At 47.6% G+C, this 44,797-nt stretch carries 45 protein-coding genes, 1 rRNA gene and 1 pseudogene (1 of these 47 cut by a window edge); 33 read left to right on the forward strand and 14 right to left on the reverse strand.

Annotated elements, in window-relative coordinates:
* From OQ477_RS19475 to cyoE, 6 genes are all read left to right on the forward strand, one after another.
* Window positions 1-1,754 carry the 3' portion of a peptidase G2 autoproteolytic cleavage domain-containing protein gene (locus OQ477_RS19475; RefSeq protein WP_265973530.1) on the forward strand. 574 nt of this gene lie to the left of the window's left edge, so only the last 1,754 of its 2,328 coding nucleotides appear in the window; its start codon lies off the left edge, out of view; it ends in the stop codon at window positions 1,752-1,754.
* A 296-nt stretch (window positions 1,755-2,050) separates the two neighbouring features.
* Complete coding sequence (locus tag OQ477_RS19480; RefSeq protein WP_265973531.1) at window positions 2,051-3,784, forward strand: ABC transporter ATP-binding protein; 1,734 nt, start codon at window positions 2,051-2,053, stop codon at window positions 3,782-3,784.
* Entirely contained in the window at window positions 3,765-5,582 is a 1,818-nt protein-coding gene (locus OQ477_RS19485) for an ABC transporter ATP-binding protein (protein WP_007610119.1), read from the forward strand. Before OQ477_RS19480 ends, OQ477_RS19485 begins: the two co-directional genes overlap by 20 nt.
* Before the next feature lie 166 nt (window positions 5,583-5,748).
* Window positions 5,749-6,153, forward strand: a complete 405-nt coding sequence (locus OQ477_RS19490; protein ID WP_012117101.1) for a DoxX family protein — start codon at window positions 5,749-5,751, stop codon at window positions 6,151-6,153.
* Between the two features lie 16 nt (window positions 6,154-6,169).
* On the forward strand, window positions 6,170-7,027 hold the full coding sequence (locus OQ477_RS19495) for a VOC family protein (RefSeq protein ID WP_265973532.1): 858 nt from the start codon (window positions 6,170-6,172) through the stop codon (window positions 7,025-7,027).
* A 363-nt stretch (window positions 7,028-7,390) separates the two neighbouring features.
* Window positions 7,391-8,338, forward strand: coding sequence for a heme o synthase (gene cyoE / locus OQ477_RS19500; protein WP_265973533.1), 948 nt, complete (start codon window positions 7,391-7,393; stop codon window positions 8,336-8,338).
* Between the two features lie 37 nt (window positions 8,339-8,375).
* Here cyoE and OQ477_RS19505 read toward each other — a convergent pair whose 3' ends face one another.
* Window positions 8,376-8,927 (reverse strand): PadR family transcriptional regulator, encoded by a 552-nt coding sequence (locus tag OQ477_RS19505; RefSeq protein WP_265973534.1) that lies wholly within the window; start codon window positions 8,925-8,927, stop codon window positions 8,376-8,378.
* A gap of 233 nt (window positions 8,928-9,160) precedes the next feature.
* Between OQ477_RS19505 and OQ477_RS19510 the strand changes: the two genes are divergently transcribed.
* The 5 genes from OQ477_RS19510 to bstA all read left to right on the forward strand — a co-directional run bounded on the left by OQ477_RS19510 (window position 9,161) and on the right by bstA (window position 14,438).
* Window positions 9,161-9,763, forward strand: coding sequence for an NAD(P)H-dependent oxidoreductase (locus tag OQ477_RS19510; protein WP_032872373.1), 603 nt, complete (start codon window positions 9,161-9,163; stop codon window positions 9,761-9,763).
* Window positions 9,754-10,842 carry an acyltransferase family protein gene (locus OQ477_RS19515; RefSeq protein ID WP_265973535.1) on the forward strand — a complete coding sequence of 363 codons (1,089 nt, stop codon included), beginning with the start codon at window positions 9,754-9,756 and terminating at the stop codon, window positions 10,840-10,842. The genes OQ477_RS19510 and OQ477_RS19515 overlap by 10 nt, the downstream gene beginning before the upstream one ends.
* 323 nt (window positions 10,843-11,165) lie before the next feature.
* Window positions 11,166-13,577: a PEP/pyruvate-binding domain-containing protein gene (locus OQ477_RS19520; RefSeq protein ID WP_265973536.1), complete on the forward strand. Its 2,412-nt coding sequence runs from the start codon at window positions 11,166-11,168 to the stop codon at window positions 13,575-13,577.
* 22 nt (window positions 13,578-13,599) lie between these two features.
* Window positions 13,600-13,872 (forward strand): ribonuclease inhibitor Barstar, encoded by a 273-nt coding sequence (locus OQ477_RS19525; protein ID WP_265973537.1) that lies wholly within the window; start codon window positions 13,600-13,602, stop codon window positions 13,870-13,872.
* A gap of 23 nt (window positions 13,873-13,895) precedes the next feature.
* The gene (gene bstA / locus OQ477_RS19530) at window positions 13,896-14,438 is read left to right on the forward strand and encodes a bacillithiol transferase BstA (RefSeq protein ID WP_007610139.1); all 543 of its coding nucleotides are present in this window, start codon (window positions 13,896-13,898) and stop codon (window positions 14,436-14,438) included.
* Here the strand turns inward: bstA and OQ477_RS19535 are convergent.
* Both OQ477_RS19535 and OQ477_RS19540 read right to left on the reverse strand, forming a co-directional pair.
* Window positions 14,398-15,990, reverse strand: coding sequence for an MFS transporter (locus tag OQ477_RS19535; RefSeq protein ID WP_265973538.1), 1,593 nt, complete (start codon window positions 15,988-15,990; stop codon window positions 14,398-14,400). The two genes, bstA and OQ477_RS19535, sit on opposite strands and share 41 nt — an antisense overlap.
* 108 nt (window positions 15,991-16,098) lie before the next feature.
* Window positions 16,099-16,581 carry a MarR family transcriptional regulator gene (locus tag OQ477_RS19540; RefSeq protein WP_003155512.1) on the reverse strand — a complete coding sequence of 161 codons (483 nt, stop codon included), beginning with the start codon at window positions 16,579-16,581 and terminating at the stop codon, window positions 16,099-16,101.
* Window positions 16,582-16,749: 168 nt separating this feature from the next.
* Between OQ477_RS19540 and mprF the strand changes: the two genes are divergently transcribed.
* From mprF to OQ477_RS19555, 3 genes are all read left to right on the forward strand, one after another.
* Window positions 16,750-19,320 carry a bifunctional lysylphosphatidylglycerol flippase/synthetase MprF gene (gene mprF / locus OQ477_RS19545; protein ID WP_265973539.1) on the forward strand — a complete coding sequence of 857 codons (2,571 nt, stop codon included), beginning with the start codon at window positions 16,750-16,752 and terminating at the stop codon, window positions 19,318-19,320.
* A gap of 93 nt (window positions 19,321-19,413) precedes the next feature.
* Complete coding sequence (locus tag OQ477_RS19550; protein WP_265973540.1) at window positions 19,414-20,298, forward strand: PhzF family phenazine biosynthesis isomerase; 885 nt, start codon at window positions 19,414-19,416, stop codon at window positions 20,296-20,298.
* A gap of 76 nt (window positions 20,299-20,374) precedes the next feature.
* Window positions 20,375-20,959, forward strand: coding sequence for a nitroreductase (locus tag OQ477_RS19555; RefSeq protein WP_265973541.1), 585 nt, complete (start codon window positions 20,375-20,377; stop codon window positions 20,957-20,959).
* A gap of 39 nt (window positions 20,960-20,998) precedes the next feature.
* Here the strand turns inward: OQ477_RS19555 and OQ477_RS19560 are convergent, their stop codons facing one another.
* From OQ477_RS19560 to OQ477_RS19570, 3 genes are all read right to left on the reverse strand, one after another.
* Complete coding sequence (locus tag OQ477_RS19560) at window positions 20,999-21,190, reverse strand: YfhD family protein (RefSeq protein ID WP_003155508.1); 192 nt, start codon at window positions 21,188-21,190, stop codon at window positions 20,999-21,001.
* 70 nt (window positions 21,191-21,260) lie between these two features.
* Entirely contained in the window at window positions 21,261-21,371 is a 111-nt protein-coding gene (locus OQ477_RS19565) for a YfhE family protein (protein ID WP_003155504.1), read from the reverse strand.
* A gap of 57 nt (window positions 21,372-21,428) precedes the next feature.
* A complete protein-coding gene (locus OQ477_RS19570) occupies window positions 21,429-22,328 on the reverse strand; it encodes a TIGR01777 family oxidoreductase (RefSeq protein ID WP_101670554.1) in 900 nt (299 codons plus the stop codon).
* A gap of 91 nt (window positions 22,329-22,419) precedes the next feature.
* Here OQ477_RS19570 and recX point away from each other — a divergent pair, with 91 nt between their 5' ends.
* From recX to OQ477_RS19585, 3 genes are all read left to right on the forward strand, one after another.
* Window positions 22,420-23,211, forward strand: coding sequence for a recombination regulator RecX (recX, locus tag OQ477_RS19575; RefSeq protein WP_012117114.1), 792 nt, complete (start codon window positions 22,420-22,422; stop codon window positions 23,209-23,211).
* 6 nt (window positions 23,212-23,217) lie between these two features.
* A complete protein-coding gene (locus OQ477_RS19580; RefSeq protein ID WP_007408553.1) occupies window positions 23,218-23,532 on the forward strand; it encodes a YfhH family protein in 315 nt (104 codons plus the stop codon).
* 144 nt (window positions 23,533-23,676) lie between these two features.
* Window positions 23,677-24,870 carry an MFS transporter gene (locus tag OQ477_RS19585; RefSeq protein ID WP_265973551.1) on the forward strand — a complete coding sequence of 398 codons (1,194 nt, stop codon included), beginning with the start codon at window positions 23,677-23,679 and terminating at the stop codon, window positions 24,868-24,870.
* 39 nt (window positions 24,871-24,909) lie between these two features.
* On the opposite strand, the gene OQ477_RS19590 is transcribed toward OQ477_RS19585, so the two are convergent.
* The 3 genes from OQ477_RS19590 to OQ477_RS19600 all read right to left on the reverse strand — a co-directional run bounded on the left by OQ477_RS19590 (window position 24,910) and on the right by OQ477_RS19600 (window position 26,470).
* Window positions 24,910-25,299: a DUF2606 family protein gene (locus OQ477_RS19590; protein WP_265973542.1), complete on the reverse strand. Its 390-nt coding sequence runs from the start codon at window positions 25,297-25,299 to the stop codon at window positions 24,910-24,912.
* Window positions 25,262-26,173 carry a trypsin-like serine peptidase gene (locus OQ477_RS19595; RefSeq protein WP_265973544.1) on the reverse strand — a complete coding sequence of 304 codons (912 nt, stop codon included), beginning with the start codon at window positions 26,171-26,173 and terminating at the stop codon, window positions 25,262-25,264. The genes OQ477_RS19590 and OQ477_RS19595 overlap by 38 nt, the downstream gene beginning before the upstream one ends.
* A gap of 144 nt (window positions 26,174-26,317) precedes the next feature.
* Window positions 26,318-26,470 (reverse strand): small, acid-soluble spore protein K, encoded by a 153-nt coding sequence (locus OQ477_RS19600; RefSeq protein WP_003155495.1) that lies wholly within the window; start codon window positions 26,468-26,470, stop codon window positions 26,318-26,320.
* 123 nt (window positions 26,471-26,593) lie between these two features.
* Between OQ477_RS19600 and OQ477_RS19605 the strand changes: the two genes are divergently transcribed.
* From OQ477_RS19605 to OQ477_RS19630, 6 genes are all read left to right on the forward strand, one after another.
* Complete coding sequence (locus tag OQ477_RS19605) at window positions 26,594-26,863, forward strand: YfhJ family protein (protein ID WP_003155492.1); 270 nt, start codon at window positions 26,594-26,596, stop codon at window positions 26,861-26,863.
* A gap of 131 nt (window positions 26,864-26,994) precedes the next feature.
* Complete coding sequence (locus OQ477_RS19610) at window positions 26,995-27,522, forward strand: SH3 domain-containing protein (protein ID WP_015417063.1); 528 nt, start codon at window positions 26,995-26,997, stop codon at window positions 27,520-27,522.
* An 85-nt stretch (window positions 27,523-27,607) separates the two neighbouring features.
* Complete coding sequence (locus tag OQ477_RS19615) at window positions 27,608-27,943, forward strand: SdpI family protein (protein ID WP_007408558.1); 336 nt, start codon at window positions 27,608-27,610, stop codon at window positions 27,941-27,943.
* Window positions 27,936-28,796: an alpha/beta fold hydrolase gene (locus OQ477_RS19620; protein WP_265973545.1), complete on the forward strand. Its 861-nt coding sequence runs from the start codon at window positions 27,936-27,938 to the stop codon at window positions 28,794-28,796. The genes OQ477_RS19615 and OQ477_RS19620 overlap by 8 nt, the downstream gene beginning before the upstream one ends.
* A 211-nt stretch (window positions 28,797-29,007) precedes the next feature.
* Window positions 29,008-29,988: a glycosyltransferase family 2 protein gene (locus OQ477_RS19625; RefSeq protein WP_032872409.1), complete on the forward strand. Its 981-nt coding sequence runs from the start codon at window positions 29,008-29,010 to the stop codon at window positions 29,986-29,988.
* Window positions 29,989-30,024: 36 nt separating this feature from the next.
* Window positions 30,025-32,610: a YfhO family protein gene (locus OQ477_RS19630; protein WP_265973546.1), complete on the forward strand. Its 2,586-nt coding sequence runs from the start codon at window positions 30,025-30,027 to the stop codon at window positions 32,608-32,610.
* Here OQ477_RS19630 and OQ477_RS19635 read toward each other — a convergent pair.
* Entirely contained in the window at window positions 32,607-33,590 is a 984-nt protein-coding gene (locus OQ477_RS19635) for a metal-dependent hydrolase (protein ID WP_003155481.1), read from the reverse strand. The two genes, OQ477_RS19630 and OQ477_RS19635, sit on opposite strands and share 4 nt — an antisense overlap.
* Window positions 33,591-33,815: 225 nt before the next feature.
* On the opposite strand from OQ477_RS19635, the gene mutY reads away from it, so the two are divergent.
* Complete coding sequence (mutY, locus tag OQ477_RS19640) at window positions 33,816-34,913, forward strand: A/G-specific adenine glycosylase (protein ID WP_007408562.1); 1,098 nt, start codon at window positions 33,816-33,818, stop codon at window positions 34,911-34,913.
* 6 nt (window positions 34,914-34,919) lie between these two features.
* Here mutY and OQ477_RS19645 read toward each other — a convergent pair whose 3' ends face one another.
* Window positions 34,920-35,144, reverse strand: coding sequence for a hypothetical protein (locus OQ477_RS19645; RefSeq protein WP_007408563.1), 225 nt, complete (start codon window positions 35,142-35,144; stop codon window positions 34,920-34,922).
* A gap of 81 nt (window positions 35,145-35,225) precedes the next feature.
* Here OQ477_RS19645 and fabL point away from each other — a divergent pair, with 81 nt between their 5' ends.
* From fabL to OQ477_RS19670, 5 genes and pseudogenes are all read left to right on the forward strand, one after another.
* On the forward strand, window positions 35,226-35,978 hold the full coding sequence (gene fabL / locus OQ477_RS19650; RefSeq protein ID WP_003155478.1) for an enoyl-[acyl-carrier-protein] reductase FabL: 753 nt from the start codon (window positions 35,226-35,228) through the stop codon (window positions 35,976-35,978).
* Window positions 35,979-36,062: 84 nt separating this feature from the next.
* Window positions 36,063-36,215, forward strand: a pseudogene (locus OQ477_RS19655) (gamma-type small acid-soluble spore protein); the annotation flags it as partial.
* 160 nt (window positions 36,216-36,375) lie between these two features.
* Window positions 36,376-36,642 (forward strand): YgaB family protein, encoded by a 267-nt coding sequence (locus OQ477_RS19660; protein WP_003155476.1) that lies wholly within the window; start codon window positions 36,376-36,378, stop codon window positions 36,640-36,642.
* 135 nt (window positions 36,643-36,777) lie between these two features.
* Entirely contained in the window at window positions 36,778-37,308 is a 531-nt protein-coding gene (locus OQ477_RS19665; RefSeq protein ID WP_003155475.1) for a DUF402 domain-containing protein, read from the forward strand.
* Between the two features lie 81 nt (window positions 37,309-37,389).
* The gene (locus tag OQ477_RS19670; RefSeq protein WP_130571779.1) at window positions 37,390-39,132 is read left to right on the forward strand and encodes an ABC transporter ATP-binding protein; all 1,743 of its coding nucleotides are present in this window, start codon (window positions 37,390-37,392) and stop codon (window positions 39,130-39,132) included.
* Window positions 39,133-39,211: 79 nt separating this feature from the next.
* Here the strand turns inward: OQ477_RS19670 and OQ477_RS19675 are convergent, their stop codons facing one another.
* Both OQ477_RS19675 and OQ477_RS19680 read right to left on the reverse strand, forming a co-directional pair.
* Window positions 39,212-40,276 carry an aromatic acid exporter family protein gene (locus tag OQ477_RS19675; protein WP_007610190.1) on the reverse strand — a complete coding sequence of 355 codons (1,065 nt, stop codon included), beginning with the start codon at window positions 40,274-40,276 and terminating at the stop codon, window positions 39,212-39,214.
* A gap of 210 nt (window positions 40,277-40,486) precedes the next feature.
* A complete protein-coding gene (locus OQ477_RS19680) occupies window positions 40,487-41,776 on the reverse strand; it encodes a glutamate-1-semialdehyde 2,1-aminomutase (protein ID WP_007408567.1) in 1,290 nt (429 codons plus the stop codon).
* Window positions 41,777-41,934: 158 nt separating this feature from the next.
* Here OQ477_RS19680 and bcp point away from each other — a divergent pair, with 158 nt between their 5' ends.
* On the forward strand, window positions 41,935-42,408 hold the full coding sequence (bcp, locus tag OQ477_RS19685; protein WP_003155466.1) for a thioredoxin-dependent thiol peroxidase: 474 nt from the start codon (window positions 41,935-41,937) through the stop codon (window positions 42,406-42,408).
* Window positions 42,409-42,532: 124 nt separating this feature from the next.
* Window positions 42,533-42,970 carry a peroxide-responsive transcriptional repressor PerR gene (perR, locus tag OQ477_RS19690; protein ID WP_003155465.1) on the forward strand — a complete coding sequence of 146 codons (438 nt, stop codon included), beginning with the start codon at window positions 42,533-42,535 and terminating at the stop codon, window positions 42,968-42,970.
* 34 nt (window positions 42,971-43,004) lie between these two features.
* Here perR and OQ477_RS19695 read toward each other — a convergent pair whose 3' ends face one another.
* Window positions 43,005-43,358: a YgzB family protein gene (locus tag OQ477_RS19695; protein WP_007408568.1), complete on the reverse strand. Its 354-nt coding sequence runs from the start codon at window positions 43,356-43,358 to the stop codon at window positions 43,005-43,007.
* 202 nt (window positions 43,359-43,560) lie between these two features.
* Here OQ477_RS19695 and OQ477_RS19700 point away from each other — a divergent pair, with 202 nt between their 5' ends.
* A complete protein-coding gene (locus OQ477_RS19700) occupies window positions 43,561-44,445 on the forward strand; it encodes a nucleotidyltransferase-like protein (RefSeq protein ID WP_038457378.1) in 885 nt (294 codons plus the stop codon).
* 228 nt (window positions 44,446-44,673) lie between these two features.
* Window positions 44,674-44,797, forward strand: a 16S ribosomal RNA gene (locus OQ477_RS19705); the annotation flags it as partial.

Genomic DNA, 44,797 nt, shown 5'->3' on the forward strand with positions numbered 1-44,797 from the left:
ATGTGTTTGCGAAGAACGCCGGCCTGCACGGCTTTGATTCTACAAGCCCGAACTATAACAGACATGGAGAAAAAGATGATCCAACTTATTATCAGCCCAACGGCTGTAACTTTGTAACGTTTTCACATTGTGAAGCAACAGGGTCCGGGGATGATAACTTTACTTGTCACTTTGGGAAACACACGACGTTCAGTCATTGCCTCTCTTATCATCCTATGGGGCTAAACGATGGAACTTCTAACACGAACTGTTTTGAAATTGATGACGGCTCTCAAGACGTAATGATTGATAGTTGTATCTCAATTGGAGGAGTCCGAGGCTTTGAGATTAAGGCACACGGTTATGCACCGGCTGCGAAGAGAGTGCAGCTTGTTAACTGTCGCGCATACGAAAATGCCATTGGATATAGCATTCGCCATATCGGTCACCACACAGCAAGCGATCCTCAGTCAGCGACAGCCCATGATGTGCAGCTTGCGAATTGTATCGCATATAACCCTAAACCGAATGATCTTTACAAAGGGGCGGGTCCAAACGCGTTGCAAATCTCCGGATATGATGGCGTGAGTGTTGTGAATTTCCATGCTGTTTGTGATGATAGTTCAATTGATTATAAGGGTAATTCGGTAGTCAGCGTATTTTATAAAGGACGCTTAATTAGCTTAAAGAATATAACCATTCGCGGATTTAAGACTGCAGACAATGACTTATATATTGTCGGCGGGGATAACTCAGTAGGGAAAGTAATGGTGGATGGTGTCACCTTGATTGACTCCGGAAAAAAAGGAGTTGCATTTGGCAGCGGAATGTACGAGTCTGTTGTTAGTAATGTTTGGGGACAGAGATCTCCAAAAAATAATAGCGGGACAGTTGGAATTTATTCCTCAGATCCAGATCTTAATGTATCCAATTGTGATTTTTCAGGTTATGAAACTGACTTTAACATTGGAGGAGCAGTCACTCCTTATTTCTTATTCAAACATAAAGGAAGCGGAGTCATTGGCTCCCGTGAATCTCACGCTACAGGCAATAATAATTTTGTGGCTGGTTCTGTTCGGGGAAGAGCAACCGGAGCGGCTCAATCTTCAGTGCTTTCTTCGTACAATACAATTAATCCGAATTCAGATTCTGTAGTACTTGGCTGGGGTTCCGGCAGCACTCCGTCATCAGCCAACAGAAAGATTGAGCTTCACGCAAAAGAAGGAACAATTAAGGCTGCGGGAGGCGTAACAGGTTCCTCGACATTCTCTGACTACGCCGAGTATTTTGAAAGCCTGAGAGGGGAAAAGATTCCGACGGGAACACTTGTCACACTTGAAGGTGATAAGATCAGACCGGCTGAAAAAGGTGACCTCATGCTTGGGGTCATTTCCGAGACCGCCGGAGTGATTCTTGGCGAGTCGAGTTTTCACTGGTCGGGACGATACGTAAAGAATGAATTTGGCGGCTATGTTTATGAAGAACAGAAAGATGCGAACGGCCATACGGTCATGGCGCCAAAGGAAAGTCCGGACTTTCGGCCTGAAGAAGACTACGCTTCAAGAGAAGAGAGAGACGAGTGGAACATTGTCGGACTCATCGGCCAGGTATATGTCAGATGCGATGAGACTGTGAAAGCGGGAGATTTTATTCACGCTCATAACGGGATTGCAACAAAATCTGATGCTTCAAACCAGCGCTGGCAGGTCATGAAAGTGATCAATGAGTTTGATGCTGATAAAGGATTCGGGGTCGCTCTCGTTTTCATTCGTTAAATGAAATGACAAAGCATAAATGACCATCCTGACTAGCGGACGCCTTTTTAAAGGCTCCGCTAATTCATTTTAAAATCAAGGCTCCAATTCAGAAGCTGGTAATAAGAAAAGATAAGACAGCCTCCATATATCTGCACGCCTCATTCCTTCAATTTTTATCCTCAATGATTTCCGTTTTTTTTTACACAAAGTACATAATAAAAGTGCGGGTTCAAGGGTTAATCCTTTATTCATTTAAGACAAACAAATAAAATAAATATACATACATATTGAACAAAGGATTTGGAGGCTTACACATGTCAAAGGCTTTATCATATGTAAAACCGTATTCTCTTTTGGCGGGAATCGCTCTGTTTTTCATGCTCATCGAGCTTGCGGTAGAGCTGATACAGCCCCTGCTGATCGGGAAAATCATTGACGAAGGAATTTTAAAGCAGGATCTCGGTACGGTTTGGCTGTGGGGCGGCGTGATGATCGGACTGACCGCTGTTTCATTCGCATCGGGCATTTTAAATTCATTCTACTCCGCCCACATCAGCCAGAGCTATGCGTATGATACGCGAAAAGGGATTTTTCAAAAAATTCAATCCTTCTCTTATTCGACGTTTGCGCAATTCTCATCCACATCGTTTATCACCCGGCTGACAAACGATGTGACACAGGTCCAAAATATGCTTTTCATGAGTCTCCGGTTTATGCTTCGTGCGCCGTTAATGATCGCGGGCGGCATTATTCTCTCGCTGACCGTCAATGCGAAACTCGGGTTTTTTCTGCTGATCACGGTGCCGATTTTGCTTTTGTTTTTGCTGTGGGTGCTGAAAAGAGGCGGCGCGCTGTTTCGGTCTGTGCAAAAGCGGCTTGATCAGGTCAACACGATCATGCAGGAAAACCTGACGGCGATCAAACTGATTAAAGCGCTCCTCCGTGCAAACCACGAAGTGAAACGGTTTTTGAAATCGAATACGAAGCTGATGGAAAAAACGGTCTCCGCTTTTCGTCTCGTGGAAGCGGCGATGCCGATTTTAATGCTGCTGATGAACATTTGCATTTTGTTTATCTTATGGTTCGGCGCCAAAAGCATTGCCCAGGGCGGAGCGCAGGTCGGCGATGTCGTTTCCGTCATTAACTATGCGACGCGGATTACAGGCGCGCTGTCTGTCCTTCCTTTTCTCATCATGGTATTTTCCCGGGCGAAGGCTTCCGGGGAAAGAATCGGCGAGGTGCTGGAAACAGAAGGCGGCGAGGGAACGGGGCAGGACCCGGCACGGGCGCTTGCAGGCGGGATTGAGTTTCGCGAAGTGTCCTTCCGCTATCCGGGCATGGAAAAAGACGCGCTGCATCACGTGTCCTTTTCTGCCAGCCCGAAAGAAACGGTTGCCATTATGGGCGCGACAGGTTCAGGAAAATCAACGCTTTTTCAGCTGATTCCGCGCCTGTACACGGCTGATTCAGGCAGTGTTTTCATAGACGGCAAACCGATCGGTGAATTCTCCGCTTGCGGGCTGCGCAGGGAAATCGGCTATGTTCCGCAGGAAGTGCTTCTGTTTTCGGGAACAATCCGTGAAAATATCGCCTGGGGGCGGGAGGATGCTTCACTAGATGAAGTAATGGAAGCGGCCAAAGACGCGCAAATCCATGAAACGATTATGAAGCTGTCAAACGGATACGACACGGTGCTGGGACAGCGGGGCGTCAATTTGTCAGGCGGGCAGAAGCAGCGGATTTCCATCGCGCGCGCTTTTATCAGAAAGCCGTCCCTCCTGCTGTTAGATGACAGTACGAGCGCGCTGGATCTTCAGACGGAAGCGAAGCTTTTACAAGCGATCAGATCCTATGAATGCACGACACTGATTATTACGCAAAAAATAACGACTGCGATGAAGGCTGACACCATCTTATTGCTTGAAGACGGCGAACTGCTGGCCAAAGGCACGCACAAAGAGCTGATGGCACAGTCTCATCTGTACCGGCAGATCTATGAATCACAATTCGGAAAGGAGGGAGCTGACAATGCAAAAAGACATTCGTAAACCTTTCCGATACCCGAAAATACCGCTCAAATCGAATGAAGGCGGCAGAAAACGCGCGAAAGCAAAAGATACAAAAGGCACGCTGCGCAGAATCTGGTCTTATGTAGCCGAGAAAAAAGGGCTTTTAACCCTTGTGATCATCATGGTAGTCATAAGCGCCATATTCGGCCTGCTCGGACCGTTCGTCATCGGGAAAGCGATTGATCATTTTATCGTCGGACAGACGACAGACGGATTGGCGGGGGTGCTGTTCATCCTGTTTGGGATTTACCTCGTGCAATCATTGTCCTTATGGTTTCAAAACTATTGGATGATCAATATCTCGCAAAGCACCGTGTTTAAAATGCGGAGCGAGCTGTTTACCCATCTGCATGAGCTGCCGATTCCGTTTTTTGATAAACAGCGGCTCGGGGACTTAATGAGCCGGGTCACCAATGATATCGAAAATGTCAGCTCCACTTTAAATACATCCGTCATTCAAGTGCTGTCGAGCGTCATTACATTCGTCGGCACAATCTCCGTCATGCTGTACATGAGTCCGCTTTTAACATTGATCACGCTTTTGATTATTCCGATCATGCTTTTGAGCATTAAATGGATCACCAACCGGACGGGATTGCTGTTTAAACAGCAGCAGAAAAACCTCGGCGAGCTGAACGGTTTTATTGAAGAGTCGATATCAGGGGCGAAGGTCATTAAAGCCTATTCGAGGGAAGACCGCGTCATGGAACAATTTTTAGAAAAAAACGCGGCGTTACAATCATCGGGGTTTTGGGCGCAGACAATTTCGGGATTCATTCCGAAAGTCATGAACTCTTTAAACAATTTAAGCTTTACGATTATAGCGGCGGTCGGCGGGCTGTTTGCGCTGAAGGGATGGATCTCAATCGGATCTATCGTCGTATTCGCCGAATACTCGCGGCAGTTCACGCGCCCTTTAAATGATTTAGCCAATCAGTTCAATACGATGTTATCGGCCATCGCCGGGGCTGAGCGGGTGTTTGACGTGCTGGATGAAAAAGAGGAGCGGGAAGATGAAGAGCATGCGCTGTACCAGCCGATCAAAACGGGAGAGATTGAATTCCGAGATGTCTCCTTCGGCTATCAGGAAGACAGCCCGATCTTAAAACACCTGTCCTTCAGCGTTCCGAAAGGACAATCAATCGCCTTCGTCGGACCGACCGGAGCGGGTAAAACAACCGTTACGAGCCTGATCGCCCGTTTTTACGAGCCGAATAACGGGAAAATCCTCATCGACGGAACGGACATCAAAAAACTGACGAGATCCAGTCTGAGAAAAAACATGGGGTTTGTCCTGCAGGATTCCTTTCTCTTTCAGGGCACCATCAGGGAAAATATCCGTTACGGCCGTCTGGACGCATCTGATCAAGAGGTGGAGGCAGCCGCAAAAGCCGCCAATGCCCACGGATTCATCGAACGGCTCCCGAAAGGCTACGATACCGTCCTTACCCAAAACGGCGCGGGCATCAGCCAAGGACAAAAACAGCTTATTTCCATCGCGAGAGCTGTGCTGGCGGACCCGGTGCTGCTCATTTTGGATGAAGCGACGAGCAACATTGATACGGTGACGGAAGTGAAAATACAAGAAGCGCTCGGCCGTTTAATGGCGGGCAGAACAAGCGTCATCATTGCTCACAGGCTGAACACGATTCAAAAAGCCGATCAGATTCTTGTGCTGAAAGACGGCGAAATGGCTGAAAAAGGAACCCATGCCGAACTTCTCAGCCAGAACGGGTTTTACCGGGAATTATATGAAAGCCAGTTCCGGGAATCATAGATAGGGAAAAAGACCTCCGACAGAGTGCGGAGGTCTTTTTTTGCGAAGGCAAATAGTACTTTTAAGTTATTTTCGTTAAATGTAACAAAATTACTTGACGTAAATAAGTTATGTATATATACTAGCTTACATAAAGTAAGTGATAATAATTTTCAAGGAGGATTTTATGAATAAATCATTCGAAACAGGAACACTGCTTTTAAGGGTTGTAACAGGTATTATCTTTTTTGTTCACGGTTTATCCAAGTTTCAAGGGTTGGAAGGAACTGCGCAATTTTTCCAGAGCATCGGGATTCCGGCCTTTATGGTCTATGTCATCGCGACGATTGAGCTTGTCGGCGGGGTTTTGATCTTTTTCGGTTTGGCAACGCGCATTATCGGCGTTCTGTTTGCCGTCACATTAGTCGGCGCCATCTTCACGGCGAAGCTTTCCTCACCATTTATGGGCGGATCGGAATTTGATTTCATCTTACTGGTTGCGTCAATTCACTTAGCGCTTTCAGGAAGCCGCCTGCTTTCATTGGATCAGCTCCTTTTCAAATCAAAAAAGGGAGAAACTTTTTCAGCATAAGAAAGAAGGCGTTCAAATGACCGGTATTCATCAAGATACGGCAATCGGCTATGTCAAATTGACCATTAAAAATATGGAACGCTCGCTCGGCTTTTATCGGAATGTAATCGGCCTTCAAGTCATCTCGCAGACAGATCGTTCAGCAAGACTGTCAGCAGACGGAAAACGTGTCCTGCTGGTGCTTGAAGAAAATCCAAGCGCCGTCGTTCTGCCGGAGCGGTCTGTCACCGGCCTTTACCATTTCGCGATACTTCTGCCTGACAGGAAAGAACTCGGCATCGCATTGGCCAGGCTGATTGAAAACGGCATCGCGCTCGGTCAGGGGGATCACTCGGTCAGTGAGGCTCTTTACCTGTCTGATCCGGATGGCAACGGCATTGAAATATACGCCGATCGTCCCCGCAGCACGTGGCGCCGGGATGCAGAGGGCAATTATGTCATGCAAACGGCGCCCGTCGATGTGGACGGGCTTTTGGAAGAAGCCGGAGCTGAACGGAAAAGCCGTCTCCCAGAAGGAACTGTTATCGGCCACATCCATCTTCATGTGACGGATTTACAGGAAGCCAAAGCGTTTTACACCGATATCCTCGGTTTTGATATTGTCGGCAATTACGCGGGCATGTCTGCTCTGTTTGTTTCGGCGGGAGGGTATCACCATCACATCGGTCTGAATATATGGGCCGGAGAACATGCGCCGCCGAAACCGGGAAATGCAAGCGGGCTGGATTATTACACCATCGTGCTCCCGCATCAAAAAGAGCTGTCACGTGTGACAAAAGCGCTGACCGATGCCGGCTTTGAGATCGAAGAAAAAGAAGAGGGCGTATTCGTCAAAGACCCCGTATCAGGGGCGGATATCGCATTTACACTGTAAGAAACAACCCTTGCCGTCTAACCGGCAAGGGTTTTTATTTTTCTGAAGTTTTCTTGAAAAGGCTCGGTAAAGAAGAACATCTGTGACTGAAGAGAGCGAACATCTCAGTGAGGCGCAAAAATGACGCGTAGAGCCCGCCATCGCCGGCCCGAGCTCAGGGCATCGGCTGGATTGAAAACTGTGTCCGTTCAGCGGATCGGGGAGCTGTATGGGCAGACTTTGAATAGAAAAAGGCAAAAGCCGCATCCGGTCATAAGATGCGGCTTTTCATATACAATTTACAATTGTGTGAAAAATGTCCAAAACAATTGTGCTTCCTGATTCTTCCTGATATGATAAGCCGAAAAAGGAGAACCTGAACAAATGAACTCAAATGCAGCACAGACGGAACAGTCTATGAAGCATAACGGAAACCGGATGACGGTCAAGGACTTTATCATTCTTGCCAAACCGGGGATTATTATCTCAAATTCACTCGCCGCATTGGGCGGATTTTGGATCGCATGGCTTCAGTCGGAAAGGACGGGCGGAGGGCCCGCTATATTTGCCGCCATGGCGGTTGCCATGATCGGAACGGCGTTAGTCATGGCATCAAGCACTGTTTTTAATAACTTCTTTGACCGCGGCATGGACGCAAAAATGGCGCGAACCCGCACCCGCGCAAGCGTCACGGGGAGAATACCGCCGCCGGCCATGATCCTGTACGGCACATGTCTCGGCGCATGCGGATTCATCATGCTTGCTTCGCTTAATGTACTGACCGCCGTTCTTGGCCTGCTTGCATTTTTGCTGTATGCCGTCGTTTATACGCTTTGGTTTAAAAGACAATCCGTCTGGAGCACATTTGTCGGCAGCTTTCCGGGGGCGGCTCCGCCTTTAATCGGTTATTGCGCGCTGACCGGGTACATTGATATGCCCGCGATTTTGTTATACGCGATTATGTTTTTGTGGCAGCCGCCGCATTTCTGGGCGATCGGAATCAGGCGAAAGGAAGAGTATCGTGCCGCCGGCATTCCGCTTTTGCCGATTATAAAAGGCAACCGCGTCACAAAAATAAAAATGCTGCGCTATATTGCCGTTCTGACTGCGGTTTCGCTGCTCGTTCCTCTATATATAGACGTCAGCCCGTTTTATACCGCGTCCGCTCTCCTGCTCGGGGCCATCTGGCTGTACCGGAGCGTCAAAGGCTTTCAGGCGGCGGATGACACGCAATGGTCGAAGGGGATGTTTTTTTATTCGATTGTGTATTTCAGTCTGCTTTTCCTTGTTTTAATGGCTGATTCGTTTATCAATGCGGTTCTCAGAACGTAAACAGGCGGCTTGCAGATACAGAGCCGCCCCGTTTTGTTTATGCTTTTTTGATGAGAGCCAAAATATCTTCAAGCCAGGAAATATAATTCCGTTCCCGCTCAAGCGCTTTTGTCAGCACGAGATAATGGCCGAAATCAGGAGAAGAAAATGAATCCGCCTCCGCGGATGATGCCATCAGTTCTTGATAACTGTTTTCCAGATCGGACAATTTCTCCTGCCGCTTTACGAGCTGATCGGTGAATAGCTCATCCGCTTCTTCCTGCGTCAACGCTGAGATGAAATAAGCCTTCAGCATAAATTCATCCTTCACCGTTTCCGGAATCGGGTCTTTTTTCGTCAGCCAGGCAGCAAGCTCCAGCTCTCCCTTGTCAGTCAGCGTGTACATTTTTTTCTCAAGCTTTGTTCCTTGAATCGCAGTGCGAAACGTAATAAATCCCTCAGCCGTCAGTTTTTTTAATTCCGGATAAATCTGGCTGTGCTTTGCGCTCCAAAACTGGCCGAGCTCTTCCTTAAAATAGCTCGATATATCATATCCGCTCAATTCGCCTTTTCGCAAAAGCCCTAAAATCGCGTACTTTAAAATTCTCATGTTGTCCTCCAAGCCCATTCATTTGACAGCTAGTATACCATACGGCCGCTCAAAAACGCAGAAGTGCCGGATGCTTGTAATTGAATCTGCGGCGGCAAAATCAGCGAAAATATGCAGAAAGGGGTTATTGAAACGGCAGCGGAACTGGAAAAAGCCTTTCTCATGTCTTTGCCTCATTCATATGACATCATGATATAATCATTGTAAAAATTAAGAAATACTGGGAGGGACATATGAAGACGGTGATTGTGTATGCAAACCCGGATGAGAACAGTTTCAATGCGGCTCTCGTAAAATACGTCGTCATGGCTTTAAAGGACAGCGGCCGAAGCTATACGGTCATTGACTTATACGCCGACCAATTTGATCCCGTGCTGAAGTACGGCGGCGAAAAAAAGCGCTCTGACATGAACCGGGACGCTGAAACGAAGAAATACCGGAAACTGATGAAAGAAGCGGATCATCTCATTTTCATCTACCCGCTGTGGTGGGGAGGCGTTCCGGCGATTATGAAAGGCTTTTTTGACAGAGTGCTTGTCGCCGGAGAAGCCTACACATATGAAAACGGCCGCGTAAAAGGACTGCTCCGGGCAGAGACGGCACAAGTCTTTTATACGGCGGATTCCCCGGGCTGGTACTTAAAGTGGTTCCGGAAAAACTCGGACTGGATTACGCTGAAAAAAGGCATTCTGCAATTTTGCGGCATTCAAAAAGCCGAGCGGAACCTTTTTTCTGTCGTCAAAACGAGCACACCCGAGCTGCGGGAAAAATGGCTGCGCCAAGCATACGCTAAAGTCCGGCGCGCTTGTGAAAAAGGAGCGGCCGCATGCAGATAAAAGAAATTTTTGTGATTCGCTGCCTGTCCTGTTTAAGCGTCGTTCTGCTTCACACAGTTTCAATGGTGCTGATGATTCAGGAAGAGTCCTTAGCCAGTGCCGCCCATACGGTTGATGCTTTTCGGACCCTGTTGATGTTCAGCACGCCGGCGTTTATCTTTATTTCGGAATTTCTGCTTGCCAGGTCATACCCGGGAGGCGTTCCCGCGGGTTTTTTAAAGAAAAGGGGCAAAGTCATTTTCGTGCCGTTTCTGTTTATTGCCGCGGTGGATGCCATTTTAATGAAAAGCGTGGCGGAAGAAGAAGCCGGATTCGTTTCAGTGATCGGTAAATTTTTAGAAAATGTGTTTTTAGGAAACTTCATCGGCTACTTCATTCTTGTGATCTTTCAATTTTACATTCTCCATATGCTGCTGCACCGCTGGCTGAACAACACATCTCCCGTGTGGGTGCTGTCTGTTTCGTTTATCATCAACGCCGTCTATCTGGCTTACTTTTCCATCTTTCATCCGCCGGCATCATCGGGGCTTGATTCTATTTTTCCGTTCTTTTGGGTTCCGTTTCCGGGCTGGGTGTTTTATTTCTGTCTGGCATTTTATTGCGGAAAGGAATATCCGCGTTTTTTATCGCTCATCAATCAGTACCGTTATGCGGTTTACTTCAGTGCGTCCGTATCGGCAATATTGATTGTGGCCGTTTCATATATCAGCGGCGGCTCCATTTCCTCTAAGCGTCCGGATATTATGATTTACGCGGTCAGTATGATCTTTCTGTGTTTTCATCTGTTTTCAAAGCTCAAAAAAGTGCCCGCGATTGTGATGATGATCAGCAACTATTCGTTTTCAATCTATCTGCTGCACTCCTACTTTTTAATCAGCGGATATCTTCTGGAAGGCTATTTGCGGTCAATGCCTTTGCCGGCTGCCATCCTTCTGCTGTTTTTGATCTGCACGCTCGGTCCCATTTTCGTATCTTGGGGGTGCAACCATTTCAGATACGGATACCTGTTTGTCGGGAAAGTGTATCAGCCGAAGCAGACCAAAAGAAATACAGCGGCGCATCAAGGCCGCACAGTCTGAAAAAAAGGCGGCGTTTCGGCCGCCTTTTTTGATACGGAAGTTGACATAACCTGCAAACGGAACCCCCCGCGGCAAGCCGGCAGCGAATGCCAGGCAAGCAGTATCGGTCAGCCTATCTCTAATTTTAATAGCGCTTTCACTATGATGCTGAAGACCCCCGCCTGCGGCCGTTTTGACGGATGCATTTATGACAAAATAACGCCATCGATTTTCTCCCTTGTGAAGACCGATATATTGTATACTTATAGGAAATACTTTCAAAAAAAGTGAAAAAGAGAAAAACTGTGAGCTTGGATGAACGACTAAAAAGGAGCGGGGACATTATGAATGACTGTGTCAAAACATTCGGAGAACTTCCGGCCGAACTTTATTCCTTTGCGGGAGGAAAAGGAAGCATTCTCTCTAAAATGTATCAAAGCGGGTATCCTGTGCCTGAAGGGTTTGTGATTTTGCCGTCTGCCTTTCAGGACGGACAGCTCCGCCATCAGGCGAGAGAGGCTGTTGATCAATATGTGAATTCCATCCGCAGCCGCCATGCATCTGCGTTGTTTGCCGTACGCTCATCCGCGCTGAGCGAGGATTCCGCTCAGGCTTCCTTTGCCGGAGAATTCGATACGGTGTTGAATGTCAAAACAGATCAAGACATGTTCAGGGCGATTGATGAAGTCCGCCGATCGACACAGTCAGAAAGAGTAAAAGCGTACAGCGCCGTTCAGGGAATGGAAGATGAGCATGAAATCGCAATCGTCATCCAGCTGATGATACCGTCTGAGATATCCGGAGTGCTGTTTACCGCAGATCCGATTACGGGGAGCAGGCGGGAGATGACAGGCAATTACGTCTACGGTCTCGGGGAGCAGCTCGTTTCCGGGGAAGCCGATGCCTATTCTTTTAAACTGGCACGGCCTAAGAAAAAATATGACGGCCCCGGGGAATTTCGCAAATATGCGTCAAAGCTCTATAAACTGGCGAAAAAGCTGGAAAAAGATCTTGGAGGGCCGCAGGATATTGAATGGGCCGCCGCGGGCGGGACATTGTATATTCTTCAATCCCGCCCGATTACGACCTTACAAGCCGGAAATCTGGAAACCTATGAATGGAATGATTCTTTCAGCGGTGATTTTTTATGGACAAACACCAATATAGGAGAAGCGATTCCCGATGTGATGACGCCGCTGACATGGTCGCTCCTCCGGAATCTGGATGAAGAGTCGGGCATCATTCCGGGCTATTATGTCTGGTCCGGCAATATTTGCGGCAGAGCCTATAACAATATGAGCCAGCCTCTTTCCGTTCTCGCCGCTTTCGGTCTGAATCCGAAAGGCGGAAAAATAGGAAAAATGATGAGCGATACATTGGGAGAAATCCCGGCGGAAATGAAGATTCCTTTATATCCGTTCTCAAAGTATGAACTTTTGAAGATCATCCCGAAAAAACTGAAACCGTATCTGTCGAAAATGAAGCAAGCGAAAAAAAACATGTCCTCCTACTTGGACGAATCGCCGGAGTGGTGCCGGAATATTGAGGAAAAGCTGAAACGTGCCGAAACGGAGCAGGCATTATTAGCGATATGGAATGATGAGGTCTATCCGTATTTATGCAACGCGTGGTTTGCGTTAATATCCGGCGGGCGTGATTCTGCGCAATCCTCTTCGTCGTTAACCTCTCAATTAACAAAACTCGCAGGAATAGAAGATGCGAATCTCCTGCTGTCCAATCTGAGGGGAAAAGGCGGACTGGCCAGCCTGGAGCCGATTATCGGCATTGATCAAGTCATGAAAGGCCGTATGAGCGAGGAAGAATATCTCAGGAACCAAGGCCACCGTGGTCCGCATGAATACGAACTTTCCATACCGCATCCGGGAGAAAACCGGGATTGGCTGACGAAGCAGATCAAAGAACACAAGGAGTCGGGTATTGATGCCGAACAACTGCTTTTGAAACAGCAGCGGGCGCATGAACAGGCCTTCCGAAGATTTGAAGAAAAGTTTCCTCATAAGGTCAAATGGCTCAAAGCCAAAATGGAAAAAGCGTCAAAATACGCGAATATTAGAGAAACAACCAGATCCGAATTTGTCAGGGTGTACCGGACAGCCAGAGCATTCGCGCTCAGAGCGGCGGAAATGACCGGCATGAAGGATGATATTTTCTTCCTGTATCTGCATGAAATAACCGATCTGCTCGCGGGAAAAGAGCCGGCGGTTGCGTCGATTCAAGCGAGAAAGCAAAACTATGAAACCTATAAAAAACTGCCGCCGTTCCCATCCGTTATTAACGGAAGATTCAATCCGTTTAAATGGGCTGAGGATCCTGACAGAAGAGCGGATTATTACGATGCTTTTATGCCTGCGGAAACTGATGATGCGCATACTTTAAAAGGTTTCGCGGGAGCGGCCGGGAGAGTGGAGGGCATTGTCCGTGTCCTTGATGCTCCGGAAGACGGGGATTCTTTTGCGGCGGGGGAAATTTTAGTGACGTCGACAACCAATGTAGGCTGGACCCCGCTTTTTCCAAGAGCGGCTGCTATCATAACGGATGTCGGCGCCCCTTTGTCCCACGCGGCGATCGTCGCCCGGGAACTGGGGATTCCTGCCGTTGTCGGGTGCGGAAATGCAACGTCAAAACTGAAAACGGGGGACAGGGTGGCCGTTGACGGCGGGCAAGGCATCGTCCAGCTGGAACCGCGGCAGACTCCGGTTACTTCTGAAGAGGAAAATGGTAAACTGATAGAATAAAATCATGAGAAAGGAGCCGCGCATGAATAAAGCAGTTATTAACGGGGAGCAAATCAGAAGTATGAGCGACCTGCACCAGGCATTGAAAAAGGAACTTGCCCTTCCTGAATACTACGGTGAAAACCTTGACGCTTTATGGGATTGTCTGACCGGATGGGTGGAATACCCCCTCGTTTTAGAATGGAGACAGTTTGAACAAAGCAAGCAGCTTACAGAAAATGGCGCCGAGAGTGTGCTTCAGGTCTTTCGTGAAGCGAAAGCGGAAGGCTGCGACATCACCATCATACTTTCATAATACGATCAACGGGAGAGACAAAAATGGAAAAACAAACCCTCAGCTATCCGATTGGAGAATATCAGCCGGCTGAATCGATTTCGGCCGGACAGAAACAAGAATGGATCAATGCGCTGGAACACGCTCCGGCCAAACTGAAACAAGCTGTCAGAGCGATGTCGGACAGTCAGCTTGATACGCCGTACCGCGAAGGGGGATGGACTGTCCGCCAAGTGGTTCACCATCTGGCGGACAGCCACATGAACGGCTATACCCGGTTTAAATTGAGCTTAACGGAGAATGAACCGGAAATCCGTCCTTATGACGAAAAAGGCTGGGCCGATCTTCATGATTCCAAAACCGCCGCTTGCGGAGATGCGCTTGAGCTGTTAACGATCCTGCACAGAAGATGGGCCGCTCTTTTGCGCTCCATGACGGAAGCCCAATTCAAACGGACATACTTCCATCCTGTATCTAAAGAGACGGTTACGCTGGAACAAGCGCTCGGGCTATATGTCTGGCACTCTGAACATCACATCGCCCATATTACTGAGCTTTCCCGGCGGATGGGCTGGCATCTGTCTTAGAGGATGCCGGCTTCCGGAAATACGCCAAAACCGCCGCAGACACAATCGTGCATAATGAAATGACGGCGGCTGCCGTATAAAGATGGTGGTAGCCGCTGGAAATGCCCGCTTCAATCGCATCAAAAACCGCTTTTTTGACGGCGGGAACGGGAATTCGGCTTACCTGCTCCTGCAACGAAGAAAGTCCGCCGCCGATATCGGGCATTTGCGCCTGATCAGCGGGAATGCCGCTTTTCGCTAAACGGTTTTTGATGTCATCTCCGATCCGGTCAAAGCCCGCTGTAATGAAGCCGGCATATAAAGCCGGAGCGAGCGTCAGCCCGACCTGCCTTACGAGTGACAGCGTGCCGAGCGCTGTTCCTTTGTTTTGGCCCGCCGTTTCTGATACAAGCACATTCAGCGGAGCCCCGAGCAGAAATCCGAAACCGATCCCGGCAATGACACTCGCTGTGACAAATTCCCATTTATCCGTCACCCATAACGGAAACAGGCTGAAGCCTGCAAATGCGATGGCGCCTGATACAACCGCGGAGAAGACCGGCCCTTTTTTATCCGTGATCGCCCCGCCGAGCCACGCTCCGATTCCTGACGCCAACGCGAGCGGCGTCATCCAATAACCCGCTTTCTCCGCCGATACGTGCAAATATTGCTCCGCATAAGAAGGAATAAAAATGACCGCAGCGAGCAGCCCTCCCGATAAAAATCCGATGACAAGCGTCCATTGAAACACTTTATTTTGCAGCAGCGAGTAGGCGAGAATCGGATCGCCCCCTCGGTTTTCAACCCGCTTTTCGACTTTAAGCAGCACCAGAAAGAGAAGTGCCGCTCCCAAAAGATACCCGTACACCTTTACGTTCATTATGCTTTCTGACAGCTTCGCCCCATCGAGATTCGTGATACCGATCATGCAAGATAAGATCGCAAGAGACAGCAGCATTGTGCCGGCGAGATCAAGCCGTTTCGCCTCAGGCTCTTTCGTTTCAGCGATAAACAAACCGCCGCACACAACCAAAGCGGCGGCAATCGGCAGATTAATCAAGAACAGCCAATGCCACGACCCGGTTACATCAAGCAAAAAGCTCCCGATATTCGGTCCGAGGACGGCCGCCATACCGTTCATCGCCCCTAAAAGCCCGAGAGCTTTCCCCTGTTTCTCCTTCGGAAGCACGGCCAGCACATGCGAACTCCCGATAATAAAAATTCCGCCGCCGCCAAGGGCCTGAATGAGCCGTGCCGCCAAAAACATCGGGAAGCTCTGACTGAGTGCGACAAGCAAAGAGCCGAGTCCGAACAGCCCGACTTCAATCATAAACAGCTTTTTCCGCCCGTATCGGTCCGACAGCTTGCCGACAATCGGCACACTGACACTGAGTCCCAATGTGTAAAGGGTCACTCCCCACGATCCCCATGAAGGAGAAACATCAAAAGATCTGTTAATCGTCGTCAGAGCAGCGGAAATAATTCCGTTGTCCAGCGCCGCCATGAACACACCGATCGTAAAGAGAGTGATGGCCCAGCTCTGGTTTTTTTCTGTTTGCAATGGCTCCGGCATACTGATCAATCCTTCCGTTTTTAATTCACTTCGAATATATTATTCACTTCAAGTGAATTAAATGTCAAATAAAAAAAGGCCGCCGATACCGGCAGGCCTTTTTCATCTCTATGCCTGTTTGGAAGAATCAAGCGCTCTTGCCAAAATGGCAAGTCCTTGATTGACCGTTTGTTTTTCTTCAGCGGTCAGTGTTTCCAATGAACGCTTCAATTTTACATGTCCTTTTTGATAAAGGCTGCGGAAAATATCTTTCGCGTTTTCCGTTAATTGAACGACGACTGAACGGCGGTCTTCTTCTGACGGAGCGCGTGTAATGAAACATGATTTTTCTAAACGGTCAAGCAGCCCCGTCGTATTTGAAAGAGAAGCGCCCATTTTCTCCGCTATGTCACTCACCTTAAGCGTCCCGTGGTTGTTCAGAAGCATCAGCACCTTCATTTGCGGCATGCTCATATCAAGCTTCATCCACTCAGACACATCGCCGAGCCCCGCCGATGTCATCACTTTCATGTACAGCACCCAAATATCCCGTTCCTCAGGAGAAAAAATATCGCCGCCTAATACTGTTGTATCATGCAGATTATAATCCATCGTCTCACTTCCTCATTCATACTCCTGCATACCATATTACTGATTTTAATCAGAGAAAGAAAGTTGCAGACGAGTTTTGTTTGAATGTGAGGTGGTAGTGTATAATATGTTGGAGATTATTGGGGGAATTATAATAAATAAGCTATTTTATGATGATTGGAGAGAACATTGCTGACTAAAAAGAATGCCTTATCGATATTAAAAGTATTATTTCCTATTGCAGTTTTGCTTTTAGTCATTTATCAGTCCAAAAAGGAATTGACAGACCTTTCTTTTAAACGAACGCTGTACATTATTAACGGGATTGAGCGTTACGATTTATTTATTCTCGTTCTGCTCGGCCTTCTTGCCGTCAGCGCGATGTCCTTTTATGACTTTGTGCTGAAACGGACGCTTCGCCTCAACATTCCGAATTGGAAAGTATTCAGGGTCTCCTTTATCGCCAATTCCTTTAACAATGTCCTTGGATTCGGCGGTCTGGCGGGCGTCGGGCTGCGGACGATGCTTTACAAAGAACATACGAATGACGTAAAACGCCTCGTCGCAGGCATCGCCTGGCTTACGTCCTCAGCGCTGCTCGGGCTGTCCGTCTTCAGTATCCTGACCATCGCCCGGGTTCTGCCGGTTGGAGAGATTACAGGTGAGAAACCGTGGATGTGGGCTGTTATTGCCGGAGTGGCGCTTATTGTGCCGGCAGCCTTAATCGCCGCTGGAATCAACAATAAAAAAGCTGGCGCAGAAGACGGTGAAGCAAAACCGAGGCATCCGGTTTTTTCTTACATCGGGGCATCGTTTGCCGAGTGGTTTGCGGCGGCCGTCGTCATGTATTATTCCCTGTATGTCATGGGGATTCACGCGGATGTCCGCCATGTATTCGGGGTATTTGCCATTGCCGCTATCGGGGGAATCATCAGCCTTGTGCCGGGAGGATTCGGTTCGTTTGACCTTCTGTTTCTGCTCGGCATGCAGAATATGGGCTTTCCCCAGGAGGCGGTTGTGACATCCATCGTCATCTACCGGATTGTGTATTCATTTATTCCGTTTGTGTTCGGGCTGTTCTTTGCGGCCGGCGACTTAACGGAAAATACGCTTAAACGGCTGGAATCAAATCCGAAGATGGCGCCTGCCGTGGAAACGACGAACGTGCTTCTCGTATTCCAGCGCGCCATCTTAATCAGGGTGCTTTACGGTTCGCTGTCGCTTTTGGTTTTCGTGTCGGGAGTCGTTGTGCTTGCGTCCGTCGCCCTGCCGATCGACAGGGAGACGGTCATTCCGCACATTCCGCGCCCGGCGCTCCTTGCGTTTAACGCGTTATCGCTAAGCGCGGCTTTGATTCTATTAATTTTGCCGATTGAATTATACAAACGGACGAAACGTTCTTATTCAATGGCGGTTGCCGCGCTGGTCGGCGGTTTTGTGTTCAGTTTCTTAAAAGGAATGAACATCAGCGCGATCTTTATTCTGCCTGTCGTCATCGTATTGCTTGTGCTGTTAAAGCGGCAGTTTATCAGAGAGCAGGCATCGTATACGCTCGGCCAGATGATTTTTGCGGCCGCTCTGTTTATTATCGCCTTGTTTAACTACAATCTCATTGCCGGCTTTATTTGGGATAAAATGAATCGGCTGCTGCGCCACGATTATTTCGTCCATAACAATTCGCACATTACATATGCCACGATGACGGCCATTATTGTTGTGCCGCTGTTTTTCCTTTTGTTTACGGTCTTTTATCATAAAAGATTGAAGCCGATCGGAGAAGAGGCCGATCCTGATCGGCTGAAGTCCTTTTTGGCGGAAGAAGGCGGAAATGCGCTCAGCCATCTCGGCTTTCTCGGGGATAAGCGGTTTTATTTCTCAAGCGACGGCAAAGCGCTTTTATTGTTCAGCCAGATTTCCAGAAGGCTTGTCGTGCTCGGTGATCCGTCAGGACAGAGAGACTCTTTTCCGCTTGTGATTGAGGAATTTCTGAATGAAGCGCATAAGCAGGGGCTGAGTGTCATGTTTTATCAGATCGAACGTGAAGATCTGGCGCTGTACCATGACTTCGGCTATAACTTCTTCAAGCTTGGAGAAGAAGCGTTCGTGGATATGGAGGCCTTTACGCTCTCAGGTAAGAAAAAAGCGGGGCTGCGGGCGATTAACAACAAATTTGACCGCGAAGGCTACACATTTCATGTCGGGGAACCGCCGTTTTCCTCCGAGTTTATCGCCAAACTGAAAGACATTTCGGACGAATGGCTCGGACCGAAAAAAGAGAAAGGTTTTTCTCTCGGTTTCTTCGACCGGGATTATCTGGAACAGGCGCCGATTGCTTACGTGAAAGACGCGGAAGGGGAGATCATCGCTTTTGCCAACCTGATGCCGATGTATCAGGAAGGCGAGATATCCGTCGACTTGATGCGTTATCGGAAAAGTGCGCCGAACGGTATCATGGACGCGCTTTTCATCCGTCTGTTTCTCTGGGCGCAGGAAAAAGGCTATACCACCTTCAATATGGGCATGGCGCCTTTGTCAAACGTAGGAACGGCTTTTACATCTTTCTGGTCGGAAAGAATCGCGGCCGTCATCTTCAACAACGTCCGGTATATGTACAGCTTCAGCGGGCTGCGGGCCTTTAAAGAAAAATACAAACCGGAGTGGCGCGGGAAATACTTGGCGTACCGCAAAAACAGATCGCTGTCCGTCACGATGATCCTCGTCACCCGCCTGATCGGAAAAACCAAAAAAAGACGCCGTTAAAAGGCGTCTTTTTTTTGAATAATTGACTAAAAATTCTAATTCCACTCTGTTATACTGAATAACATGATCATAAGGTGAAAGGAAGGCTGATGAATGAAACAGGCAACCGTGTTTAAATATGAAGCGTTTTCCGATATTCCGGATTTGGGAAATCCCGCGGGAATCGTCTTTAACGGAGATGATTATTCAGATGAAGAGATGCAGATGATCGCCGAAATGGCAGGGTACAATGAAACCTCATTTCTCTGTAAAAGCGGAGAAGCCGATCTACGCATCCGCTATTTTACACCCGGCCACGAAATGAATTTATGCGGACATGCTACCGTCGCCTCTCTTTACGCATTAATTGAAAAGGGAAGGCTTCAGGCTGATCAGACATATCAAATTGAAACAAAAGCCGGCATTCTTCCCGCAAAAGCCGCTGAACGAAACGGCCGGGTATACATCACACTCAAACAGGCTCCCCCGCAATTTCTGCCGTTTACGGGAGACAAAGAAAAGCTTGCGGCCTCGCTCGGGATTACGGCTGAGGATTTTCACAGCGAGCTGCCGATTGTCTACGGATCAACGGGGATCTGGACACTGATTGTTCCGCTGAGATCACTTAAAGCATCACGGAATATGGTGCCGGACAACGCACAATTCCCCGCTGTTTTGCGCGATCTTCCGAAAGCGAGCGTTCATCCGTTTTCTCTTGAAACCGTTCATCCGGAAAGTGATCTGCACGGACGCCATTTTTCTTCCCCTTTCTCCGGAACGACCGAAGATCCTGTCACGGGAACCGCTTCAGGCGTCATGGCAGCCTATATGCGGCAATACGGAGGCTCCGAAGCCGAATGCCTCACGATTGAACAAGGTCAGGAAATCGGGAAAGACGGAAAAGTGGAAATCAGGATTACAGAAGATAACGAAAAGATGAACATCAAGATGACGGGAACGGCCGTGTATGCCGAAACAATCAATTTTCAGCTTCCGTAACGGTTTACAAAAGCCGGTCGTATCCGTTATATTATAAATGATAATCATTTTCATTTGGATAGGAAGGTGAATCGGCATGCCGAAAACCGAACAATTACAGCAAAACGAAAGTCTTGCACATACAATCAGAAACAGAAGATCCATCCGGTCGTTTAAACCGGAAACCGTACCTTCTGAAGTCATATTAGAGATGCTTGAAACGGCCGTTTACGCACCGAACCACAGACTGACGGAGCCATGGCGTTTTATCTACGCAGCAAGCGAAGCGGGAAAAGCAAAGCTTGCGGACAGCTACGTCTCATTTTTCAAAAAGATAAAAGATGATTTCAACGAGGAAAAAGAGCGGAACATGAGAAAAAACCTCAGCGCCGTTCCGGGATTTTTACTGGTTGTCTTAAAAGAAGATGAAAATGAATTTACGAGAAACGATGATTTCGCGGCGCTGAGCGGCATGATTCAAAACCTTCAGCTTCTCGCACATGAAAATGGCATCGGCATGGTCTGGAAAAGCGGCCGCATTATGTATGACAAACAGGTGCACCAAGACTTCGGACTTGCGGATAATGAGCGCTTTGCCGCTATCATTCAAATGGGCTATCCGGACGAACAGCCTAAGGCGAAAGAACGGACGCCGGCAAAAAGCCTGTTTACCGAACTGTAAAAAAAATCCCCGTCTCTATACAGAGGCGGGGATTTCGTATTAGCGGGTTTTGCTTTTTGCTCTGTTGTCAGCGGCTTTCATCCGCGCCTGCGCTTCGCGGTCAGCGGAATCAGCAAGCTCGCTTGAATATTCCTCATATGTGCCGTCTGTTTCGCGTTTCAAAGCATCCGGAACTTGAGGAAGTTTTTGTTTGTTTTTATCACGGTTTTTGTGAGTATGATTTCTGCCCATATCAATCGCCCCCTGAAAAAAGTGATATCAAACAAACATAGTATCTGCCCGGTTCCGGACTTTATTCAGTTTATTTCCGTTTGGCTGCTCTTTCCGCTTTTTTGAATTCACCGGAATAAAGGACTTCCTGCATTTTTTTCAGATTGGCTCCCTGCTGATGTTTTTCGCGCTTCTTTTCCATAAAAGAAGACCCTCCTTCAAAACAGAATACCAATAGGATTGGCTTTTATTTCCGTTTTTATGCAGATAAGAGATCCTTTAAAGCCAAATCAAGTTCTTCATACGTAAATTGAAAACCGGATGTCAGCGCCTGCTTAGGCAGAGCGCGCTGGCCTTTTACGATCAGCAGGCTCATTTCTCCCAAGGCCTTCTCCAGAAAAAGTTCCGGTACGGGAATCCAATGGGGGCGGTGCAGGACGCCTGCGATCGTCTTTCCGAATTGCTTCATTTCTACGGGGTTCGGTGATGTCACATTCATGGGACCGGACAAGTCATCATGCTCCGCCGCATAAGCGATGAGTTCCGCGGCGTCATCCACATGAACCCATGACAGCCATTGCCGTCCAGAGCCGATGGTGCCGCCGGCTAACAGCTTATAAGGGAGAACCATGAGCGGCAGGGCGCCTTTTTCACCGAGCATCACCCCGAATCTGGCATATACCGTCCGGATGCCGAGCGCTTCAATTTTCTGGCCTTCACGCTCCCACATATGAGCCGTATGACTGAGAAAATCTTCATTTGACGTATCTGACTGTTCGGTGAACGTTTTTTCTGTGCTTGTGCCGTAAATGCCGACGGCGCTTGCCTGAATTAAAGCCCGGGGTTTTTTCGGCTGCTGCTTCATAATCCGTCTGACTTCTCTCGTCGCTTCTACCCGGCTTGAGATGATTTGTTCCTTCGTTGTGTCCGTCCAGCGGTCAAAGATGGATTTGCCGGCGAGGTTCACCCATACATCAATAGGAGGAAGCTCGCGCTCAGGCGCCGCGTTTTCGGCCAGCCATTGAACATATGTCACATTTTTTTGTTCGGTTTCTCTCTGTTTTCTTGATAAAATATAGACATGATGTCCCCGGCGGGTAAACACACCTGTCAGATGCCGGCCCAGAAAACCAGTGCCGCCTGTCATCGCGATATTCATATCCATCTCTCCTTACACGTTGATACATATACTGTACCTCATTTGCCAAAAAGAAAAACGCCTGAACATCGGGGCGGGAAAGGAGACCGGGATGCCGTTTATTACAAAAATATCGACCCAAAAGAAAAATACCGAGCGCTTCAACATCTTTCTTGATGAGAAATATGCATTCAGCGTCGACGCCGACGTGCTTGTGCGTTTTGACCTGAAAAAAGGGAAAGAACTGGACGAGCTTGACATTCTTGAAATCCAGTACGGCGATGACGTGAAAAAAGCCTTTAACCGCGCCGTAGAATTTTTATCATACCGGATGCGCTCTGAAAAAGAAGTCCGGGATCATCTGAAGAAAAAAGAAACACCGGACATGGTCATTTCTGAAGTCATCCATAAACTGTACGATTACCGCTACTTAAATGACAAAGAATTTGCCGAAGCCTATGCGAGCACCCACAAAAAAACAAACGGCAAAGGCCCTGACGTCCTGTTCCGCGAGCTGAAAGCGAAAGGAATAGACGACGACACCATCAAGGAGACGCTCAGTGCGTTTACATTTGATGAGCAGATACAAGAAGCGCTGAAACATATCGGCAAAATCCTGAAAAAGGACAAAAAGCTGTCCACAAAAGAGATCAGACAGCGGGCGCAGATGCAGCTTCAGCGAAAAGGTTTCCCTTTCGACGTCATCAATGCCGCTCTGGAGCAGACGGAGTATGAAAATGATGATGAAGCCGAGATGGAAGCTCTGAAGGCTCATGCGGAAAAAGCGATCAGGAAATACCGCTATGACGGCAGCTATGAAAGCGGAATGAAGGTTAAACAGTACTTATTCAGAAAAGGATTCTCGATTGACGATATTGATCAATTCTTGCAGGAAGAGGAGTAAACTGAAATGGACAAACGATACAGTCAAATGACGCCTCATGAACTACAGACAGAAATTGCGGGACTGACGGAAAAAGCGCGAAAAGCGGAACAGATGGGCATTGTAAATGAACTGGCCGTGCTTGAACGGAAAATTACGATGGCCAAAGCTTACATGCTGAACCCGGAAGACTTTCGGCCCGGCGGGGTGTATCAGATAGAAGGTTCTGATGACACTTTCCGCATTGATTACATCAACGGCGTATTCGCCTGGGGACACAGATCTTCCCCGTCTGACGGGGAAGAAGCACTGCCGATTTCCGTTTTAAAAGAAAAAAAATAACAAAAGAGGCCGGTTCCGGCCTCTTTTTCTTTTCGGGCACATTCGTTTCAACCTTTCAGTAAAAAATGATTGAATTCATTTTTGATATCTTTTAAGATGGAATTCGTTGTTTTTTAAATAAAAAGGAGGCGATTTGCGTTGAATATCAAAATGAAACAGCCATCTGTGAAATTAATGATTTTTGTTTTAATGATCTGCACATTTTCCATCGGGTATACGGAATACGCTGTCATGGGTATTCTGACGTCGATTGCCGATGACTTTCATATACATGTATCTTCAGCGGGCATGCTTGTTACGGCGTACGCGGCAAGCGTCTGCCTGACGGGCCCGATCGTAACCATTATCGCGGTTAAGCTGCCGAGAAAGCCGGTGCTGCTAGGGCTGATGGGCATCTTCGTCCTTGCCAACCTGATGAGCGTCTTTGCGCCGAACTTCGCCGTGCTGGCGATTTCCAGAATTTTATCCGCATCCATCCACGGAGCTTTTTTTGCGATCGCCATGGTGTTTGCGAGTGAAATGGTGCCGCCAGAAAAACGTTCCGCCGCCGCGGCTTCCATGAACGGCGGATTAACCGTGGCGCTGATGCTCGGCGTCCCGTTCGGCTCTTATTTAGGGGATGCCCTTAACTGGCGGGCCGTCTTTTTCATTATTTCCGTTTTAGGCATGATCGGGCTGATCGGACTGATGCTGGTCGTACCGAACCGGAAACCGAAAGTGATTCCGATGCTGATGAATGAATGGAGTGTCTTTAAGCATAAACAAGTGATTTTTTCCTTTGCGATCACCATTCTCGGCTACTCAGGCGTATTTATCGCTTACACGTTTATTGAGCCGATATTAAGAGATTCAGCGGGGTTCGGCACAGTCGGCATTACAGGCGCATTATTTGCCTACGGTCTCGGCGGAGTGGCGGGAAATTTCTTCGCGGGGAAAGTGCCGCTCAAACTGCTGACACGCACGATGATCGGTGTGATGATCGGCTTGATCGGCGTCTTGGCGATTTTTCCTTATATCGCCGTTTTTCCAGCCGCCGCGGTTTCAGCGACATTTTTATTCGGCGCATGTGCGTTCGGCACGCCGCCGCTTTTGCAGACCAAGGTTATTTCTTCCTCTGAAAACGGCACGACAATCGCCGCTGCGGTGAGCGTTTCCGCCTTTAACCTGGCAAACGCGCTCGGCGCCTGGCTCGGCGGATTGATTCTCGGGGGAACGGGATCTTACTCATGGCTGTTTGCCGGCGGTGCGCTGATGACGGCTCTCGGCCTTGTGCTTTCCACGTTCGCTCATCTGTCTGAGAAGAAAGATGTTTATGAATACCAAGTGCATAAAGGATAACAAAAAGCTTGCAGGGGATATTCCGCCTGCAAGCTTTTTTCAGTGTTTCAATGTAATGCTGATCACCGTATGTTTATCACTCTCAGCTAAGGAAATATTCTGGGTTTCCGGTACTCCGTCTTTTTCAAAAACGACGGCATAGGTTCCTTTCGCGCCGCTTTTCCATGCAATCTCGCCGTGGTGATCAGTCTTGCCTATTATCTCTCCGCGGTCTATATTCGGCTGATGATCTGACTCCGCCGCTTTCATCACGGTGACCGTCACACCGGCCGCCGGTGAACCGTCTGCATCCTCAACATGGAGCGTAACGGGCAATGCTTTTTTGGCGGCGGAATCATCCGCTTTGCCGCATCCGCATAAAACGGCCGCCGCGAGAAAGAAAACAAAAGCTTTATTGATTTGACCAATATTGAATGTTGTCGAATACACTGTTTGTCACCCTTGTTCCCAGATTGTAAGACGACCCGCCGTTTGTATGAATGGCAATGGCGGTCTGGCCGGTGTCGCTGTAATTGCGGTAAACGGGCGATCCGCTCTGGCAGCCGAACGTATCTGTCGTGTAGGTGAGTTTATATGTCTCGGCAGAACGTATCGGCTTACTGTCCGACCACATGGAACCGGACACTTTGTCGCACGGATACCCTGTCACGGTTGAGGAAAGCCCGGCCGGACTGGAACTGTTGGTCGTCCGGTAGCCGTACCAGCCGACAGTATTCCCGGGCGACCCGTTTACTTTGATTGCGCCGTAGTCGTAGTTTGTGTCACCGTTTTCTGTCCACCCTTTGACACTGTAGAATGTCTTGCCTGAATAAGAGCCGTACGGGTATGATGACCCGTTGCGGCCGGGAGCTGCCGTAATTTTCGATGCCCAGCCGTTTTTCTGATCATACACGCAATGTCCCGCCGTAACGATCGTGTCGGCATTGACAAAAAAACCGGTGCATCCGTAGGTGCTTGTGCTGCCGCTGTATGTGACGGTCAGCTGTGCTGTCGCGCGATATGGAAATGATGTTGTAGGAGAAATTCTGATTCGTTCGTCTGTTCCAATAATACTGGAAGGCTTTAATGACTTGATGTCAGCTTTGCTGTTTTGTGCAAGCTGTCTTTTGGTGAGGCCCGTTCCTTCATAAGCGGGGGATGTCTGTGTTGTTTGTACAGGCTGATTCAGATTGGCGTCAAACTCCTCACCGCTGTTTGATACAGATGTCTGCGGGCTGCCCGCTGCTTCTGCTGAAACAGCAAATAATGAAACTGACAGTAAGAATGCGGTAAGGCTCAGCAATCGTTTTGAAACTGTCTTCATTTTATAAAACGCCTCCTTTTTTGTCTACCGGCTTTCGGTTGAACATTTAACATATTATGGAATTTACTTAGCGTTATGACCGCAAAAGGATGTTTTTTTCCGCAAAAAAAAGACCGGGTCATTCCCGGTCTCTTACGGTGTGTGTTATCGTCTGCCTGAAGCTCTCATGCGCTCTTGCGGGTGCGAATTAATTGAACCGTCCGCCCGTTTAGAAGCGTAGTCATCCTTTGCCCGCGGTTCGCCTTCAAACTTATTATTGTTCTGATTAGGAAATCCTTTTGCCTTGTTCCGGACCATTTGTTTTCCCCCTTGGCCAATATCAAAAGGTTGCGCCTTCTGGACTGAAGACGTAAAGTTAGTATATGCCTGTGACAAGCTGCGTAAAAGCAGCAGGTTTTCCCAAGGAAAGGAGACAGAGACATGAATACATATATCGACAAACTGACGAATTTGCTGCTTGAGAAAAATGACATGCTCAGCTATTTGCAAGCGCGAACTTGGGTTGAGCTTTTATGGGGAGATTTCGAAGCGACTTACGCAAAAGCCGGCCGCCCGTATCAAGGAGAGCAAATGACGGAACGCGTCGTCAAGGAATGGATCGAATCATACGGCAGTAAGCTCCATATGTTCCAGAGCGTTCGGGAAGACGTTTCTCATTATTTGGATCAAAGCAGGGGTCTCCTGCATTAACATAGCAGTGCACCCGCCGGATACCGTCCGGCGGTTTTTTCTTTTGATAAAAGAAATGGGAAAATCATGTTTGACCACCCGCGGAATGTGGAAATGTGTAATAACTTATAAAATAGCGGGGAGGAACCACAATGAACATGAAAAAGGGGTTAACCGCATTTATTCCGGCCGCAGGACTTTGCTTATTTTTAGCCGCAGGCACCGTTTTTTTCGATCCGGCAGCGAATGCCGCAGCAGTTCACCAGACAAAAATAGACACCGCAGCAGATACATATATCGTGAAAGCAGGAGAACTTAACGTCCGCAAAGAACCAAATAAACAAGGGTCGATTATCGGCACGCTTCGTTCAGAGGATTCCGTAAAGGTTAAACGGCTTCAAGGAGCAGATTGGGCTGAGATTGACTACAAAGGTCACAAAGCCTATATCTCCACACATTTTCTGATGAAGCAGCCGGTGAAGGCGGTGACGGCGAAACAAACCGCTTTTTATACGCCGACTTTGGAAACCGGCAAAAAAGGGTCCGTTAAAGCGGGTGAAACCGTCAATGTGCTCGGCTGGGGGTTCAGCCATGACGGAGGATTTGACCGTAAATGGGCGTACGTCACATACGGCGGGAAAGCAGGTTATGTGAAAACGGCCGACTTAACTCAAAAATAAAGATTCGGGCAGGCGAATGAGCCTGCTTTTTTTCTGAAACTTTTCGCCTTTCCTTTCGTAAAAGATGAAAAGGAGAGTGACAGATATGATAATGGTAATCGGCGGCCTTCTGATGGCTGCGGCCGGCATTTTAGTCACATTTTTTCCGCCGAAGTCGATCAACAGCCTGTACGGATATCGGACGAAGCGCTCTATGGCGGATGAGTCGCAGTGGAAAGAAGGCAATCGATTCAGTGCGCTTCTCATGATTTTGTTCGGCCTTATATCGGCGGCAGCTGGATTTGCGGGCAGCCTGCTTATCCGGCTGACTCAGCCGTTCGCCCTGATCGTTCAGGCCGTATTATTGATTGCGATCAGCGTACTGATCATCGTCTTAACAGAAAGAAGATTGAAACAAACGGGGAGGAGAATCGATGAATGACATTACGTTTCACATGATCGAAACAAACGGAGTGACGCTGCACACGGCTTCAGCCGGTCCGAAAGACGGTCCTTTGGCGGTGCTGCTGCACGGGTTTCCGGAATTCTGGTACGGCTGGAAGAGCCAGATCAAACCGCTGGCGGATGCCGGATACCATGTTGTCGTGCCTGATCAGCGCGGCTATAATCTCAGTGACAAACCGGAGGGCATTGAAAACTATACCATTGATACGCTCAGAGACGACATTATCGGGCTGATCACGCATTTTACAGATGACAAAGCCGTCGTCATCGGCCACGATTGGGGAGGAGCCGTGGCCTGGCATTTGGCATCCACGCGGCCGCAATACGTTGAAAAATTAATCACGGTCAATATCCCGCACCCGGCGGTTATGCGGAAGGTCACACCGTTCTACCCGCCGCAGTGGAAGAAAAGCTCTTATATCGCGTTCTTTCAGCTGTCGGAAAAGCCGGAACGGAGATTGTCTGAAGACAATTACCGCGTATTGGATCACGCGATCGGCTTATCCGAACGACCGGCGCTTTTTTCACGGGAAGATGTCGACAGCTACAAAGAAGCTTGGGGCAGAAAAGGAGCGCTCACGGCGATGCTGAACTGGTACCGGGCGATCAGAGCCGGCGGTTTAGGCCCTGCCGTTCCGCTTAAAATGCCCGTTCCGTACCGATTAATATGGGGCGTCAATGACCAAGCGCTGAGCAAAAAGCTCGCCAAGGAAACAAAACGGATGATTCCAAACGGCGACTTAATCTTCATAGATGATGCCTCACATTGGGTCATTCACGAAAAACCGCGCATCGTCAGCCATTTGATTCATGAATACCTTCAGCAATAAAGTCTGTCCCGCGTACAGACTTTTTCTTTTTTTTTCTCATATCTGCCGAAAAACATGACAAAATATAAACCATATGCAGAAAAAATTTTCTGCCCGTGTAACAAAAAAAGGGTTTAAACGTCATTAAAAAAAGGAAAAGCCTTACTGAAGTTTTGCGGACAATTCCTTTAAGGCCGTCCTAAAAAAAGAATAATACAAAGAAGGTGCCTTCATGAAACAAAGGTTAATCTCAATTATTATTCCGTCTTACAATGAAGGGAACAATGTCAAGCTCATCCATGAATCTTTAAAAAAAGAATTTCAGACGATTCATTATGACTATGAAATTTTCTACATCAATGACGGAAGCGCGGATGACACCCTTCAGCAGATTAAAGAACTGGCCGCCAGAAACCATCGCGTCAAATACATATCTTTTTCCCGCAACTTCGGGAAAGAAGCGGCCATTTTGGCAGGATTTGAACACGTGCAGGGCGAAGCGGTAATCGTGATGGACGCCGATCTGCAGCATCCGACCCATCTGCTGAAAGACTTCATTCAAGGCTATGAAGAAGGGTATGACCAAGTCATCGCGCAGCGCAACCGAAAAGGGGACAGCCCCGTGCGTTCCGTGCTTTCTTCCCTGTATTATAAATTTATCAACAAAGCCGTCGAAGTGGACCTGCGTGACGGGGTCGGAGATTTCCGCCTGCTGAGCCGGCAGGCCGTTGATGCCCTTTTGAAGCTGAGTGAAGGGAACCGTTTCTCGAAAGGGCTGTTCTGCTGGATCGGGTTTGACCAGAAAATCGTATTTTATGAAAATGTCGAAAGGAAGAACGGCACGTCCAAATGGTCATTCAGCAATCTGTTCAACTACGGAATGGACGGTGTCGTCTCCTTCAACAACAAGCCCCTGAGGGTATGCTTTTTCACCGGTATTCTGATATTGCTTCTGTCGATGGTTTATATTGTAACGACCTTTGTTCAGATTCTGACACACGGCGTGTCCGTACCCGGATACTTCACCATTATTTCCGCCGTGCTGTTTTTAGGGGGCATCCAGCTTTTGAGTCTCGGCATCATCGGAGAATACATCGGCCGGATTTACTATGAAACAAAAAAACGCCCGCACTATTTAATTAAAGAAGCTAATATAACATACGGAGAACAAAATGAAACGAATTATACAAAAAAGCGCAAGTGGAACCATTAAACAGCCGCCGCTGTGCGCAGGGTATGGGGACGTTGTATGAAAAAAAATAAATGGATCTTGCCGGCAGCCTGTGTGCTGGCTGCGGCAGCCGCTCATATTTTTTTCTTAAAAGAGTGGTCGGCAGGCCGCTATATGACGGGGTCTGGAGACGGGATCGCCCAAATGGCGGTCTTCAAAAAGCTGCTGTTTGATCAATATATGAACGGCAGGCTGTTTTACAGCTATTCGTTCGGACTGGGCGGGGGAGTGTACAGTCAGCTCGGCTATTATTTCTCTACTTCTTTTCTATTCCTGTTTATTTCCGCCGCTGTCCGCTTTTTGCAGCTTATTCAGCTGACGGGTGAGGCTGATGCGCTGTTTTGGGCGCAGGCCTCCGTTTTTATCAGCATTGCCAAGCAGAGTTTTATCATATTCACGGCGGCGTGTGTGTTCCGTTATTTCGTCAAACGGACGGTGCCTGCTTTTGCCGGCGCCGTGTTGTACGGGGTCTCGATTATCTACTTCCGGCATGAGGTATATTGGGACTTTTTCACTGACAGTATGGTGTGGCTGCCGTTGCTTGTGTTGGGCGCGGAAAAAATCATCCGGGAAAAAAAGCCGGCGTGGTTTATCTTTGCCTGTGCGCTGACATTGATCAACAACTTTTATTTTGCGTATATTAATCTGATTTTCATCGGCATTTATCTCTTATTCAGGTGGGTGATCCCCCTTGAAGGCAATGAGGCGAAAAGGCTCACTCAATGCAGGATATTTATTCTGTCGGGTCTTCTCGGGTTCGGCATAAGCGCAGTTTCCTTTATTCCTGTCGTATACGGATACCTTCATAATCTGCGGCCGCCGTATTCAGAGCATATTGCATGGCTTGATTTTTCCGACAACATTTTATTTTCTAGCCGGATTATCATCCTGCCGGCGGCTTTTTTGCTCTTTCTATTTACATTTTCTTTATACCAAAACCGCTTGTTCCGGCTGTTTGCGGGAATCAGTCTGCTGTATATTCTGTTTCACTTCAGTCCGCTCGCGGCAAGTGCCTTTAACGGTTTTTCAGCTCCGCAGAACAGGTTTGAATACGTCCTGTGCTTCACGATTGCCGGAACGGTTTCAGCCGGGCTTTCTAAGCTTTCAGACATCAGCATGAAGAGTATGCTGATGTCCGCCGTACTCGTCGTTCTGCTCTATTGGAGCCAGGTGAGGCGGTACAGTCTGGATATTTCTGATCACGCCAACCTGCCCATCATCCTTCTTCTGGTGCTGAGCATAGCCGCTTTCTTTGCAGCACAGACAAGACTGAAAGGCGCGGTGCCCGCCGTCTATGCCGTCATTTTGCTTACGGCTGTGCTTACGGCTAATACATATGAAAAATTTGCTTTATCAGAAGGCGGGAAGATTTATACGGTATCGCATACATTTATGACGGGTGCTGACTATAAAGGCAAAGAGCAATCAGAACTCATTCAGCGTCTGAAAGAAAAAGACCCTGATCCGTTTGCCCGTTTAGATTGGATGAACGGTGTTTTCAATAACACCCCGATCATATACGGGTTCAACGGATTCAGCGTATACTCAAGCATACTGAACCGCAATCTGCTGTCCTTTTACTGGAAGGACCTCCGGATTGACATGGGCAGAGAAAGCGTCAGCCGCTATGCGACATTAGGAAACAGGGCTAATTTATACAGCCTGCTTTACGGAAAATATTATATGACGGAAAAAACAAACGAGGCCGGCGTGCCGTACGGGTTCAAAAAAATCATGGAATCATCCCATTATGCGGTTTATCAAAATCAATATGTGCTTCCGTTCGTACGGACAGCCGATCGCGTATATAACGAGGGCGGCCTGAAAAAAGCGCCCGCCCTTGCCAGGGAACGGGCGATGCTTGACGGGATCGTCATGGAATCAAGCACAACCAACACGAAAAAAGCGCCTGAGGCGAAAAATATGATCCGCCATGCAGAGATAGCGGCCGAACATGGCGATTATCATAACGGCATCCTGACGGTAAACGAAGACGGCGGCGGCCTGGTCATTACGCCGCAAGCCGCTAAGATGGACGGCGGCGATTATTACGTCAGCTTTTATTTGAAGAATAAAGCGAAGGACCAGGGCTTTACATTAAAAGTGAACGATTACACGACAACGAGAAAATCGAATCAATCCATTTACAAAACAGGTGTCAACGATCTTACTGTCAGAGTGCCGAAAACAAAAAACATCCAAATCCGTCTGCCGAAAGGATCGTATCAGCTTGACAGACTGGTGCTTTACGAAGAACGGTACGATACGCTGAAAAACGCATACCGAAAAGCGGAAAAAGAACCGCCGGCCGATCTCAGCTGGCGCGGAAATACGCTTCATATCTCGTATGAAAACAAAACCCGCGCGCCGTATATCATGCTTCCGATTCCATATGAAAAAGGCTGGGAGCTGAAAATAAACGGCAGACAGGAGCAGATTGAAAAAGCGGATTATTCCTTCATCGGATTTAAAGCGCAAAAAGGAAAAAACGATATTCAATTAACGTATTACCCGCCGTTTTTTAAACCCGCGGCCGCTCTATCGGTGATCAGCCTCGTGTTTGCGGCTATATATGTGAGAAGACAAAAAAAGCCCGGCTCTTAAACAGAGCCGAGCTTTAATTTTTTCTGCAATTTTTCCTCGCTGAAAATCCAGCCCGTGTAAGAAGAGAGAAGCTCTAAATCATGACTGAGATGGACGATGGCGACAAAAGGATAGTGGCCTTTGCTCCGGTAGCGCAAATCAATAAAGCGCACCTCATAATGATCTTTAAAGGTATCGACCTCCCACCTGTAAACGGGGGAAAATGAAAGAAAGGCTGCAATATTTTCGTCCTGTTTCGCGGCCTTCATCACATCGGTTTCCGGAACGGGCACGCGGTTGAATGTATCCAATATCACGACATGGCCGTCAAGGCTTCTGCCGACATAAAAGGCATGCGCCGTCGTCACGGCGATACGCCACTGCCTGAATTTCATCGTCGGCGAAATAATGATGGTTTCAATCTCCTCTTCAATCATTTCGCGCAGCCTTCGCTTTATCCGCAGCTGCATCAAAAAACGGACGGCGTAATATCCTGCGAGGATGATATAAAGCATCAGAAATGTCACGCCCGGATGACCTCCGATATACCACACAGCAATCGCGGCCAAATGGCTGACGAAAATAAACGGATCAAAGGTATTGATTAAACCGAGAGCGATCCATTTTCTCGAAAACGGGCGGATGGCCTGTGTGCCGTACGCGTTAAAAATGTCAACAAACACATGCAAAACGACAGCGAGGAGCGTCCACAGCCACAGGTGCAAAAAGTTCGCTTCCGGATAAAACATAAACAAAATACCCGGGATCAGAACGGACCAAAATAAAACGGCGGGAATGGAGTGCGTGAACCCTCTATGATTTCGAATATAAACGGCATTATTTTTCAGCTTCAATATGGTATCAATATCAGGTGCCTGAGAGCCGGCAAGAGCGGCGATCATAACTGCCTGAGACATGGGGGTGTGCATGCCGACGGCAGGATCAAGAGTTGCGATTCCGCCAAGCGCGATACCCATGACAACGTGAGTGCCAGTATCCATTGTTGACCTCCTAGCAGGCGTTAACAATCAGTCGCCCGCATATTTCGCATTATAAGATATTCCCCATTTTCTGTTTGCCCAATCATGGCGTTTATCCGCCGTTCTCATATGTTTCCGCTTTTTCTTTATCACTATTTAATGTAACATATTATCGTAACGTGCCCTAGTTTTACACCAAAATACGGTGTCAAGAAAAGCGGAACCCGAAACATCTGAGGAGAAGATATGAACGCACTTGAAGAAAAAATGAAACAAAAAGATATAGACAAATTTCGCGAGGACTTAATTACATGGTTCGAAAGAGAACAGAGAATTCTGCCGTGGAGAGAAAATCAGGACCCGTATCGGGTGTGGGTGTCAGAGGTGATGCTGCAGCAGACGCGCGTAGATACCGTCATCCCTTATTTCCGGCGGTTTGTTGAGCAATTTCCGACCGTTTCAGCGCTCGCTGAAGCCGATGAGGAAAAAGTGCTCAAAGCCTGGGAAGGGCTAGGTTATTACTCCCGTGTAAGAAATCTGCAAAGCGCCGTAAAAGAAGTGCATGAGCGATACGGGGGAGTCGTCCCTGCCGAGGAAAAGGAATTTGGCGGACTGAAAGGCGTCGGCCCTTATACAAAAGGCGCCGTGCTCAGCATCGCATACAACAAACCGATTCCCGCCGTTGACGGCAATGTGATGCGTGTCATGTCGAGAATTCTTTCCATATGGGACGATATCGCAAAACCTAAAACCAGAACCATTTTCGAACAGGCGGTATCAGCTTTCATTTCTCATGAAAAACCATCTGAATTCAATCAGGGTTTAATGGAGCTCGGCGCGATCATCTGCACCCCGAAATCGCCGTCCTGCCTGCTTTGCCCCGTACAAAAGCACTGCTCGGCATTTGCGGAAGGGACAGAGCGGGAGCTGCCCGTTAAAAGCAAAAAGAAAAAGCCCGGGATAAAAACAATGGCAGCCGTTGTGCTGACAGACGATCAAGGCGATGTCTATATTCATAAACGGCCGCCAAAAGGCTTGCTCGCCAACTTGTGGGAGTTTCCGAATACCGAAACCCAGAAAGGAATCAAAACCGAAAGAGAGCAGCTTGAAGCCTATTTAGAAAAAGAGATGGGAACAACCGCTGAAATCGGGGAGCTGGAAGGCATCGTAGAACATGTTTTCACCCATCTCGTCTGGAATATTTCGGTCTTTTTCGGTAAAGTAAAACAAGTGTCGGATACAACGGAATTCATACGGGTCACAAAAGAGGAGCTCGAGGAATACGCATTTCCCGTTTCCCATCAAAAGATATGGAAAATGGCTGAAGAAAGCGGCCGCCTGTAAAAAGCGTCAGTCATAACTGACGCGAGTGCCGTGGCCGTAATCCGCTTCATTCCGTTTCAGTCCGCCGCGGGCTTCGATTTCCTGAATCAGTTCCCGGTATTTGGACTGGCCTTCTTCGTTTAAATACGGCATAATTTGCTGGAAGGCATGATGGAAATAGGCGAGCTCTGAATCTCTCCAATCTTTTTTGGGCATCATGGCCAATTCGCCCATATCACGTCCGACATACATATAAAAGACCCCTTTCAACACATATTGCTTTTATTGTTTGTTGAATGAAAAGAACTATACACAGCAAGGAGCTGAGGAAAAATGGAACAAAATAAATGCGCACTGATCACGGGAAGCAGCCGCGGCGTCGGGAAAGCAGCCGCCATCAGACTCGCGGAAAAAGGATACAACATCGTCATCAATTACGCCCGCAGTAAAAAAGCGGCATTAGAAACCGCCGAAGAAATTGAAAAACTCGGCGTGAAAACGCTCGTCATTAAAGCCAATGTCGGCCAGCCGGCAAAAATCAAAGACATGTTCCGCCAGATTGACGAAACATTCGGCAGACTGGACGTGTTCGTCAATAACGCGGCTTCAGGCGTGCTGAGACCGGTTATGGAACTCGAAGAAACACACTGGGACTGGACGATGAATATCAATGCGAAAGCATTGCTTTTCTGCGCCCAGGAAGCGGCAAAGATGATGGAGAAAAACGGAGGCGGCCACATTGTCAGCATCAGCTCGCTCGGCAGCATCCGCTATCTTGAAAACTATACGACGGTCGGTGTCTCAAAAGCCGCTTTAGAATCGTTAACCCGTTATCTGGCGGTTGAGCTTTCTCCGAAAAATATCATCGTAAACGCCGTGTCAGGCGGAGCGATTGATACGGACGCGCTGAAGCATTTCCCTAACAGAGATGAACTGCTGGAAGATGCCCGCCAAAATACGCCGGCCGGCAGAATGGTCGAGATTAAAGATATGATCGACACGGTGGAGTTTTTAGTTTCTTCAAAAGCGGACATGATCCGCGGCCAGACCATCATTATTGACGGCGGACGTTCTCTGCTCGTATAAGTTTTAAAAAAAGATGAATAGCCTTATCATCTCCTGCGCATTCTAAAGTGCGTGGAGGTGATAACAATGGCAAACTCAAAATTCAGCAAAACAGACGTTCAGCAGGTGAAAAAACAAAACCAGCAATCAGCTTCCGGTCAGGGTCAATTCGGCACTGAATTCGGCAGTGAAACTGATGCGCAGCAGGTTAGAAAGCAAAACCAATCTGCTGAACAAAACAAACAGCAAAACAGCTAATCACTGAAACGAAAAAGCACTTCATCTTCGGATGGAAGTGCTTTTTTCTGTTGCCGAAACGACAAAACTTGTGATTCCTCTACAGAATGAGTCAAAGGGTTTTCCGGCGTAAAATCGAAATGGTAAGGAGTATCAACCTAAAAGCCTAAGGAGGAACCCGATGTCAGAGTTTGAAAAGCTTGTAAGTGAACAGATGAAAATCATGGATCAGCTTCTCGAGCTGCAGTCAGAACTTGACCGCTGCCGGCAGGTGGAAGCCGAACTCATCAGTCTGGAAAGAGATGCAAAGCTGGACAATGTACAGGACGAAATTGCGACAAAGCGAAAAGACCTGGCCGGCATACAGGAGTTATTCCAAAGGCAGACAGAGCAAGTCATCCAGTCTTATCGCAGCACGGAAAAGCCGTCTTCCTATGTGCAGAAATGAATGTGCCATTCCGGAAGCGGAGTGGTTCTTTTATTTTCATTTTTTAATTCGTAACGTTATAATAGTGAAAAGACTTGTCGGAAAGCAATTGCGGCTGCATTGACTGCAGGGCTTTACAGAAAGTAGGGGAGAAATATGGGATATCCCAAGGAAGGAGAAACCATTCAAATTCACAGCTATAAGCATAACGGGCTGCTTCATCGAATTTGGAATGAAACGACGATTTTAAAAAGTACGGAATTGTGTATCATCGGAGCCAACGACCGGACAATGGTGACGGAATCCGACGGACGGACGTGGGTGACGAGAGAACCGGCAATCTGCTACTTTCATGCCCGTCAGTGGTTTAACGTCATCGGAATGCTGAGAGATGACGGGGTGCACTATTATTGCAACATCAGCTCGCCGTTCGCTTATGACGGAGAGGCCATCAAATATATTGATTACGATTTGGATGTCAAGGTGTTTCCGGATATGACGTATAACATTCTTGACGAGGATGAATACGATGACCACCGCAAATCAATGAATTACCCTAAAGAGATCGACAGCATTCTGAAGGAGTATCTGAATACGCTGCTGCACTGGATTCATCAGCGGAAAGGACCGTTTGCTCCGGAATTTGTTGATATGTGGTATGAACGGTATCTGCGCTATACAAAATAAAGATACAATAAAAAACCTGTTGGGGTGTCAACAGGTTTTTCACATGGGCTCACACGCCTTAAAGAGAGAGGGGGATAAAGTGTGGGCGTAATCAGACGCTATATGCAATTTGTAAAACCTTATAAAAAACAAATTTTTATCACAGTGTTAATCGGCATCATAAAATTCTCCATCCCGCTGGCTCTCCCGCTTCTGTTAAAATACGTGGTCGATGACATTATTCAAGGGAGCGGAACGGCAAGCGCTAAAACATCATCGCTATTCACGATAATGGGTATCATGTTCGTGCTGTTTTTAATTCTGCGTCCCCCGGTAGAGTACTATCGGCAATACTTCGCGCAATGGACGGGCAGCCGGGTGCTCTACGATATCAGGGGGGTATTGTTTGATCATATTCAAAAATTGAGCCTGAGGTTTTATGCCAACACGAGAACGGGCGAAGTCATTTCCCGGGTGATAAATGATGTCGAACAGACAAAAGACTTTGTCATAACGGGACTGATGAATATCTGGCTTGATATGATGACGGTGCTGATCGTCATCTGCATTATGTTTACACTCGATGTTAAGCTGACATTGATATCTGTCATTTTGTTTCCGTTATACGGAATTTCAGTGAAATATTTTTACGGCCGCCTCCGAAAACTGACACGTGAGCGTTCTCAGGCACTCGCCCAAGTTCAAGGACATTTGCACGAAAGAGTTCAGGGGATGCCCGTTATCAGAAGTTTCGCCATTGAAGATTATGAACAAGCCAATTTTGATGAAAAAAACGGACATTTTCTGGACAGAGCGATCCGTCATACGAATTGGAACGCAAAAACGTTTGCAGTCGTGAACACCATTACGGATTTGGCGCCGCTGCTTGTTATCGCGTTTGCGGGTTATTTTGTCATAAACGGTCCGCTGACGGTAGGGACGATGGTTGCGTTCGTCGGCTATATTGACAGAATGTACAATCCGGTCAGAAGATTGATCAATTCATCGACGACGCTGACCCAGTCGATCGCTTCAATGGATCGCATATTTGAATTTATCGACGAGCCGTATGAACTGACTGATAAACCGAATGCACTAAAAGCTGACGACATTAAGGGCGAAGTCGAATTCCGAAATGTCTCGTTCCGTTATGAGGAAGGAAAAGAAACGATTTTGCAGAACGTTTCCTTAAAGGTGACAAAAGGGGAAACCGTCGCGCTCGTCGGGATGAGCGGCGGCGGAAAATCGACGCTTGTCAGCCTCATACCGCGTTTTTATGATGTATCCGGCGGCAGCCTGCTGATTGACGGAACGGATATTCGCGAGTATGAAGCGAGAAGCCTCCGCAATCAAGTCGGAATGGTGCTTCAGGATACGTTTCTGTTCAGTGAGACGATTCGTGAAAATATCGCCATCGGTAAACCGGGAGCGTCTCTGGATGAGGTGGTTGCGGCTGCGAAAGCGGCAAATGCCCATGAATTTATTATGAACTTCCCCGAAGGCTACGAAACCAAAGTCGGCGAACGGGGCGTCAAATTGTCAGGCGGGCAGAAACAGCGGATTTCCATCGCGCGTGTATTCTTAAAAAATCCGCCGCTGTTAATCTTGGATGAAGCGACATCGGCTCTTGATCTTGAAAGTGAACACTACATTCAGGAAGCGATGGAAAAGCTTGCGAAAAACCGGACGACATTTATCGTCGCCCACAGGCTGTCCACGATTACGCACGCGGATAAAATTGTCGTCATGGAAAACGGCGCCGTCGTCGAAACCGGCACGCACGAGGAATTAATGGCCCAAGGCGGCCAGTACAGACACTTATTTACGATTCAGAATTTGAACTGATACAAAAACTTATGCCGTCCGAATGGGCGGCATAAGTTTTTTTGAATGCAAAAAAACCCGGTTTTACGGAAGCACCGGGTTACTCTTCGTCTGTTTCTAATTCGCTGTCTTTCGGGTGGTATGTCTGAAAACTCGTAATTAATGTATCGAGATGCTCCAGCTGCTCGCGGTATTCCGCAACCGCAGCCATAATGCTGAGCATATTGTAATCAAGCAGTTCATCCTCGCAGTTCTGCTGATTTTTCAAGAAAGACTTCGTCAAAAGCTGTTTATATCTTATGCTTTCTTCAGCATCGTCATCATGCGGTTTGATCTTGCCGACCGTCCGCATCAGAATCCTTTCGTGCCAATGAAGCAGATAATCAATTTCTTCTGTCAGCGTCTCCTGAAATTCCTCCGGCATATGATAAATCTCGTTTTCATAGCGGTGCAGCTTTTTCAGCGTATCAAGCGCCCGATTCGCCGTAATAATCGCCTGTCTGAATAAAACAAGCTTGCGCGACTTTACATACGTCGTTTTCTTAAAGTAGCTTCTCTCCTCTTTATAAAGAAGGTACGTATGATCAAGCTTCATCATCTTTTCCTTCAGCTTCTCAATATCCTCTTTCAATATCGAGTGTTCCGTGGACTGGCGCATCGTCAGCCTGATCCATTTCATGATCTCATCGGTATATTCAACCGTATGATGAGTCAGCTTCGTTTCGTATTTCGGCGGAAGAAACACAAGGTTCACAATAAAAGAAGACAGCACGCCTAAAATAACGGTGCTTGTTCGTATCAGAGCGAACGTCAGGAAGCTGTTTCCCGGTGTTTCTAAAATCGCGATAACCGTCACGAGTGCAATCGAAATGGTGTGTTCAATTTTCAGTTTTAACATGATCGTGATGACAATCACTGCGGTCAATCCGATCATAATCGGACTCGGTCCGAAAATCAGTCCGAATGCCGTAGCGATGACAGCGCCGATGATATTTGCCTGAACCTGATCAATAATAATAAGAAAAGACCTGTAAATAGAGGGCTGTATGGCAAATATAGCTGCAATCCCGGCAAAGATCGGCGACGGAAGTCCGATCCATGATGCTAAGTAGAGCGCGAGCGTAATCGCAATCCCTGTTTTAAAAATGCGGGCACCAAGTTTCATTGGTTTGTGCGTGCATTCCTTTCTCTAATAAATTATGTGCCGAACGAACGGCTGACACTTACATTTCCCTGTCGGCTGATTTGCTAAACAATAAAGTAATATACAGGGATCATACCAATTATTCAAGGTCTTTTTTTTGAAAAAACCATTATCTCACAAATCGGACAAAAAGAACAAGCGGAAGCCCCGGGCTCCCGCTTGTTTCAGCAGTTATTTTTTCATATGTCTGAACGCATCTTCAACGGCTTGTAAAGTGGCGTCGATATCCTCTTCAGTATGTGCGGTTGTGATAAACCAAGCTTCATACTTCGATGGAGCGAGATTGATGCCGCGCTCAAGCATCAGTTTGAAGAACTTGGCGAATGCTTCTCCGTCCGTATTTTCCGCCTGCTCGTAATTGACGATCTTTTCATCAGTGAAGTAAACCGTGAGCGCGCCTTTTAAACGGTTGACGGTGATGGTAATGCCATGTGTCTCCGCATGGGCGAGAATGCCTTGCTCAAGTCTGGCGCCGAGCTCATCAAGCCGCTCATAAACGCCTTCTTCCTTCAGCACTTCCAGGCAGGCGATGCCTGATAGGATAGATGCCGGGTTTCCGGCCATCGTGCCGGCTTGATATGCCGGGCCGAGCGGAGCAACCTGCTCCATGATCTCTTTTTTGCCTCCGTAAGCGCCGATCGGCAAGCCGCCCCCGATAATTTTACCGAGCGCCGTTAAATCAGGCTTCACTTGAAGAAGATCCTGCGCGCCTCCGTACATAAAACGGAACGCCGTGATCACTTCATCATAAATGACGAGCGCACCCGCTTTATGGGTCAATTCATTTACCTGTTCTAAAAATCCTTCTTCAGGTTCAACGATGCCGAAGTTGCCGACGATCGGCTCGACGAGAACCGCTGCAATTTCCGAACCCCATTTATCCAGCGCGGCTTTGTAGCTTTCAATGTCATTGAAAGGAACGGTAATCACCTCATTGGCGATGCTTTTCGGCACGCCGGCGGAATCAGGGGTGCCGAGCGTAGACGGACCGGAACCCGCAGCGACAAGTACGAGATCAGAATGGCCGTGATAGCAGCCTGCGAATTTAATGATTTTTGTCCGGCCTGTATAAGCGCGTGCAACCCGGATCGTTGTCATTACCGCTTCAGTGCCTGAGTTTACGAATCGTACTTTATCAAGTGAAGGAATGGCCTCCTTCAGCATTTTGGCGAAAGTGACCTCATGTTTGGTCGGCGTCCCGTACAGCACACCGTTTTCAGCCGCTGTTTTAATCGCTTCAGTAATATGCGGGTGGGCATGTCCGGTAATAATCGGGCCGTAAGCCGCTAAATAATCAATATACTGATTCCCGTCTACATCCCAGAAATAAGCGCCGTTCGCTTTTTCCATCGCAACGGGTGAACCGCCGCCTACCGCTTTATAGGACCTGGACGGGCTGTTCACGCCTCCGACGATATGCTCTAACGCTTCCTTATGAAGTTCAACTGATTTTGTATACAAAAAATGACCCTCCTAATATCTCCTTACATCATGTTCTATTGTAGCATGCTTCATTGCGAGCACAACGGGTTCATGCTTCCAGAAAAGAGCGGGGGGATAACGGTTGTAATCTTAACGTGAATTGGATACGCTTAATAAAAAACCCGGAGGTATAAGAAATGACGATTGAAATCGGACAAACAGCACCGGATATGAAATTAGTGAATGACAGCGGGGAAGAAGTAGCATTGACGGATTTTAAAGGGAAGTACGTCGTTCTCTATTTTTATCCGAAAGACATGACACCCGGATGCACGACGGAAGCATGTGATTTCCGTGATCAGCACGAAAGTTTCGCGGGACTTGATGCCGTTATCATCGGAGTAAGCCCTGACAGCCGTGATAAACATGAAAAATTTAAGCAAAAACACGATCTTCCTTTCCAGCTCCTCGTTGATGATGAGCACAAATTGGCGGAAGCTTTTGATGTGTGGAAGCTGAAGAAGAATTTTGGGAAAGAATATATGGGTATCGAGCGATCCACTTTTTTGTTAGACAAAGAAGGCCGTCTTGTGAAGGAGTGGAGAAAGGTAAAAGTAAAAGATCACGTTGCCGAGGCGCTTCGAGAATTGGAACAAATTGCGTCTAATTAATGGACAAATGCTGAACTCACGGGGTTTTCTTCAGATTACATTTGACAGGAGACCGGAAAAAGATGTACACTAATTATAAACATTATAAAGTAAGAATCTTTTTTAGAAGAGAGGTGCATGACGGATGGCTGCACATGAATTAAAAGAAGCCTTAGACACGTTGAAGGATACGGGAGTCCGGATTACTCCTCAACGTCATGCCATTCTGGAATATCTCGTGGATTCTATGGCACATCCGACAGCGGACGATATATATAAAGCCTTGGAAGGGAAATTCCCTAATATGAGTGTTGCGACAGTGTATAACAATTTGCGTGTATTCCGGGAAGCTGGGCTTGTAAAGGAACTGACGTACGGAGATGCGTCCAGCAGATTTGACTTTGTCACCTCTGACCATTATCACGCCATTTGTGAAAGCTGCGGAAAAATCGTAGACTTCCATTATCCCGGGCTTGACGAAGTAGAACAGCTTGCGGCTCACGTCACGGGGTTTAAGGTAAGCCACCACCGTTTGGAGATTTACGGCGTCTGCCAAGAATGTTCCAAAAAAGAAAACCACTAAACGAAGCTGACCGCTTTGATACGGTCAGCTTCGTTTATTTTACACTGTTTTTTCTGTTATAAGACTCATCGAACGCTTTGCCTTCCAATCCTTTATCCAATGTGAGCGGCTCTCTGCAATGCATGCACATATCCACTCTGCCCAGAATCTTCGTTTCTTTCTCGCAAGCGGGGCACATCACCCGGACCGCTTTTGTGGACAGCATGCCGATCCAAAAATAAACGGCGGTGCTGAGCCCGATCGACAGCAGGCCGAGAATCATAAACAAGCTGGCAAGCAAAACAGACTGCTTAAAGAACAGCCCGATGTACATAATGATAAACCCAACGAAAACCAAACTTAACGCAAACGTTCTGATCTTATTAATTTTGCTTGAGTATTTCGCCATGGCCATCCCCCTCTCGTTTAACTATAGCACAAAACAGATGGCATATTCTTCATGTTTTCGTAAGAAAAGGGAAGAATAAATATGGCACCTGAAAGGAAATTTGTTATAATAGTGCAATGTGTTTAGAAAAAAGGACTTTCATGTTTTATCATAGAAATGTAGAAACAATAGCTAGTGAAACAATCGCATTGGAGGAATCGTAATGGACAATCTTCTCCGTCCAATTTACCAAGAAAGAGCAAGTCATCCCGATACGCTGGCCGTCCTTATGATTGAGAGAAGGAGTAAAGCATCATCCATCACGGATAACTTTGATGCGGTCATGCTTGTCATTGTCAAACAGGCTGATGAACCTCTTTTTATAAAGCATTATGAATTCGAACAAAAAACCGCTTCTTTACATATTGTAACGGATGCTCTGCTTCAGGAATGGATTCTGCTTGGGACCAATAGAAGAGTCATAGATTGGATCATCAACGGCAAAGTACTGTTTGACCGCAATGAATATATATCTGAACTCAATGACCGGCTCAGCACTTTTCCTTTCGCCGAGCGGAAATTAAAGATCGGAATGGAATACGGCAAGCTGATCAGAAGATTTGTAGAAGGAAAAGCGTTTTTTGAAGCTGATCATTTTCTGGATGCATATTATGCGGTAGTGCATGCTCTTCACCACTTGGCCCGCATAGAAGTGATTGACCGGGGGTTTTATCCCGAAACGACAGTCTGGAACCAGGTCCGTCACATTGAGCCGCAGGTATATAAGCTATATTCCGAACTTGTCGAGAGTCACGAAAGTTTGGAGAAAAGGCTCGAATTATTATTCTTAGCAAATGATTTTCTCATCCATTCAAAAGCTGAAATCGGTTCTGCGCACCTTTTTCAAGTGATGAAAGAAAAAGAAATGTGGCAGTTTGGAGAATTGCTTCAGCACCCTGAACTGGTGTACTTCACCCAAGATCTCGGTGTCATGCTTGATTACCTGACGGAAAAAGGCTTTGTTGAAGTATCTCAAATAGAGACCAAAGGGCAGGAAGTATATCATCGAGGATATTCTTTCAAAAAAAGTGTTGACGCTGAATCATAGGCATGGTATATTATTAAACGTCGCTGATGCGCTTCAACAAAAAGCTCACAGCGGCGGAGAAATAAAAACAAAAAAACATTTGACAGCAACTCGCTGAAATGTTATACTGAAAAAGTCGCCTCGAGATGAGGTTGAGATGATCTTTGAAAACTAAACAAGACAAAACGTACCTGTTAATTCAAAGTTTTAAATAAATCGCACAGCGATGTGCGTAGTCAGTCAAACACTTTATCGGAGAGTTTGATCCTGGCTCAGGACGAACGCTGGCGGCGTGCCTAATACATGCAAGTCGAGCGGACAGATGGGAGCTTGCTCCCTGATGTTAGCGGCGGACGGGTGAGTAACACGTGGG

Source organism: Bacillus sp. ChL18 (assembly GCF_026241425.1).
Classification (GTDB): domain Bacteria; phylum Bacillota; class Bacilli; order Bacillales; family Bacillaceae; genus Bacillus; species Bacillus velezensis.

Excerpts from the sequence above, each read along its gene's own strand:
- OQ477_RS19495 (WP_265973532.1), top strand. The coding sequence starts at position 6,170 with ATGACCGGTATTCATCAAGATACGGCAATCGGCTATGTCAAATTGACC.
- OQ477_RS19540 (WP_003155512.1), bottom strand. The coding sequence starts at position 16,581 with ATGGATTATAATCTGCATGATACAACAGTATTAGGCGGCGATATTTTT.
- OQ477_RS19520 (WP_265973536.1), top strand. The coding sequence starts at position 11,166 with ATGAATGACTGTGTCAAAACATTCGGAGAACTTCCGGCCGAACTTTAT.
- OQ477_RS19615 (WP_007408558.1), top strand. The coding sequence starts at position 27,608 with ATGATAATGGTAATCGGCGGCCTTCTGATGGCTGCGGCCGGCATTTTA.
- OQ477_RS19535 (WP_265973538.1), bottom strand. The coding sequence starts at position 15,990 with ATGCCGGAGCCATTGCAAACAGAAAAAAACCAGAGCTGGGCCATCACT.
- OQ477_RS19620 (WP_265973545.1), top strand. The coding sequence starts at position 27,936 with ATGAATGACATTACGTTTCACATGATCGAAACAAACGGAGTGACGCTG.
- OQ477_RS19645 (WP_007408563.1), bottom strand. The coding sequence starts at position 35,144 with ATGTATGTCGGACGTGATATGGGCGAATTGGCCATGATGCCCAAAAAA.
- OQ477_RS19675 (WP_007610190.1), bottom strand. The coding sequence starts at position 40,276 with ATGAAACTTGGTGCCCGCATTTTTAAAACAGGGATTGCGATTACGCTC.
- OQ477_RS19600 (WP_003155495.1), bottom strand. The coding sequence starts at position 26,470 with ATGGTCCGGAACAAGGCAAAAGGATTTCCTAATCAGAACAATAATAAG.
- OQ477_RS19580 (WP_007408553.1), top strand. The coding sequence starts at position 23,218 with ATGGACAAACGATACAGTCAAATGACGCCTCATGAACTACAGACAGAA.
- OQ477_RS19510 (WP_032872373.1), top strand. The coding sequence starts at position 9,161 with ATGAAGACGGTGATTGTGTATGCAAACCCGGATGAGAACAGTTTCAAT.
- cyoE (WP_265973533.1), top strand. The coding sequence starts at position 7,391 with ATGAACTCAAATGCAGCACAGACGGAACAGTCTATGAAGCATAACGGA.
- OQ477_RS19505 (WP_265973534.1), bottom strand. The coding sequence starts at position 8,927 with ATGAGAATTTTAAAGTACGCGATTTTAGGGCTTTTGCGAAAAGGCGAA.
- OQ477_RS19515 (WP_265973535.1), top strand. The coding sequence starts at position 9,754 with ATGCAGATAAAAGAAATTTTTGTGATTCGCTGCCTGTCCTGTTTAAGC.
- perR (WP_003155465.1), top strand. The coding sequence starts at position 42,533 with ATGGCTGCACATGAATTAAAAGAAGCCTTAGACACGTTGAAGGATACG.
- OQ477_RS19660 (WP_003155476.1), top strand. The coding sequence starts at position 36,376 with ATGTCAGAGTTTGAAAAGCTTGTAAGTGAACAGATGAAAATCATGGAT.
- mutY (WP_007408562.1), top strand. The coding sequence starts at position 33,816 with ATGAACGCACTTGAAGAAAAAATGAAACAAAAAGATATAGACAAATTT.
- OQ477_RS19605 (WP_003155492.1), top strand. The coding sequence starts at position 26,594 with ATGAATACATATATCGACAAACTGACGAATTTGCTGCTTGAGAAAAAT.
- recX (WP_012117114.1), top strand. The coding sequence starts at position 22,420 with ATGCCGTTTATTACAAAAATATCGACCCAAAAGAAAAATACCGAGCGC.
- OQ477_RS19610 (WP_015417063.1), top strand. The coding sequence starts at position 26,995 with ATGAACATGAAAAAGGGGTTAACCGCATTTATTCCGGCCGCAGGACTT.
- OQ477_RS19550 (WP_265973540.1), top strand. The coding sequence starts at position 19,414 with ATGAAACAGGCAACCGTGTTTAAATATGAAGCGTTTTCCGATATTCCG.
- OQ477_RS19525 (WP_265973537.1), top strand. The coding sequence starts at position 13,600 with ATGAATAAAGCAGTTATTAACGGGGAGCAAATCAGAAGTATGAGCGAC.
- OQ477_RS19570 (WP_101670554.1), bottom strand. The coding sequence starts at position 22,328 with ATGAATATCGCGATGACAGGCGGCACTGGTTTTCTGGGCCGGCATCTG.
- bstA (WP_007610139.1), top strand. The coding sequence starts at position 13,896 with ATGGAAAAACAAACCCTCAGCTATCCGATTGGAGAATATCAGCCGGCT.
- OQ477_RS19490 (WP_012117101.1), top strand. The coding sequence starts at position 5,749 with ATGAATAAATCATTCGAAACAGGAACACTGCTTTTAAGGGTTGTAACA.
- fabL (WP_003155478.1), top strand. The coding sequence starts at position 35,226 with ATGGAACAAAATAAATGCGCACTGATCACGGGAAGCAGCCGCGGCGTC.
- OQ477_RS19480 (WP_265973531.1), top strand. The coding sequence starts at position 2,051 with ATGTCAAAGGCTTTATCATATGTAAAACCGTATTCTCTTTTGGCGGGA.
- OQ477_RS19560 (WP_003155508.1), bottom strand. The coding sequence starts at position 21,190 with ATGGGCAGAAATCATACTCACAAAAACCGTGATAAAAACAAACAAAAA.
- OQ477_RS19695 (WP_007408568.1), bottom strand. The coding sequence starts at position 43,358 with ATGGCGAAATACTCAAGCAAAATTAATAAGATCAGAACGTTTGCGTTA.
- OQ477_RS19485 (WP_007610119.1), top strand. The coding sequence starts at position 3,765 with ATGCAAAAAGACATTCGTAAACCTTTCCGATACCCGAAAATACCGCTC.
- bcp (WP_003155466.1), top strand. The coding sequence starts at position 41,935 with ATGACGATTGAAATCGGACAAACAGCACCGGATATGAAATTAGTGAAT.
- OQ477_RS19555 (WP_265973541.1), top strand. The coding sequence starts at position 20,375 with ATGCCGAAAACCGAACAATTACAGCAAAACGAAAGTCTTGCACATACA.
- OQ477_RS19630 (WP_265973546.1), top strand. The coding sequence starts at position 30,025 with ATGAAAAAAAATAAATGGATCTTGCCGGCAGCCTGTGTGCTGGCTGCG.
- OQ477_RS19565 (WP_003155504.1), bottom strand. The coding sequence starts at position 21,371 with ATGGAAAAGAAGCGCGAAAAACATCAGCAGGGAGCCAATCTGAAAAAA.
- OQ477_RS19625 (WP_032872409.1), top strand. The coding sequence starts at position 29,008 with ATGAAACAAAGGTTAATCTCAATTATTATTCCGTCTTACAATGAAGGG.
- OQ477_RS19665 (WP_003155475.1), top strand. The coding sequence starts at position 36,778 with ATGGGATATCCCAAGGAAGGAGAAACCATTCAAATTCACAGCTATAAG.
- OQ477_RS19635 (WP_003155481.1), bottom strand. The coding sequence starts at position 33,590 with ATGGATACTGGCACTCACGTTGTCATGGGTATCGCGCTTGGCGGAATC.
- OQ477_RS19595 (WP_265973544.1), bottom strand. The coding sequence starts at position 26,173 with ATGAAGACAGTTTCAAAACGATTGCTGAGCCTTACCGCATTCTTACTG.
- OQ477_RS19700 (WP_038457378.1), top strand. The coding sequence starts at position 43,561 with ATGGACAATCTTCTCCGTCCAATTTACCAAGAAAGAGCAAGTCATCCC.